This window comes from Pseudomonas sp. FP2300, from assembly GCF_030687595.1.
GTDB lineage: Bacteria > Pseudomonadota > Gammaproteobacteria > Pseudomonadales > Pseudomonadaceae > Aquipseudomonas > Aquipseudomonas bijieensis.
This window is the reverse complement of sequence record NZ_CP117440.1, coordinates 5,154,895-5,210,839: the sequence shown is the minus strand read 5'-3', so window position 1 is coordinate 5,210,839 and position 55,945 is coordinate 5,154,895. Positions and strand designations below refer to the sequence as shown.

General features: G+C 61.7%; 52 protein-coding genes, 4 tRNA genes and 1 riboswitch (2 of these 57 running past the window's edge). Of the genes, 39 read left to right on the top strand and 17 right to left on the bottom strand.

Annotated elements, in window-relative coordinates:
• Positions 1–2,088, bottom strand: partial view of a response regulator gene (locus PSH86_RS23045; protein ID WP_109753957.1) — the 5' portion only. The gene continues 663 nt to the left of window position 1, outside the view; the window shows 2,088 of its 2,751 coding nt (coding positions 1–2,088); the start codon lies at positions 2,086–2,088; its stop codon lies beyond the left edge, outside the window.
• A gap of 242 nt (positions 2,089–2,330) precedes the next feature.
• Between PSH86_RS23045 and cysM the strand changes: the two genes are divergently transcribed.
• The 5 genes from cysM (at position 2,331) to PSH86_RS23020 (ending at position 8,555) form a co-directional block, all read left to right on the top strand.
• Positions 2,331–3,233: a cysteine synthase CysM gene (gene cysM, locus PSH86_RS23040; RefSeq protein WP_109753959.1), complete on the top strand. Its 903-nt coding sequence runs from the start codon at positions 2,331–2,333 to the stop codon at positions 3,231–3,233.
• Entirely contained in the window at positions 3,233–4,603 is a 1,371-nt protein-coding gene (rlmD, locus tag PSH86_RS23035) for a 23S rRNA (uracil(1939)-C(5))-methyltransferase RlmD (protein ID WP_305485156.1), read from the top strand. Before cysM ends, rlmD begins: the two co-directional genes overlap by 1 nt.
• A 100-nt stretch (positions 4,604–4,703) precedes the next feature.
• On the top strand, positions 4,704–6,950 hold the full coding sequence (gene relA, locus PSH86_RS23030; protein WP_014339754.1) for a GTP diphosphokinase: 2,247 nt from the start codon (positions 4,704–4,706) through the stop codon (positions 6,948–6,950).
• 205 nt (positions 6,951–7,155) lie between these two features.
• Positions 7,156–7,989, top strand: a complete 834-nt coding sequence (mazG, locus tag PSH86_RS23025; RefSeq protein WP_305485154.1) for a nucleoside triphosphate pyrophosphohydrolase — start codon at positions 7,156–7,158, stop codon at positions 7,987–7,989.
• Positions 7,990–8,015: 26 nt separating this feature from the next.
• On the top strand, positions 8,016–8,555 hold the full coding sequence (locus PSH86_RS23020) for a DUF2058 domain-containing protein (protein ID WP_058542577.1): 540 nt from the start codon (positions 8,016–8,018) through the stop codon (positions 8,553–8,555).
• Positions 8,556–8,721: 166 nt separating this feature from the next.
• On the opposite strand, the gene PSH86_RS23015 is transcribed toward PSH86_RS23020, so the two are convergent.
• From PSH86_RS23015 to purM, 4 genes are all read right to left on the bottom strand, one after another.
• On the bottom strand, positions 8,722–8,916 hold the full coding sequence (locus PSH86_RS23015; protein ID WP_109753963.1) for a hypothetical protein: 195 nt from the start codon (positions 8,914–8,916) through the stop codon (positions 8,722–8,724).
• 340 nt (positions 8,917–9,256) lie between these two features.
• Complete coding sequence (locus tag PSH86_RS23010; RefSeq protein ID WP_014339751.1) at positions 9,257–9,970, bottom strand: DUF3108 domain-containing protein; 714 nt, start codon at positions 9,968–9,970, stop codon at positions 9,257–9,259.
• An 8-nt stretch (positions 9,971–9,978) separates the two neighbouring features.
• Entirely contained in the window at positions 9,979–10,629 is a 651-nt protein-coding gene (gene purN / locus PSH86_RS23005) for a phosphoribosylglycinamide formyltransferase (protein WP_003204660.1), read from the bottom strand.
• Complete coding sequence (gene purM / locus PSH86_RS23000) at positions 10,629–11,687, bottom strand: phosphoribosylformylglycinamidine cyclo-ligase (protein ID WP_116833250.1); 1,059 nt, start codon at positions 11,685–11,687, stop codon at positions 10,629–10,631. Before purM ends, purN begins: the two co-directional genes overlap by 1 nt.
• Before the next feature lie 365 nt (positions 11,688–12,052).
• Between purM and PSH86_RS22995 the strand changes: the two genes are divergently transcribed.
• The 5 genes from PSH86_RS22995 to PSH86_RS22975 all read left to right on the top strand — a co-directional run bounded on the left by PSH86_RS22995 (position 12,053) and on the right by PSH86_RS22975 (position 16,629).
• A complete protein-coding gene (locus PSH86_RS22995; protein ID WP_305485151.1) occupies positions 12,053–13,111 on the top strand; it encodes a DUF2066 domain-containing protein in 1,059 nt (352 codons plus the stop codon).
• Between the two features lie 32 nt (positions 13,112–13,143).
• Positions 13,144–14,217, top strand: a complete 1,074-nt coding sequence (locus tag PSH86_RS22990) for an AI-2E family transporter (protein WP_109753967.1) — start codon at positions 13,144–13,146, stop codon at positions 14,215–14,217.
• A gap of 169 nt (positions 14,218–14,386) precedes the next feature.
• On the top strand, positions 14,387–15,091 hold the full coding sequence (gene hda / locus PSH86_RS22985) for a DnaA regulatory inactivator Hda (RefSeq protein ID WP_003178999.1): 705 nt from the start codon (positions 14,387–14,389) through the stop codon (positions 15,089–15,091).
• A gap of 212 nt (positions 15,092–15,303) precedes the next feature.
• Positions 15,304–15,930: a C40 family peptidase gene (locus PSH86_RS22980; protein WP_109753968.1), complete on the top strand. Its 627-nt coding sequence runs from the start codon at positions 15,304–15,306 to the stop codon at positions 15,928–15,930.
• Positions 15,931–16,095: 165 nt separating this feature from the next.
• Positions 16,096–16,629 (top strand): C40 family peptidase, encoded by a 534-nt coding sequence (locus PSH86_RS22975; protein ID WP_305485148.1) that lies wholly within the window; start codon positions 16,096–16,098, stop codon positions 16,627–16,629.
• 137 nt (positions 16,630–16,766) lie between these two features.
• On the opposite strand, the gene PSH86_RS22970 is transcribed toward PSH86_RS22975, so the two are convergent.
• Positions 16,767–18,077 (bottom strand): sorbosone dehydrogenase family protein, encoded by a 1,311-nt coding sequence (locus PSH86_RS22970; protein ID WP_176689257.1) that lies wholly within the window; start codon positions 18,075–18,077, stop codon positions 16,767–16,769.
• Between the two features lie 205 nt (positions 18,078–18,282).
• The gene (locus PSH86_RS22965) at positions 18,283–18,867 is read right to left on the bottom strand and encodes a hypothetical protein (protein ID WP_116833246.1); all 585 of its coding nucleotides are present in this window, start codon (positions 18,865–18,867) and stop codon (positions 18,283–18,285) included.
• A gap of 159 nt (positions 18,868–19,026) precedes the next feature.
• Positions 19,027–19,238, top strand: a riboswitch (cobalamin riboswitch).
• A gap of 78 nt (positions 19,239–19,316) precedes the next feature.
• Here PSH86_RS22965 and cobO point away from each other — a divergent pair.
• The 13 genes from cobO to PSH86_RS22900 all read left to right on the top strand — a co-directional run bounded on the left by cobO (position 19,317) and on the right by PSH86_RS22900 (position 31,087).
• Positions 19,317–19,928 (top strand): cob(I)yrinic acid a,c-diamide adenosyltransferase, encoded by a 612-nt coding sequence (cobO, locus tag PSH86_RS22960; protein ID WP_109753972.1) that lies wholly within the window; start codon positions 19,317–19,319, stop codon positions 19,926–19,928.
• Positions 19,925–21,325: a cobyrinate a,c-diamide synthase gene (locus PSH86_RS22955; RefSeq protein WP_305485144.1), complete on the top strand. Its 1,401-nt coding sequence runs from the start codon at positions 19,925–19,927 to the stop codon at positions 21,323–21,325. Before cobO ends, PSH86_RS22955 begins: the two co-directional genes overlap by 4 nt.
• Positions 21,322–21,972, top strand: coding sequence for a 5,6-dimethylbenzimidazole synthase (bluB, locus tag PSH86_RS22950; RefSeq protein ID WP_305485142.1), 651 nt, complete (start codon positions 21,322–21,324; stop codon positions 21,970–21,972). The genes PSH86_RS22955 and bluB overlap by 4 nt, the downstream gene beginning before the upstream one ends.
• On the top strand, positions 21,969–22,877 hold the full coding sequence (gene cbiB / locus PSH86_RS22945; protein WP_232201040.1) for an adenosylcobinamide-phosphate synthase CbiB: 909 nt from the start codon (positions 21,969–21,971) through the stop codon (positions 22,875–22,877). The genes bluB and cbiB overlap by 4 nt, the downstream gene beginning before the upstream one ends.
• Positions 22,870–23,862 (top strand): threonine-phosphate decarboxylase CobD, encoded by a 993-nt coding sequence (gene cobD / locus PSH86_RS22940; protein ID WP_232201039.1) that lies wholly within the window; start codon positions 22,870–22,872, stop codon positions 23,860–23,862. The genes cbiB and cobD overlap by 8 nt, the downstream gene beginning before the upstream one ends.
• A complete protein-coding gene (locus tag PSH86_RS22935; protein WP_305485138.1) occupies positions 23,859–25,310 on the top strand; it encodes a cobyric acid synthase in 1,452 nt (483 codons plus the stop codon). The genes cobD and PSH86_RS22935 overlap by 4 nt, the downstream gene beginning before the upstream one ends.
• A gap of 242 nt (positions 25,311–25,552) precedes the next feature.
• Entirely contained in the window at positions 25,553–26,074 is a 522-nt protein-coding gene (gene cobU, locus PSH86_RS22930) for a bifunctional adenosylcobinamide kinase/adenosylcobinamide-phosphate guanylyltransferase (RefSeq protein ID WP_305485136.1), read from the top strand.
• Positions 26,071–27,126, top strand: a complete 1,056-nt coding sequence (gene cobT / locus PSH86_RS22925) for a nicotinate-nucleotide--dimethylbenzimidazole phosphoribosyltransferase (RefSeq protein WP_305485134.1) — start codon at positions 26,071–26,073, stop codon at positions 27,124–27,126. The genes cobU and cobT overlap by 4 nt, the downstream gene beginning before the upstream one ends.
• Positions 27,123–27,698 carry an alpha-ribazole phosphatase family protein gene (gene cobC / locus PSH86_RS22920; RefSeq protein WP_163857199.1) on the top strand — a complete coding sequence of 192 codons (576 nt, stop codon included), beginning with the start codon at positions 27,123–27,125 and terminating at the stop codon, positions 27,696–27,698. Before cobT ends, cobC begins: the two co-directional genes overlap by 4 nt.
• Before the next feature lie 2 nt (positions 27,699–27,700).
• The gene (locus tag PSH86_RS22915; RefSeq protein WP_305485131.1) at positions 27,701–28,432 is read left to right on the top strand and encodes an adenosylcobinamide-GDP ribazoletransferase; all 732 of its coding nucleotides are present in this window, start codon (positions 27,701–27,703) and stop codon (positions 28,430–28,432) included.
• Between the two features lie 72 nt (positions 28,433–28,504).
• Positions 28,505–28,909 (top strand): MarR family winged helix-turn-helix transcriptional regulator, encoded by a 405-nt coding sequence (locus PSH86_RS22910; protein ID WP_072348667.1) that lies wholly within the window; start codon positions 28,505–28,507, stop codon positions 28,907–28,909.
• Between the two features lie 52 nt (positions 28,910–28,961).
• Positions 28,962–30,170 (top strand): MFS transporter, encoded by a 1,209-nt coding sequence (locus PSH86_RS22905; RefSeq protein ID WP_163857205.1) that lies wholly within the window; start codon positions 28,962–28,964, stop codon positions 30,168–30,170.
• Positions 30,171–30,535: 365 nt separating this feature from the next.
• Positions 30,536–31,087, top strand: a complete 552-nt coding sequence (locus PSH86_RS22900) for a glutathione peroxidase (protein WP_305485127.1) — start codon at positions 30,536–30,538, stop codon at positions 31,085–31,087.
• Between the two features lie 88 nt (positions 31,088–31,175).
• Here the strand turns inward: PSH86_RS22900 and PSH86_RS22895 are convergent, their stop codons facing one another.
• The 3 genes from PSH86_RS22895 to PSH86_RS22885 form a co-directional block, all read right to left on the bottom strand.
• The gene (locus PSH86_RS22895) at positions 31,176–32,459 is read right to left on the bottom strand and encodes an OmpP1/FadL family transporter (protein ID WP_109753997.1); all 1,284 of its coding nucleotides are present in this window, start codon (positions 32,457–32,459) and stop codon (positions 31,176–31,178) included.
• Positions 32,460–32,603: 144 nt separating this feature from the next.
• Complete coding sequence (locus tag PSH86_RS22890) at positions 32,604–33,086, bottom strand: hypothetical protein (protein ID WP_109753998.1); 483 nt, start codon at positions 33,084–33,086, stop codon at positions 32,604–32,606.
• A gap of 276 nt (positions 33,087–33,362) precedes the next feature.
• Positions 33,363–33,587, bottom strand: a complete 225-nt coding sequence (locus tag PSH86_RS22885) for a hypothetical protein (protein ID WP_053124246.1) — start codon at positions 33,585–33,587, stop codon at positions 33,363–33,365.
• 953 nt (positions 33,588–34,540) lie between these two features.
• On the opposite strand from PSH86_RS22885, the gene PSH86_RS22880 reads away from it, so the two are divergent.
• The gene (locus tag PSH86_RS22880; protein ID WP_109753999.1) at positions 34,541–34,864 is read left to right on the top strand and encodes a sel1 repeat family protein; all 324 of its coding nucleotides are present in this window, start codon (positions 34,541–34,543) and stop codon (positions 34,862–34,864) included.
• Positions 34,865–35,052: 188 nt separating this feature from the next.
• Positions 35,053–36,438 carry a DNA recombination protein RmuC gene (gene rmuC, locus PSH86_RS22875; protein WP_163858969.1) on the top strand — a complete coding sequence of 462 codons (1,386 nt, stop codon included), beginning with the start codon at positions 35,053–35,055 and terminating at the stop codon, positions 36,436–36,438.
• 192 nt (positions 36,439–36,630) lie between these two features.
• Here the strand turns inward: rmuC and PSH86_RS22870 are convergent, their stop codons facing one another.
• Both PSH86_RS22870 and PSH86_RS22865 read right to left on the bottom strand, forming a co-directional pair.
• Entirely contained in the window at positions 36,631–40,101 is a 3,471-nt protein-coding gene (locus PSH86_RS22870) for a PAS domain-containing hybrid sensor histidine kinase/response regulator (protein ID WP_176689267.1), read from the bottom strand.
• Positions 40,102–40,487: 386 nt separating this feature from the next.
• Complete coding sequence (locus tag PSH86_RS22865; RefSeq protein ID WP_109754002.1) at positions 40,488–41,027, bottom strand: TetR/AcrR family transcriptional regulator; 540 nt, start codon at positions 41,025–41,027, stop codon at positions 40,488–40,490.
• Positions 41,028–41,130: 103 nt separating this feature from the next.
• On the opposite strand from PSH86_RS22865, the gene PSH86_RS22860 reads away from it, so the two are divergent.
• From PSH86_RS22860 to PSH86_RS22845, 4 genes are all read left to right on the top strand, one after another.
• Entirely contained in the window at positions 41,131–42,324 is a 1,194-nt protein-coding gene (locus PSH86_RS22860; RefSeq protein ID WP_305485119.1) for an MFS transporter, read from the top strand.
• A 69-nt stretch (positions 42,325–42,393) separates the two neighbouring features.
• Positions 42,394–42,705, top strand: coding sequence for a cupin domain-containing protein (locus tag PSH86_RS22855; protein ID WP_305485117.1), 312 nt, complete (start codon positions 42,394–42,396; stop codon positions 42,703–42,705).
• A 103-nt stretch (positions 42,706–42,808) separates the two neighbouring features.
• Positions 42,809–43,957: a TDT family transporter gene (locus PSH86_RS22850; RefSeq protein ID WP_305485115.1), complete on the top strand. Its 1,149-nt coding sequence runs from the start codon at positions 42,809–42,811 to the stop codon at positions 43,955–43,957.
• 81 nt (positions 43,958–44,038) lie between these two features.
• Entirely contained in the window at positions 44,039–45,913 is a 1,875-nt protein-coding gene (locus tag PSH86_RS22845) for an MFS transporter (protein WP_163857228.1), read from the top strand.
• Positions 45,914–45,985: 72 nt separating this feature from the next.
• On the opposite strand, the gene sugE is transcribed toward PSH86_RS22845, so the two are convergent.
• From sugE to rdgC, 3 genes are all read right to left on the bottom strand, one after another.
• Positions 45,986–46,300, bottom strand: a complete 315-nt coding sequence (gene sugE, locus PSH86_RS22840; RefSeq protein ID WP_249015438.1) for a quaternary ammonium compound efflux SMR transporter SugE — start codon at positions 46,298–46,300, stop codon at positions 45,986–45,988.
• A 128-nt stretch (positions 46,301–46,428) separates the two neighbouring features.
• A complete protein-coding gene (locus tag PSH86_RS22835) occupies positions 46,429–47,397 on the bottom strand; it encodes a bile acid:sodium symporter family protein (RefSeq protein WP_305485109.1) in 969 nt (322 codons plus the stop codon).
• Between the two features lie 146 nt (positions 47,398–47,543).
• The gene (rdgC, locus tag PSH86_RS22830) at positions 47,544–48,464 is read right to left on the bottom strand and encodes a recombination-associated protein RdgC (protein ID WP_014339706.1); all 921 of its coding nucleotides are present in this window, start codon (positions 48,462–48,464) and stop codon (positions 47,544–47,546) included.
• A gap of 160 nt (positions 48,465–48,624) precedes the next feature.
• Between rdgC and PSH86_RS22825 the strand changes: the two genes are divergently transcribed.
• From PSH86_RS22825 to PSH86_RS22810, 4 genes are all read left to right on the top strand, one after another.
• Positions 48,625–48,700 (top strand) — tRNA-Val (locus PSH86_RS22825).
• A gap of 19 nt (positions 48,701–48,719) precedes the next feature.
• Positions 48,720–48,796, top strand: a tRNA-Asp gene (locus tag PSH86_RS22820).
• A gap of 175 nt (positions 48,797–48,971) precedes the next feature.
• Positions 48,972–49,047 (top strand) — tRNA-Val (locus tag PSH86_RS22815).
• 17 nt (positions 49,048–49,064) lie between these two features.
• A tRNA-Asp gene (locus PSH86_RS22810) sits at positions 49,065–49,141 on the top strand.
• Between the two features lie 89 nt (positions 49,142–49,230).
• Here PSH86_RS22810 and PSH86_RS22805 read toward each other — a convergent pair.
• Together PSH86_RS22805 and PSH86_RS22800 are read right to left on the bottom strand one after the other, a co-directional pair.
• Positions 49,231–50,367, bottom strand: coding sequence for a catalase family protein (locus PSH86_RS22805; RefSeq protein WP_163857234.1), 1,137 nt, complete (start codon positions 50,365–50,367; stop codon positions 49,231–49,233).
• Between the two features lie 31 nt (positions 50,368–50,398).
• Positions 50,399–52,204, bottom strand: a complete 1,806-nt coding sequence (locus tag PSH86_RS22800; RefSeq protein WP_305485104.1) for a di-heme-cytochrome C peroxidase — start codon at positions 52,202–52,204, stop codon at positions 50,399–50,401.
• Between the two features lie 269 nt (positions 52,205–52,473).
• On the opposite strand from PSH86_RS22800, the gene PSH86_RS22795 reads away from it, so the two are divergent.
• From PSH86_RS22795 to PSH86_RS22770, 6 genes are all read left to right on the top strand, one after another.
• Positions 52,474–53,187 (top strand): FKBP-type peptidyl-prolyl cis-trans isomerase, encoded by a 714-nt coding sequence (locus PSH86_RS22795; protein WP_003204577.1) that lies wholly within the window; start codon positions 52,474–52,476, stop codon positions 53,185–53,187.
• 293 nt (positions 53,188–53,480) lie between these two features.
• Positions 53,481–53,930 (top strand): YkvA family protein, encoded by a 450-nt coding sequence (locus PSH86_RS22790; RefSeq protein WP_109754010.1) that lies wholly within the window; start codon positions 53,481–53,483, stop codon positions 53,928–53,930.
• A 114-nt stretch (positions 53,931–54,044) separates the two neighbouring features.
• Positions 54,045–54,386 carry a helix-turn-helix domain-containing protein gene (locus PSH86_RS22785; protein WP_003204574.1) on the top strand — a complete coding sequence of 114 codons (342 nt, stop codon included), beginning with the start codon at positions 54,045–54,047 and terminating at the stop codon, positions 54,384–54,386.
• Positions 54,383–54,754: a hypothetical protein gene (locus PSH86_RS22780; protein ID WP_003179080.1), complete on the top strand. Its 372-nt coding sequence runs from the start codon at positions 54,383–54,385 to the stop codon at positions 54,752–54,754. The genes PSH86_RS22785 and PSH86_RS22780 overlap by 4 nt, the downstream gene beginning before the upstream one ends.
• Positions 54,755–55,156, top strand: a complete 402-nt coding sequence (locus PSH86_RS22775; protein ID WP_109754011.1) for an SEL1-like repeat protein — start codon at positions 54,755–54,757, stop codon at positions 55,154–55,156. It begins immediately after the preceding gene.
• A 187-nt stretch (positions 55,157–55,343) separates the two neighbouring features.
• On the top strand, positions 55,344–55,945 hold the beginning of the coding sequence (locus tag PSH86_RS22770) for an RHS repeat-associated core domain-containing protein (RefSeq protein WP_305485100.1). The gene runs 4,153 nt beyond the window's last position; 602 of the gene's 4,755 nt are visible here — the first part of the coding sequence; the start codon lies at positions 55,344–55,346; its stop codon lies off the right edge, out of view.

Below are 55,945 nucleotides of genomic sequence, written 5' to 3'. Positions count from 1 at the left end.
CACCGCGAGCACTTTGGCGCCCATGTCTTCGAGCAGGGTCTGCACCAGCAGCAGGTTGGCCGGATTGTCATCCACGCACAGCACTTTGGGCGCGCGGCTGGCCACCGGTTCGTGGGGTTCGCTGCGGGTTGGTCGCGGGTTGACCAGATCGGAAAGCGAGCGGCGCAACTTGCGGGTGCAGGCCGGCTTGGCCTGCAACTGGCTGTGGGGGTTGGGCACCGAGAGGTGGTACAGGGTCTGTTCGGTAGTGGGGCACAGCACGAGCACTTTGCAGCCCAGGTGTTCAAGGTCCCAGATATGCTGGTTGAGGCGCTCCGGCGGCATGTCGTTACTGGTGATGCCCAGCACGGCCAGATCGATGGCCTGATCAGTCTGGTGGGCGACGGTGATGCCGTTGGTCAGGCTCTCCAGGGTATTGAATGGCGTCACTTGCAAACCACAGTCTTCGAGCTGGTGCTGCAAGGCCTGGCGGGCCAGTTCATGATTCTCCAGCACCGCCACGCGCCGGCCCAGCAACGGCGGGCCAGGCAGGTCCTCGGCATCGTCACGGGTCTTGGGCAGGCGCAGGCTGATCCAGAATTCCGAGCCTTCGCCCGGTGTGCTGTCGACGCCGATCTCACCGCCCATCTGTTCCACCAGGCGCTTGGAAATCACCAGGCCCAGCCCAGTGCCACCCGGTTGCCGCGACAGCGAGTTGTCGGCCTGGCTGAACGCCTGGAACAGCGCCCGCACGTCCTGGTTGGACAGGCCGATGCCGGTGTCCTGGATGCTGATGCGCAACTGCACGCTGTCTTCGTGTTCGTCCTCGAGCATGGCCCGGGCGACGATGGTGCCCTCGCGGGTGAACTTGATGGCGTTGCTCACCAGGTTGGTCAGGATCTGCTTGAGGCGCAGTGGATCACCCACCAGCGACAGCGGTGTGTCCCGGTACACCAGGCTCACCAGTTCCAGTTGTTTGGCGTGGGCCGCGGGGGCGAGGATGGTCAGGGTGTCCTGCAACAGGTCCCGCAGGTTGAACGGAATGTTGTCGAGCACCAGCTTGCCGGCCTCGATCTTCGAAAAGTCGAGGATCTCGTTGATGATCCCCAGCAGGCTGTCGGCGGATTTCTCGATGGTGCCCAGGTAGTCGAGCTGGCGCGGGGTCAGTTCGCTTTTCTGTAACAGGTGGGTAAAGCCGAGGATGCCGTTGAGCGGCGTGCGGATTTCATGGCTCATGTTCGCCAGGAATTCGGATTTGATCCGGCTCGCTTCCAGAGCCTCCTTGCGGGCCAGGTCCAGCTCGATGTTCTGGATTTCGATGGTTTCCAGGTTCTGGCGCACGTCTTCGGTGGCCTGGTCGATGCTGTGCTGCAATTCTTCCTGGGCGTTCTGCAAGGTCCCGGCCATGCGATTGATGCCAGAGGCCAGTTCATCGAGCTCCTGGCTGCCCAGCGGTGGCAGGCGGGTTTCCAGATGGCCGTCCTTGAGTTGCGCCACGGCGTGCTTGATCTGGCCCAGCGGGCGGTTGATCGTGCGGCCCATGCGCAGGGCCAGCAGCGCGGTCAGGCCCAGGCAAACGGCGATCAACAGCAGGCTGGCGAACATACTGCGATAACCGCTTAGCAACATGCCGCTGTGAGACAACTCCAGCTCGACCCAGCCCAGCAGGCGGTCGGCTTCTTCAGGAATCAGTTCGCCCGCCAGGTTGCGGTGCTTGCCGAAGACCGGCAGCAGATACCGCGTGGCATCGTTGCCGGTGCGTTGCTGCAACTGCGCACTGTTCCCTTCCGGCGCCCGGTTGAGCATCGTCGGGCCGGCGTGGGCCAGAGGCGTGCGGTCGGGAGCGAGCAGGGTCACGGCGCGTACGTCCGCTTGCTCCAGGGACTGGGTGGCGATGCGTTCCAGCAGATCGGTGTCCTGGCGGCTCATGGCCGGGGCGACCAGCGGCGCGAGCTGTTCGGCGATCATCTCGCCACGTTGCAGCAATTGGGCGTGCAGGTCCGATTGCTGCATCCAGGTGAAATAGCCGCCCAGGACCAGCGCCATCAGGCTGGTCGGCAACAGGGTCAGCAACAGCACGCGGCCTTTGATTCCCAGTTTCTTGAGCACACTTGTCTCCTGCATCCAGCGGTCTGATTGAGCTTTGCGCGCATCCGGCACGCAATACCTGCGCAGTGTAGCGATTTGCGGGCGGGCGATCTCCGTAAAATTCATGTCCGCCGTGCATCAGTCCTGTTGGGCTTTCATCTCGCTTATTCCCACAAGCCATAACGACCACACTTTGCGTGATATGGCCTCGCCGGGTTTGCCGGTATGATAGGCGCCCCCGCAGTCCGGATTGCGAATACGCCATGACTCTGCAGTACCCAACCATCGCCGATTGCGTCGGCAACACCCCGCTGGTCCGTTTGCAGCGCCTGCCTGGCGTGACCAGCAATACGCTTTTGCTCAAGCTCGAAGGGAATAACCCGGCGGGTTCGGTCAAGGACCGGCCGGCGCTATCGATGATTACCCGCGGCGAGTTGCGCGGGCAGATCCGGCCCGGCGATACGCTGATCGAGGCGACCTCCGGCAACACCGGCATCGCTCTGGCGATGGCGGCGGCGATCAAGGGCTACAAGATGATCCTGATCATGCCCGACAACTCCAGCGCCGAGCGCAAGGCGGCGATGACGGCCTACGGCGCCGAGTTGATCCTGGTGACTCAGGAGGAGGGCATGGAAGGTGCCCGGGACCTGGCCGAGCGCATGCAGGCCGAGGGGCGTGGCAAGGTGCTGGATCAGTTTGCCAACGGCGACAATCCCGAGGCCCACTACACCACCACCGGCCCTGAGATCTGGCGCCAGACCGACGGCACCATCACTCATTTCGTCAGCTCGATGGGCACCACCGGTACCATCATGGGCACCTCGCGCTACCTGAAAGAACAGAACCCGAACGTGCAGATCATTGGCCTGCAGCCGATGGAAGGCTCGGCGATCCCAGGCATTCGTCGCTGGCCCGAGGAGTATCTGCCGAAGATCTACCAGGCCGAGCGCGTGGACCGCATCATCGACATGGCCCAGAGCGAAGCGGAGGACGTGACCCGTCGCCTGGCGCGTGAAGAAGGCATCTTCTGCGGCGTGTCTTCCGGCGGTGCCGTGGCGGGCATGCTGCGCCTGTCCAAGGAAGTTGAGAATGCGGTGATCGTCGCGATCATCTGCGACCGTGGCGACCGTTATTTGTCGACCGGTATTTTCGACGCGCCCAACTGATGGCCAAGCAAGAAAGAGGCTTGCGCTTCCAGCCCAGCGGCGGAAGCCGGGCCCCGCAAGTGCCCACCGGTAAAAAACAGCGCCTGACCATCGAGCGCCTGGCCAATGATGGCCGGGGCATTGCCTTTGTCGACGGGCGTACCTGGTTTGTCATCGGCGCCCTGGCCGGTGAGGAGGTCGAGGCGCGGGTGCTCGGGGCCCATGGCAAGGTGGTCGAGGCGCGTACCGAGCGGGTGTTCCTGTCCAGTGAACTGCGTCGCGCGGCGCTGTGCATCCATGCCGGTCGTTGCGGCGGTTGCAGCGTCCAACATTTGCCCCATGCCGAACAACTCGCCCTGAAACAGCGCATGCTCGCCGAGCAGTTGTCTCGCGTGGCCGGGGTGGAACCGGATGAATGGGCCGCGCCATTGAGCGGGTCGGAATTCGGTTACCGACGTCGCGCCCGGGTGGCGGTGCGTTGGGACCAGAAAGCGAAAAAACTCGAAGTCGGTTTCCGTGCCGCCGGCAGTCAGGACATCGTTGCCATCGGCGATTGCCCGGTGCTGGTACAGCCCTTGCAGCCGATCATGAGCCGCTTGCCGGAGATGCTCAGACGCTTGAGCAAACCCCAGGCGCTGGGGCATGTGGAGTTGTTCGCCGGTTCGTCCCTCGCGGTACTGCTGCGCCATATGGCGCCGCTGTCGGAGGCCGACCTGACGATCCTCAAGGACTTCTGTGGGTTTCATGAGGCGCAGTTGTGGCTGCATGGTGAAGGCGAGCCGCAACCGGTCGATCCGGGGCGAGCCTTGGGTTATCGCCTGGAAACCTGGGGCCTGGAGCTGGCTTACCGGCCTGGGGATTTCATCCAGGTGAACGCTGCGGTCAACGAGGCAATGATCGCCCAGGCGCTACAATGGCTCGCGCCGCACGCCGAGGAGCGAGTGCTGGATCTGTTTTGCGGCCTGGGCAACTTTGCCTTGCCGTTGGCCAAAAGCGTGCGCCAGGTGGTGGCCGTCGAAGGCGTGCAGACCATGGTGGAGCGTGCGGCGGCCAATGCCGTCAGCAACAATTTGCATAACACTGCCTTTTTTCAGGCCGATTTATCCCAGCCTCTGGCAGATGCCGAATGGATCGGCGAAGGCTTTTCTGCGGTACTCTTGGACCCACCCCGTGACGGTGCTTTCGAGGTGGTGCGCAAGCTGTCGTCCCTGGGTGCCAAACGGTTGGTTTATGTATCGTGCAACCCGGCAACTTTGGCCCGGGATACGGTCGAACTGATCAAGCAGGGCTACCGGTTAAAACGTGCCGGGATTCTCGATATGTTTCCTCAAACGGCGCATGTCGAGGCCATGGCGTTATTTGAAGCGAGCCAGGATGGCTTGTCCGACTGACCCGTTCGTGCCAACCCGCCACAGCCCTGGGCGCAAACACGGGCATGAAGGTCAGCGAAGTTGACGCATTGAATCTGCGTCGTAGGGAAGGTAAGTAAAGATGGTACAGGTGAGAGCACACCAGCCGATCAACACCGACGGCAGTATCAATCTCGAGGCTTGGCTCGATCATGCGGTCAGCGTCGACATGGCACTGGATCGCGAAGCCTTGAAGGCCGCCTGCGAGTTCGCTCGTGAGGCGGAGCAGCAACACAACGCGGCGAAGAACCTGTGGTCTGAAGGCACCTCGAGTTTCCAGACGGGCCTGGAGATCGCCGAAATTCTCGCCGACCTCAAGCTCGACCAGGACTCCCTGGTAGCGGCGGTGCTGTACCGCGGCGTGCGCGAAGGTCAGATCCAGCTACCGGTGGTCAGCCAACGTTTCGGCACGGTGGTCGCCAAGCTGATCGACGGCGTGCTGCGCATGGCCGCTATCAGTGCCAGCCTCAGTCCGCGCCAGTCCATGGTGCTGGGCACCCAGGGCCAGGTGGAAAACCTGCGCAAGATGTTGGTGGCAATGGTCGACGACGTGCGCGTCGCGCTGATCAAGCTGGCCGAGCGCACCTGTGCGATCCGCGCCGTGAAGTCCGCCGATGACGAAAAGCGCAATCGCGTCGCCCGGGAGGTGTTCGACATCTATGCCCCCCTGGCCCACCGTCTCGGCATCGGTCACATCAAGTGGGAGCTGGAGGACCTGTCCTTCCGCTACCTGGAGCCCGACCAGTACAAGCAGATCGCCAAGCTGTTGCATGAGCGGCGCCTGGATCGCGAGCGCTTCATCACCGATGTGATGACCCAGTTGCGCGAAGAGTTGCAGGCCACCGGCGTGGAAGCCGACATCAGCGGCCGGGCCAAGCACATCTACTCGATCTGGCGAAAAATGCAGCGCAAAGGCCTGGAATTCAGCCAGATCTACGACGTTCGCGCCGTTCGCGTACTGGTCCCGGAAATGCGCGACTGCTACACCGCGCTGGGGATCGTCCACACCTTGTGGCGGCACATTCCCAAGGAGTTCGACGACTACATCGCCAACCCCAAGGAAAACGGCTATCGCTCGTTGCACACCGCCGTGATCGGCCCCGAGGGCAAGGTGCTGGAAGTGCAGATCCGCACCCACGCCATGCACGAGGAAGCCGAACTGGGCGTCTGCGCCCACTGGAAATACAAGGGCACCGACGTCAAGTCCGGGTCCAACCACTACGAAGAGAAAATCTCCTGGCTGCGTCAGGTGCTCGAATGGCACGAGGAGCTGGGCGATATCGGTGGTCTGGCCGAACAGCTGCGCGTCGACATCGAGCCGGACCGGGTCTATATCTTCACCCCCGACGGTCACGCCATCGACCTGCCCAAGGGCGCGACACCGCTGGACTTCGCCTACCGGGTCCACACCGAGATCGGCCACAACTGCCGTGGCGCCAAGATCAATGGGCGGATCGTGCCGCTCAACTACAGCCTGCAGACCGGTGAGCAGGTCGAGATCATCACCAGCAAGCACGGCACGCCGAGCCGCGACTGGCTGAACCCGAACCTGGGCTACATCACCACATCGCGGGCGCGGGCGAAGATTGTCCACTGGTTCAAGTTGCAGGCCCGCGACCAGAACGTCGCCGCCGGCAAGACCCTGCTCGAGCGTGAACTCGGTCGCCTGGGCCTGCCCCAGGTGGACTTCGACAAGTTGGCCGAAAAGGCCAACATGAAGACCGCCGAGGACATGTTCGCCGCCCTCGGTGCCGGCGATCTGCGCCTGGCGCAGTTGGTCAACCTGGCCCAGCAGCTGGTGGAACCGGAGCGTGGCAACGAGCAACTGGAGCTGATCCCGCGCAAGGCCACCGGCTACAAGCCAGGCAAGCGCGGCGACATCCAGATCCAGGGCGTGGGCAACCTGATGACCCAGATGGCGGGCTGCTGCCAGCCATTGCCGGGGGATGCGATCGTCGGCTACATCACCCAGGGCCGTGGCGTGAGCATTCACCGCCAGGACTGTGCCTCGGTGCTGCAACTGGCCGGTCGCGAGCCGGAACGGATCATCCAGGTCAGCTGGGGCCCGGTGCCGGTGCTCACCTACCCGGTGGACATCGTCATCCGTGCCTACGACCGCTCCGGCCTGCTGCGTGACGTTTCCCAGGTGTTGCTGAACGAGCGGATCAACGTGCTGGCGGTCAACACCCGTTCGAACAAGGAAGACAACACCGCGCTGATGTCCCTGACCATCGAGATTCCGGGGCTGGATGCGCTGGGGCGGTTGCTGGGGCGGATTTCCCAGTTGCCGAACATCATCGAGACCCGGCGGAATCGGACGCCGGGTTGAGCCCAGTCTAAAAATGTGGGAGCGAGTTTGTGGGAGCAAAGTCTGTGGGAGCAAAGCTTGCTCGCGATTGTGGTAGTGGCCCCCAGCCCATCTGGAGACTGACTCACCGTTATCGCGAGCAAGCTTTGCTCCCACAGATCTGCTCCCACAGGCGTGCTCTCATTGAATTATTTCCCACAGGGATTTTTTGTGATGGGATGGATTGATGTACAGCCTTGAAGACCTGCTCCACCTGATGAACCGCCTGCGAGACCCGCAGTACGGCTGCCCGTGGGACATCCAGCAAACCTACGCGACCATCGTCCCCCATACCCTGGAAGAAGCCTACGAAGTGGCCGATGCCATCGAGCGTGGCGATTTCGATCACTTGCAGGGCGAGTTGGGCGACCTGCTGTTCCAGGTGGTGTATTACAGCCAGTTGGCCCGGGAAGAAAACCGCTTCGAATTCGCCGGCGTGGTCGACAGCATCACCCGCAAGCTGATCCGCCGCCATCCCCATGTATTTCCTACCGGTGACCTGTATGCGCCCGTGGATATCCCGCGCCTGAGCGAAGAGCAGGTCAAGCAGCGCTGGGAAGAAATCAAGGCAGAGGAACGGGCCGAGAAAGCCTCGGCGCCCGAGCAATTGTCGCTGCTCGACGATGTGCCGGGTGCGCTGCCGGCATTGTCCCGCTCGGCGAAGCTGCAGAAGCGTGCCGGCCAGGTCGGTTTCGACTGGCCAGGCCCGTTGCCGGTGCTCGATAAAGTCCGCGAGGAACTGGACGAAGTGCTCGAAGCCATGGCCGACAACGATCCGGTGGCCATCAGCGACGAGATCGGCGATCTGCTGTTCAGCGTGGTGAACCTGGCGCGCCACCTCAAGGTCGACCCGGAAACCGCACTGCGCGACGCCAACGGGAAGTTCGAGCGGCGGTTCCGATTTATCGAACAGGCATTGCGCGACACCCACCGTCCCATGGAAGATTGCACCCTCGAAGAGTTGGACGCCTTGTGGGGCGAAGCCAAACGTCAGGAAAAGAATTTGCCCAGCTGTGGCTGAGGCCGTTGCCTAAGTGAGTAAGCACCATGAGCCTTTCCCTTCGCGACCAGTTGCTCAAAGCAGGACTGGTCAACCAAAAGCAGGCCAAGCAGGTCGGCAAAGAGAAACAGAAGCAGCAACGCCTGGCCCATAAAGGCCAGATCGAACTGGATGACTCCCAGCAGCGCGCGGCCCAGGAAGCCATGGCCGAGAAGGTCAAGCGCGACCAGGAACTCAATCGCCAGCAGCAGGAAAAGGCCGAGCAGAAGGCCCGGGCCGCGCAGATCAAGCAATTGATCGAAGTCTCGCGCCTGCCGAAGCTGACCACCGAGGACTATTACAATTTCGTCGACGACAAGAAGGTCAAGCGCATCTCGGTCAACACCTTGATGCGCAACAAGCTGAGCAGCGGCTCGCTGGCGATCGTCCACCATGCCGGCGGTTACGAAGTGATCCCACGTGAAGCGGCCCTGAAGATTCAGGAGCGCGACCCCCAGCGCATCGTTCAGCTCAATACGCAGACCGAAGAAGTGGATGCGGATGATCCGTACGCGGCGTATCAGATTCCGGATGATTTGATGTGGTAAGCCGGACAGCAAGCTAAACGCAAAAGGAACATCTGCAGAGATCTCTAGGAAAACTGTGGGAGCAAAGCTTGCTCGCGATAGCTGAGTATCAGGCAATATCTTTCTGTCTGACACAGTGCTATCGCGAGCAAGCTTTGCTCCCACAGGTTCATGGGGGTTCTGTCGTTCAGGATTCTGCCATTTCCCGCGAGCGCAACCTTTCCTCGCGCTCCAGCTCAGCCTTGTAGTTATGAGCATCGGTCTCGGAGTGGAACATCCCCACCAGCAAATCCTGTTGATGCACATCCCAGATCCGGATACCGGCGGCAATGCCTTCGTGGGACATATGGGCGTCATCGCGTTCAGTTACTTTCACAGTCATCTTGCAAGCTCCAATCTCTGTTATCTGCAGCAAGGCGTGTGCAGGACTTTGTTATAGATTTGGATAGCGTGCTAAGTAAATGCGTCGGCGCGTTAAGAAGTTTTCATGGAAATCGCAGCCATCCTGCAGGCCTGGCGGTGCGCGGCATTCGGTCGCAGGGGGGGCTTTCATGAAGAAGATTTCATGTTGCAGGCAGCCCCACTTTTTCCTTGGGAGCCAAACCTGTGGGAGCGAGCAGGCTCGCTCCCACAGGTCTATTTCCCACAGGTTTGTGTGGTGGTCATGAAATCCAGGCAAAAAGAAGCCCCGCATGTGCGGGGCTTCTTGGTGTTGGCTTCAATCAGCTGCCTTTCACAGCCTTGCCATTGACCGTACCGTCCAGGAGCATGATGTTGTACTCCTTGCCGTCGGTCTCGACCTGTTGCAGGCGCACCAGCAGGTAATCCCAGTCCTTGGCGAACCAGAGCACGGTGATGCGCTTGCTTTGTGTCGGGTCGCGCACGCGCTCGACCTTGATCGCATCGATCTGGCCGGCCTTGGTGTCGACTTTTTCCGAGCCCAGCACGCGGAAGTCATAGGTATCGACTTCGCCGTCATCGACGACCTGATAGCTCATGCTTTTCTTGCCGGCCGCCACGTCGTGCTGCAGGGCCAACTGGTAAGTGGATTTATCGACCATGCCACGGTTGAGCGGCAGCTTGACCGCATCGCCGCGATCGGTGCCGGTGACCATCTTGGTGTTCCAGTCGAAATCCAGGTCGGCCTTCTTGGCTTTGCCCAGGCCACCGCGTTCGAAATGGTAGGACTGTGGCAGCAGGGTGTCCTTGTCCAGGGTCAGGGTGCTTTCTTCGGTCAGGCTGGCGATCATCATCGACGCCTTGAAGCTCAGCTTCCAGGTGCCGTTGGCTTCCTTGGTCAGGCTACGCTCGGCGGTGCCGCTCATGGGCAACTGTTTCCAGTCGGCGGTATAGCTGGCGGAGAACGGTTGAAGTTCCGCTGCCTGTGCCAGGGGCAAGGCGAGCAGAGCGCAAGCGAAGAGCAGGGCGCGACGCATAAAATCTCCTAGTATCGAATCAAATGGCCGCTGGCGGCGAGTAACTGGCCGTCCAGTGAGGCACCGCGATCGTCGAGAGTCAGCCGTCCTTCGGCAAACCAACGCACGGCCATCGGGTAGATCTGGTGCTCGCGGGCGTGAACCCGTTGCGCCAGGCTTTGCGGCGTGTCGTGCAACTCTACCGGTATTACTGCCTGTACGACCAGTGGTCCGCCATCGAGTTCCTCGGTGACAAAGTGCACCGAGCAGCCGTGCTCAGTGTCTCCGGCCTCCAGCGCCCGCTGGTGAGTGTGTAACCCTTTGTATTTGGGCAGCAGCGAGGGATGGATATTGAACAGGCGGCCCTGGTAGTGACGCACGAAGCCGGCGCTGAGGATGCGCATGAAACCAGCGAGGACCACCAGTTGCGGATTGAAGGTGTCGATCTGTTCGATCAGCGCGGCGTCGAAGGCTTCGCGGCCCTCGAACGCCTTGTGATCGAGGACGCGGGTGTCGATCCCCGCATCCTTGGCGCGTTGCAGGCCGTAGGCGTCGGCGCGGTTGGAAATCACCGCGCGGATACGGACCGGGCTGTCGCCGGTCCGTGTGCTGTCGATCAGGGCCTGCAAGTTACTGCCGGTGCCGGACAGCAGCACCACCACGTCACAGGTTGCGGACATCAGTGCGCCTTAAGGTTTTTCAGCTCGACCTGGGCAGCGCCTTCGGCGGCGGTGGCGATCTGGCCGATGACCCAAGGCTGCTCGCCGGCTTCACGCAGTACGTTCAGGGCCGTCTCGACGTGCTCCTGGGCCACGCAGATGACCATGCCCACGCCGCAGTTCAGCACGCGGTGCATTTCGGTTTCATCGACGTTGCCTTTTTCTTGCAGCCAGTCGAACACCGCCGGGCGGGTCCAGCTTGCCACGTCGACCACAGCCTGGGCGCCTTTTGGCAGTACGCGCGGGATGTTGTCCAGCAGGCCGCCACCGGTGATGTGGGCCATGGCCTTGACGGCACCGGTGTCCTTGATCAGCTTGAGCAGTGGCTTGACGTAGATGCGGGTCGGGGCCATCAGCAGGTCGGCCAGGGGCTTGCCGTCGAGCTGGGTGTTCTCGATGTCGGCACCGGAGACTTCGATGATCTTGCGGATCAGCGAGTAGCCGTTGGAATGCGGGCCGGAGGACGGCAGGGCGAGCAAGGCATCGCCGGTGGCGACTTTCGAGCCGTCGATGATCTCGGCCTTCTCCACGACGCCGACGCAGAAGCCGGCCAGGTCGTAGTCTTCGCCTTCGTACATGCCAGGCATTTCAGCGGTTTCGCCGCCGACCAGGGAGCAGCCGGACAGTTCGCAGCCGGCGCCGATGCCGGTGACAACCTGGGCAGCGGTGTCGACATTCAGTTTGCCGGTGGCGTAGTAATCGAGGAAGAACAGCGGCTCGGCGCCGCAGACCACCAGGTCGTTCACGCACATGGCCACCAGGTCGATGCCGATGCTGTCGTGCTTGTTCAGGTTCAGCGCCAGGCGCAGCTTGGTGCCGACGCCGTCGGTGCCCGAGACCAGCACCGGTTGCTTGTAGCCGGCCGGGATCTCGCAGAGGGCGCCGAAACCGCCCAGGCCGCCCATGACTTCCGGACGCGCAGTGCGCTTGGCGACGCTCTTGATGCGTTCGACCAATGCTTCACCGGCGTCGATGTCTACACCGGCGTCCTTGTAGCTCAGGGAGGGTTGCTTGCTCATGATCCAGGCCTTTAGGGGGGATTTCTGGGTAACGACCGACCGCCGGGGCCATTGAATAACCGTTGTACGAATTATTCCGGATGCCCAGCCATTGCCGGTCTGCGAAGGCGCGCGATTTTATCAGGCTTGAGGGGCAGCGGCCATCCTCGCGCCGACGGGCAGGGACATATCCACGGAAAAAAACCGATATTTCTTATATTGGTACTGTGTAGCGCGTCTGTATAAGGTGTAGCGGTAACCGGTTATGGTGATGACAGTGCGAAACTTCCACCGGGCGTGTGAATGTTTTGCCGGGTGCTGTGGTCACAGCCATGCTCAATCTTCTTCACACGGCCTGTTCCAGCCGTTATGTCCGGGAATCTTCCATGCGTTTGTTCAAGTTCTTGTCCGTAGGCTGCCTGTCGCTGATCAGCCTGGCGAGCCATGCCGAAACCCTCAACGGCCTCTATCAGGTGTTCGAACCGGTCACCAACCAGGCGCCGGAGGAGCGCAACCAGGCGACCCTGCGCGCCTTGGATACGCTGGTGCTGCGCCTGACCGGCGATGCCAAGGCGGCCCAGAACCCAGGCCTGGCAGCGATTCGCCAGGATCCGCAGCAAATCATTCTTCAATATGGCTACGATGCTGGCCCGCCGGAAAGCCTCAAGGTCGACTTCGATCCAGCGAGCACTGATCGGGCCTTGCGCTCGGCAGGGTTGTCGCTGTGGAGCGCGAACCGGCCATCGATCCTGGGTTGGTGGCTGAATGACTCGGCCGAGGGTTCCAGCCTGGTGGGCGATGGCCAGGCCAGCGCCACGCCGCTGCGACGTGCCGCCCAGCATCGGGGCCTGGCGCTGCACTTGCCGTTGGCTGACCTGAGCGAGCAGATCGTCGCCACCGCGCCAAACCTGGAAGGCAGCGACCCGGCGCCGTTGCGCGATGCCTCGGAACGCTACGCGACAGACGCCTTGCTGGCGGTCCACGCCAAGGAAGAAGGTGGTCAGTGGCATGGCACCTGGCGCCTGTGGCTGGGGGACCAGCGCGAGCAGGGCACAGCCCAGGGTGCCGATCCTGCGGCCCTGGCCGATGCGGTCATGCTCGCGGTGAGTCAGCGTCTGGCGCCGCGTTTCGTCGCCAAGCCGGGCGTGGCCACCGAGCAATTGCTGGAAGTGCAGGGCATGAACCTGGAGCGTTACGCGGCGCTAGGGCGTTTGCTCGAGCCGTTCGGTGGGCAGTTGCAGCGGGTTGAAGGGGACCGGATCGTCTATCGGGTCAACGGCAGTGCCGAACAGCTGAAGGCGCAGTTGGCCCTGGCCAAACTGCAGGAAATTCCACCCGGCGAGGCCGTCGCGCCAGTGCCTGTGGCGCCGCCAGCCGCCGATGGTTCGGTCCCGGTTGCAGCGCCAGCGCCTGCGCCAGCAGCCAATTTGCGGTTCCGTTGGTAGGTTTTCTTTCTTTATATAGCTAGGAGTGGTTCATGGGCGATACGCGGCGTTGGTTCTGGTTGGGTGGGGTCGCCCTGCTGTTCGCGTTTATCTATCTGCTGCATCCGATCCTCACGCCGTTCCTGGTTGCGCTGTTGTTGGCCTATCTGTTTGACCCGGTGGTGGATCGCCTGGAAAAACTCGGCCTGTCGCGGACCTGGGGTGTGGTGACGGTCTTTGCGTTGTTCACTTTGATCGTGGTCGCGCTGTTGCTGGTGCTGATACCAATGCTCGCCAAGCAACTGCTGCGCCTGTACGAATTGGCGCCGCAGATGCTCGATTGGTTGCAGCACAGCGCGGTGCCGTGGGTACAGTCGAAACTGGGGTTGTCGGACGGTTTCTGGAAGTTCGACAAGGTCAAGGCCGCCATCAGCGAGCACATGGGCCAGACCACGGACATAGTCGGCGTGGTGTTGAGCCAGGCCACGGCTTCGAGCCTGGCGTTGATCGGCTGGCTGGCGAACCTGGTGCTGATTCCCGTGGTGGCTTTCTACCTGCTGCGGGATTGGGATCTGATGATGGCCAAGATCCGCAGCCTGCTGCCACGTCATCGTGAAGAACGCATCATGACCCTGACCGGCGAATGCCACGAAGTGCTGGGGGCGTTCGTGCGCGGACAACTGCTGGTGATGGTGGCCCTGGGTTTCATCTATGCGGCTGGGTTGATGTTGGTCGGGTTGGAACTGGGACTGTTGATCGGCTTGATCGCCGGGCTGGCGGCCATCGTGCCGTACATGGGCTTTGTGATCGGGATTGGCGCGGCATTGATCGCCGGGTTGTTCCAGTTCGGCGGCGACTTGTACCCGATGGTGGGTATCGTAGCAGTGTTCATGGTCGGACAGGCCCTGGAGGGCATGGTGCTGACGCCGCTGTTGGTGGGCGACCGCATTGGCCTGCATCCCGTGGCTGTGATCTTCGCAATCCTGGCAGGGGGCGAGTTGTTCGGCTTTACCGGGATCCTGCTGGCGTTGCCGGTGGCGGCGGTGATCATGGTGCTGGTGCGTCATATGCACGATCTGTACAAGGATTCGGACATCTACAGCGGCGCCGAAGACCCTGACCTGTAGGGCAAATGATGGGTGGGGTGTCAGGGAAACTGACGCTCCGCGCCCTTGCCGCTGCAAACCTTTGATTTTGCTCGTGGTCCGGCGCATTGTGCGGTCCGCGTCACGGGTATAAACTTTGCGCACTTTACACAGAGGCCACTAACGGTTCCTTGGGAACTGTTCAGTCAGCATGAAACCGATTCAGCTGCCCCTAGGTGTGCGTCTGCGTGATGACGCCACCTTTATCAACTACTACCCAGGCGCCAATGCCGCTGCACTCGGCTATGTCGAGCGGCTTTGCGAAGCCGACGCCGGCTGGACCGAGAGCCTGATTTACCTGTGGGGCAAGGATGGGGTAGGGCGCACGCACTTGTTGCAGGCGGCTTGCCTGCGCTTCGAGCAATTGGGCGAACCTGCGGTGTACCTGCCGTTGGCCGAGTTGCTCGATCGCGGCGTGGAAATCCTCGACAACCTGGAACAGTACGAACTGGTTTGCCTGGACGATCTCCAGGCCGTGGCCGGCAAGGCTGATTGGGAAGAGGCGCTGTTTCATCTGTTCAATCGGTTGCGCGACAGTGGTCGACGCTTGCTGATCGCCGCATCGACGTCACCGCGGGAGCTGCCAGTGAAGCTGGCGGACCTCAAGTCTCGTCTCACCCTGGCGCTGATTTTCCAGATGCGCCCGCTGTCCGACGAAGACAAGCTCCGTGCCTTGCAGTTGCGCGCTTCCCGACGTGGCCTGCACCTGACCGACGAAGTCGGGCATTTCATCCTCACCCGTGGCACCCGCAGCATGAGTGCATTGTTCGAGCTGCTCGAACGCCTCGACCAGGCCTCACTCCAGGCCCAGCGCAAGCTGACTATTCCTTTTTTGAAAGAAACCTTGGGTTGGTAGAACCTTTCCAACTAGTGGCTCTTAGCCTGCTTTGGACACGGCGAAACCCGCGGCCCTGCTGGGTTGCAGGTCTCGTGAGATTCAAAATGGGCTTAAGCGCTTAGATGTAAACGTAAAACCGAGAAGTCACATTTGCATCGATTGAATTTGCAAATGAGGTTGATAGAAGGCATAGTCTCGCCATCTTTACTACTTCAGCCACGGTCGTGCCCATGCTAAATCGCTTCGCACCCCTCGTGCCTCTCGCACTCGTTACCCTGTTGTTCGGTTGCGCTGCCCACTCTCCAGTGTCCCAGCAAGAGCAACAACCACAGGTCAAGAACTCCGTTACCGCCCAGTCTTCCTCCGTTGCGTTCCAGGAAGAAATGGCCTCCGACAAAGAGCTCGCAGCCTTCGCCGGCAGCAAGCCTTACCAGCTTCCGGTACTGGCCGACAGCATCCTGGAACGCGGCATGTCGTTGATCGGTACTCGCTACCGTTTTGGCGGGACCTCTGAAGCCGGCTTCGATTGCAGCGGTTTCATCGGTTACCTGTTCCGCGAAGAAGCCGGCATGAACCTGCCGCGCTCCACCCGTGAAATGATCAACGTGAACGCCCCACTGGTAGCACGCAACCAGTTGGAGCCCGGTGACCTGCTGTTCTTCAGCACCAACGGTCGTCGTGGTCGCGTCAGTCACGCCGGTATCTACCTGGGTGACAACCAGTTCATCCATTCCAGCAGCCGCCGCAGCGGTGGCGTGCGGATCGACAGCCTGGGCGACAGCTACTGGAGCAAGACCTTCATCGAAGCCAAGCGCGCCCTCGCCATGGCTCCGACTGTGATGACTGCTCGCAAGTAAGCACACAGTTTGTAAGGCAAACTTAAAGTCTTACTTGAAGTTTGCCACATAGTCGCTAGAATCCTTGATCATTGATTGATGGCAATCCGCCTGCGTACTACGCAGGCGGATTCGTTTTCATGCCCACGGCAGAAAAGCCGCATCCAGATCAGGATTGTTCTGCATATGTCGACGTCGGCCCGCCTCGCTCTCATGTTCCTCGCCGCGCTGCTCAGCGCCTGCGCCAGCCGCACACCGCCGCCGGCACCGGTGCGGGCTCCAGTGGTCTTTGCCCCCTCGCAACCCTTTTCCCCGGCCGCCGAAGATGTGCTCTTCCGAGCGCTGGGCCTGGTGGGGACGCCGTACCGTTGGGGGGGTAACACACCGGATTCGGGTTTTGATTGCAGTGGCCTGATTGGTTATGTCTACCGCGACGCCGCTGGCATTTCCTTGCCGCGCTCAACCCGCGAAATGATCGGCATGCGTGCTCCCGATGTCGGCAAGGAAGCCTTGCAGACTGGCGACCTGATTTTCTTTGCCACCAACGGCGGCTCCCAGGTCAGCCACGCCGGGATCTATGTGGGCGAGGGGCGTTTTGTTCATGCGCCGGCCACTGGCGGTACGGTCAAGCTCGATAGCCTGTCCAAGGCTTATTGGCAGAAAGCCTATCTGAGCGCCAAACGGGTGTTGCAGCCGGAGCACCTGGCGCGTAATCCCTGAGTTGTTGTTGCCCTGATCTGTGGGAGCAAAGCTTGCTCGCGAAACAGGCGCCTCGATCTCTGACAGACCGCATCGCTTCCATCGCGGGCAAGCCTTGCTCCCACAGTTCGGGCGGCGCTCACAAGGGTGTGTCGACCTTATTTACCTGACACCCGCCAAATCTTGTTCCCCACATCATCCGCCACCAACAACCCGCCCTGCTTATCGATCACCACGCCCACTGGCCGGCCCTGGGCTTTTTCGTCGGCATTCAGGAAACCGGTCAACACATCCACCGGTTGCCCTACTGGCTTGCCGCCGTTGAACGGTACGAAAATCACTTTGTAACCACTGTGGGGCTTACGGTTCCAGGAGCCATGCTGGCCGACGAAAGCCCCTTCGGTAAACGGCGCAGGTAAGGTGCTGCCTTCGGCGAAGCTCAGGCCCAATGAAGCGGTGTGGGGGCCGACGGCGTAGTCCGGGGCGATGGCCTTGGCCACCAGCGTCGGGTTCTGCGGTTCGACCCGGGTATCGACGTGCTGCCCGTAGTAGCTGTAGGGCCAGCCATAGAATGCGCCGTCCTTGACCGACGTGATGTAGTCCGGCACCAGGTCGCTGCCGATCTCATCCCGCTCGTTCACCGCCGTCCACAGCGCGCCGCTGCGGGGCTCCCAGGCCAGGCCGTTGGGGTTGCGCAGGCCCGAGGCGAAGATCCGGTGATTGCCGCTGGCACGGTCCACTTCCCAAATGGCCGCGCGACCCTCTTCGGCCTCCATGCCATTTTCCGCGACGTTGCTGTTCGAGCCCGTGGTGACGTACAACTTGCTGCCATCGCGGCTGGCAATCACGTTCTTGGTCCAGTGGTGGTTGAGCGTGCCCCCGGGCAGATCGACAACCTTGGTCGGTTGCGCCTTGATTTGCGTGTCGCCGTCCTTGTAGGGGAAGCGGATCAGTCGGTCGGTATCGGCCACGTACAGGTCATTGCCCACCAGGGTCATGCCGAACGGCGAGTTGAGGTTTTCCAGGAACACCGTGCGGGTTTCGGCGATGCCGTCGTGATTGGCGTCGCGCAACAGTGTGATGCGATTGGGGCTTGGCACTCCGGCGCCGGCGCGGCCCATGACCTTTTTCATCACCCAGCCACGGATGCCCTTGGCGTCGTCCGGCTTGGGCGGAGCGTTGGTTTCGGCCACCAGCACATCACCGTTGGGCAACACATACAGCCAGCGCGGATGGTCCAGCCCTTCAGCGAACGCGCCCACTTGCAGGCCCTGGGCTGGGGTTGGCTTGGCGCCTTCGGGCCAGCCGATGGCTTCGGCGATGTTGACGGTCGGGACGAGAGTCTTGTTCGGTTCGGGCAGTTTCGGCGCAGGACCGGTGCCATCGGACACTTGCAAGGTGGAAGACTCGCCGCAAGCGACAAGCCCGGCGGCAAGGGCGACGATCAGGAGATGGGGTGGCTTGAGCATGCTGGCTTCCCTATGAATGCATGTAGTTATTCATAGAGGAGCGTAGACGCGCGATGGTTCAACCGTGGGTAGGCCTGTCAGTCAGGCAGTAACTGGATTTTGTGCATGCTGAAAATCCAGTGTGGGAGCGGGGTGTATATGAGTTTTATGTCTGCTGAAGATTCACTGTGGGAGCTTGCTCCCACAGCTTCTTGTGCGGGATGAATCAGCCGTGGGCCTGTTTGAACAGCACCGCAATGCCAGGATGGTAGTGACCGGCTTCGTTGCGCAGCTTGCGATAGGCGTAAGGGAAGTACCAGGCCACGGCGCAGGTGTTCTCCTTCTGCAGGTCGTCGACCATGTCCTGCAATTCTTCGGGCGTAGCGCTTTGCTGGGCCTTCTGCGGCGCGACGAACAGGCAGCCCAGCTTCAGGTCGCTGGCGTAGCTGATGCGCTTGGCGTCGCTGGTGGCTTCCAGCAGCGGCTGGGTCAGGTTCAGGTTGGTGACCTTGGGCCAGCGTTGGGTGGCTTGGATAAAGGCGCGTTCATCGGCGCCGGCGATGAACAGATCGGCGCTGACGTTGCGTTCGCCTTCTTCATTCTGCTTGCGGGTCGGCGCGCTCTGCAGCGTGACCATCTCGGCCATCCAGGCGGCAGCCGACAACAGGCCAAGGTTGGCCCGTTCATCGAACCAGTACGGGGTGTCGTTATCGCCGCGCACGGCGTTGTAGCGGTCGATACAATCAAACCAGCGTTCCAGCACCGGGCGCAGGAATTCCAGCTTTGGATTGCTGATGAGCATGCCTTGCATGTTTTTGCCCTCTTGTTCTTGTGATATCGGGTCATGATGCCTATTTGATATCACTTGCCGTAGCGTGGCACAAGATTGGCGTCATTTTATTGATCGGGGCCAATGTTTGGTGCATGGCCCAAGGCGGCTTTAATTGACGCTCCACCCCCAACCCTCTAACCTTCGCCGCTTGTTTCAGGTGCTCTATGACCCCGGTCGATAGAGTGAAACAGGGAAGCCGGTGAGTGCACACGAACCCGGCGCTGCCCCCGCAACGGTAAATGAGTCAAGGCTGCGCTAAAGCCACTGTGTCGCACAGACATGGGAAGGCGCACAGCCGGGCATTGCGCCGCTCATGAGCCCGGAGACCGGCCTGATTCATCCAACGGCATCACGGTGGGCGATGCCAGGCTTGTTGCCGTCTTTTTTTGTGCCCGCCCGCCGTTATCCAATCCCAACGGAGAGCTTCCATGACCGACATCCCCGATCGCGACGAACGCCACCTGGCGCGCATGCTGCGCAAGAAAGCCGTGATCGACGAGCGCATCGCCAACTCGCCGAACGAATGCGGCCTGCTGCTGGTGCTGACCGGCAACGGCAAGGGCAAGAGCAGCTCGGCGTTCGGCATGCTCGCACGGTCCATGGGGCACGGTATGCAATGTGGGGTGGTGCAGTTCATCAAGGGGCGCAACAGCACCGGTGAAGAGCTGTTTTTCCGCCGCTTCCCGGAGCAGGTACGTTTTCATGTGATGGGCGAAGGGTTTACCTGGGAAACCCAGGACCGCCAGCGCGACATCGCCGCCGCTGAAGCTGCCTGGGCCGTATCGCGGCAATTGCTCAGCGATCCGTCCATTGGCCTGGTGGTGCTCGATGAACTCAATATCGCCCTCAAGCACGGTTACCTCGACCTCGATCAGGTGTTGAGCGATCTGCAGGCCCGTCCGCCGATGCAGCATGTGGTGGTGACCGGTCGCGGCGCCAAGCCGGAGATGATCGAGCTGGCCGACACCGTGACCGAAATGGGCATGATCAAGCACGCGTTCCAGGCGGGCATCAAGGCGCAGAAAGGCGTCGAACTGTGAGTGATGCTCGCCACTGCCCGGCAGTGCTGATCGCCGCTCCGGCCTCGGGACAAGGCAAGACCACCGTCACCGCGGCGCTGGCCCGGTTGCATCGCAACCAGGGACGCAAGGTGCGCGTCTTCAAGTGCGGCCCGGACTTCCTCGACCCGATGATCCTGGAGCGGGCCAGCGGTGCGCCGGTCTATCAATTGGACATGTGGATGGTCGGCGAGCAGGAGAGCCGTCGGCTGTTGTGGGAGGCCGCCGCTGAAGCAGACCTGATCCTGATCGAAGGGGTGATGGGGCTGTTCGACGGTACCCCGTCCAGCGCTGACCTGGCGCGGCATTTTGGTGTGCCGGTGCTGGCGGTGATCGACGGCACGGCCATGGCCCAGACTTTCGGCGCCCTGGCCCTGGGCCTGGCGCGTTATCAGCCGGACTTGCCATTCGCCGGAGTATTGGCCAACCGCGTCGGCACCCTGCGCCACGCACAATTGCTCGAAGGCAGCCTGACCGAAGGCCTGCGCTGGTACGGCGCGTTGTCCCGGGAAACCGGCATCGAATTGCCCAGCCGTCATCTCGGCCTGGTCCAGGCCCGTGAATTGAATGACCTCGACCTGCGCCTCGACGCGGCGGCCGAGGCCTTGGCCGGCAGTTGCGAAGTAGCGCTGCCGCCAGCGGTGGCATTCGCCGCGCCCGAGGTGATCGCTGTTGAGCCGTGGCTCGCTGGGGTACGCATCGCCGTGGCCCGTGACGAAGCGTTCGCCTTCACCTATGGCGCAAGCCTTGATCTGCTGCGGGCCATGGGCGCGCAATTGAGCTTCTTTTCGCCGATCCATGACAGCGAGCTACCCGAGGCGGACAGCCTGTATCTGCCCGGCGGTTATCCGGAACTGCACCACGTTGCGCTGGCCCGGAACACGGCGATGCTGGCGGCGATCCGTGCCCATCATGCCGCCGACAAACCGTTGCTCGCCGAATGCGGCGGCATGTTGTACCTGCTCGATTCATTGACCGATGTCGACGGCGTGTGCGCCGAACTGTTGGGTTTGCTGGCCGGCGATGCGCAGATGCAGAAGCGCCTGGCGGCCCTGGCGCTGCAATCGGTGGATTTGCCGGAAGGCAACCTGCGTGGGCACACCTATCATCACTCCCTGACCAGCACCGAGCTTGAACCGATTGCCCGTGGGCATAGCCCCAATGGCGGGAGAGGAGCGGAGGCGGTATTCCGGCAGGGGCGGATGACGGCTTCCTATGTGCATTTTTATTTTCCGTCGAATCCGCGGGCGATTGCCGGGTTGTTTGCGCCTGATCCTGAGACCGCTATCGCGAGCAGGCTCGCTCCCACAGGGGATTGTGTGATCTCAAGTGCTGCGCTAGCCAGTGTGGGAGCGAGCTTGCTCGCGAAGAGGCCATGACAGATACCGCTTTCTCCCAGACCGAACGCGAAGCGGTCTACCGCGCCATCGCCGAACGTCGTGACATGCGCCACTTCACCGGCGGCACGGTCGAACCGGCCCTGCTGCGCCGTCTGCTGGAAGCCGCGCACCAGGCCCCCAGCGTCGGCCTGATGCAACCATGGCGATTCATTCGCATCAGCGACCGCGCCTTGCGTGGGCAGATCCGCCAACTGGTGGAGCAGGAACGAGTCCGCACCGCCGAGGCCCTGGGCGAGCGCAGCGATGAGTTCATGAAGCTCAAGGTCGAAGGCATCGACGATTGCGCCGAAGTGCTGGTGGCGGCGTTGATGGATGATCGCGAGCGGCACATCTTCGGTCGCCGGACCTTGCCGGAAATGGACCTGGCCTCGCTGTCCTGCGCAATCCAGAATCTGTGGCTGGCCTCTCGCGCTGAAGGGTTGGGGATGGGCTGGGTATCGCTGTTCGAACCTCAGGCCCTGGCCGACCTGCTGGGCCTGCCCGTCGGGGCCAAGCCGCTGGCGGTACTCTGTCTGGGCCCGGTCGAGGGATTTTATCCGGCGCCAATGCTCGCCCTGGAAGGTTGGGCGCAGCCGCGTCCGCTCAATGAACTGCTGTATGAAAACCATTGGGGTGTGAGCCCATGAGTGTGGCGTTGCTCAGTGCCGCTGCGGTGGCGCTGGATGCGCTGTTGGGCGAGCCCCGGCGCTGGCATCCGTTGGTGGCGTTCGGTGGCTTTGCCGATCGCATCGAACAACGCTTCAATTCCGGCGGGCGCGGCTGGCGCAGCCACGGGGTGACGGCGTGGATCATCGCCGTGGTGCCGCTGACCCTGCTGGCCACGGCTCTGTCCTGGGCGCCTGTGGTGGGTTGGCTGGTGGAGATCCTGGCGTTGTACTGTGCCCTCGGCCTGCGCAGCCTTGGCGAACATGTCGAGCCGGTGGCGCGGGCGCTGCGCAGTGGTGATCTGGACGAGGCGCGCCTGCGAGTCGGCTATCTGGTCAGCCGCGAGACGGCAGAACTGGACGAGACCGCCGTGGCCCGCGCCGCCACCGAATCGGTGCTGGAAAACGGCAGCGACGCGGTGTTCGCCGCGCTGTTCTGGTTCGCCGTGGCTGGCGCGCCCGGCGTGGTGCTGTACCGCTTGAGCAATACCCTCGACGCCATGTGGGGCTATCGCAATGAACGCTTCGAACGCTTTGGATGGGCGGCGGCGAAGATCGACGACGTGCTCAACTACATCCCGGCGCGCCTGGTGGCGTTGACCTACGCGCTGCTCGGCAAGACCCGCCTGGCGCTCAAGTGCTGGCGCACCCAAGGCCCAACCTGGGACAGCCCCAACGCCGGGCCGGTGATGGCCGCGGGTGCCGGCGCGCTGGGCGTCGAGCTGGGCGGGGCGGCGGTTTATCACGGCGAACTGCACCAACGTCCGCCCTTGGGCGAAGGCCTGCCGGCGAGTGCCGACTCCATCGATCGCGGCTGGCAATTGGTCCAGCGCGGGGTATGGTTGTGGTTGCTGATTCTCTGCCTGGGAGCTGAGTTTTATGCTTGAACACGGTGGACGCCTGCGCAACGCGGCCCGGCAATACGGCATTGCCGAGGCGGATTGGCTCGACCTGTCCAGCGGCCTGGCGCCCTGGCCGTTCGAGGTCCCGGCGATTCCCCTGCGGGCCTGGGCACGCTTGCCGGAAACCGATGACGGTTTGGAACAGGCCGCCTGCGATTACTACGGTGCGTTGGATGTGCTGCCGGTGGCCGGTTCGCAGATGGCTATTCAGTTGTTGCCGCGTTTGCGTCGGGCCGGCAAGGTCGGTGTGCTTTCGCCGTGTTACGCCGAACATGCCGAAGCCTGGCGCCGCAGTGGCTACATCGTGCGCGAAGTGTTGGCGTCGGAGGTGGATTTCTTCATCGACAGCCTCGATGTGCTGGTGGTGGTCAATCCGAACAATCCCACGGGCCTGAGCCTTGCGCCCGAGCGCTTGCTGGACTGGCATGCCCGCCTGGCCCAGCGCGGTGGCTGGCTGGTGGTGGATGAAGCCTTCATGGACATCACACCGGCGCTGAGCCTGGCGGCGCACACCCATCTGGTCGGGTTGATCGTGCTGCGTTCGTTTGGCAAGTTCTTTGGCCTGGCCGGGGTGCGCCTGGGTTTTGTCTTGGCCGAGCGCCGCTTGCTCAAGTTGCTCGCCGAACAGGTCGGGCCATGGGCCGTCAGCGGGCCGACCCGGGTCTTGGGCCAGGCGTGCTTGCTGGACAGCGACGCCCACGCCCGTCAACGCCAACGCTGCGAAGCCACCAGCCAACGCCTGGCGCTGGTGCTCGAGCATCACGGTTTCAAGCCTCAGGGCGGCTGCGGATTGTTCCAGTGGCTGGTCACCGAGCACGCCGAGGGGCTTCACGATTTCATGGCCCATCGCGGCATTCTCCTGCGGTTGTTCACCAGTACCGGCAGCCTGCGCTTCGGACTGCCGGCTGACGACGGCGAATTCCTGCGCCTCGAACAGGCCTTCGAGGCCTACGCCAAGGACGTTCAATGACCACAGTGATGGTGCAGGGCACCACCTCCGATGCCGGCAAAAGCACCCTGGTCACGGCGCTGTGCCGCTGGGTCAGGCGCCAGGGTGTGAGTGTGGTGCCGTTCAAGCCGCAGAACATGGCCCTCAACAGCGCCGTGACCGCCGATGGTGGCGAAATCGGTCGCGCTCAAGCCGTGCAGGCCCAGGCTGCCGGGCTCGAACCGCACACCGACATGAATCCGGTATTGCTCAAGCCCAACAGCGATACCGGCGCGCAAGTGATCATCCATGGCCGTGCCGTCACCACCATGAACGCCGTGGCCTATCACGATTACAAAGCCATCGCGATGCAAGCTGTGCTCGCCTCCCACGCACGCTTGAGCGCCGCGTATCCGGTGGTGATGGTAGAGGGTGCCGGGTCGCCGGCGGAGATCAATCTGCGCGCCGGTGATATCGCCAACATGGGTTTTGCCGAGGCGGTGGACTGCCCGGTGCTGCTGATCGCCGATATCAACCGTGGCGGCGTGTTCGCCCATCTGGTCGGTACGCTGGAGTTGCTTTCCCCCAGCGAGCAGGCGCGGGTCAAGGGCTTCATCATCAACCGTTTTCGCGGCGACATCGCCTTGCTGCAACCGGGCCTGGACTGGTTGGAGGCGCGCACCGGCAAACCGGTGATCGGCGTGTTGCCGTACGTGATGGACCTGCACCTGGAAGCCGAGGACGGCCTCGACCAACGCCAGGCCGACAAGGCCGAGCAAGTGCTCAAGGTGGTGGTGCCGGTGTTGCCGCGCATCAGCAACCACACCGATTTCGATCCGCTGCGCCTGCACCCCCAGGTCGACCTGCAATTCATCGGCCCCGGCCAAACCATCCCGCCGGCCGACCTGATCATCCTGCCCGGTTCAAAAAGCGTGCGCAGCGACCTGGCCTATCTGCGCGCCAACGGTTGGGACACGGCGATCCAGCGTCATCTACGCTACGGCGGCAAGTTGCTGGGCATCTGCGGCGGCTTGCAGATGCTCGGCCAGCACGTCCACGACCCGCTGGGGCTGGAAGGGGCGGCGGGTTCCAGTGCCGGGTTGGGTTTGCTGGCTTTCGAAACGACCCTGGAACACGAGAAGCAATTGCGCAATGTGCGCGGGCGGTTGGCGTTGGAAGAGGCCGAAGTCAGTGGCTATGAGATTCATGCCGGCGTAACCAGCGGCCCGGCCCTGGAAAACCCGGCGGTGCATCTGGACGACGGCCGTTGCGACGGCGCCCAGAGCCTCGACGGGCAGATTTTCGGCACCTACCTGCACGGGCTGTTCGAGTCGCCCCAGGCCAGCAGCGCATTGTTGCGTTGGGCCGGGTTGCAGGATGTGCAAACGGTGGACTACCACGGCTTGCGCGAGCGGGACATCGAGCGGCTGGCGGACTTGGTGGAGCGGCATCTGGATACTGGATTGTTGCGTGAACTCTGTGGGATTTGAGGTGGCTGTACCGGCCCCTTCGCGAGCAAGCCCGCTCCCACAGGGGGATTTGTGTACACAGCAGGTTCAGTGTGGGCTCTGTGGGATCTAGGGTGGCTGGGCTGGCCTCATCGCGAGCAGGCTCGCTCCCACATTGGATCTCTGATGATCACAGAATTCATGTACACCCCAGATCTACTGTGGGAGCGAGCCTGCTCGCGAAGAGGACGGCAGCAACACCGCCATTTGAAAGGTAAAAAAACATGCTGCAACTGATCCTCGGCGGCGCCCGCTCCGGCAAGAGTCGCTTGGCGGAAAAACTCGCCACGGACACCCAACTGCCAGTGACCTACATCGCCACCAGCCAACCCCTGGACGGCGAGATGAGCGCACGGGTCGCCCAACACCGCGCCCGCCGTCCGGCCGAATGGGCGCTGCTGGAGGAGCCCTTGGCCCTGGCCCGAGTGCTGCGGGAAAACGCCGCTTCAGGGCAATGCCTGCTGGTGGACTGCCTGACCCTGTGGCTGACCAACCTGCTGATGCTCGACGATCCCGAGCAACTCAATACCGAGCGCGAAGCGCTGCTGGACTGCCTGGCCGCGCTGCCCGGTGAAATCATTTTTGTCAGCAACGAGACCGGCATGGGTGTCGTGCCGCTGGGCGAGTTGACTCGCCGTTACGTCGATGAAGCCGGTTGGCTGCATCAAGCCTTGGCCGAACGTTGTCAGCGCGTCGTGCTGACCGTCGCCGGCCTGCCCCTGACCCTCAAAGGTACTGCGTTATGAATCACCGCTGGTGGCTGGACCCATGCAAGCCCCTCGATACCCAGGCTTTGGAGCAGGCCACGGCCCGTCAGCAACAGCTGACCAAACCCGCCGGTTCATTGGGCCGACTGGAATCGGTGGCGGTGCAACTGGCGGGCCTGCAAGGGCAGGTCAAGCCGAGCCTGGATCGGCTGTGGATCGCGATTTTTGCCGGTGACCACGGCGTGGTGGCTGAAGGCGTATCGGCCTATCCCCAGGAAGTCACTGGGCAGATGCTGTTCAACTTCGTCAGCGGCGGCGCGGCCATCAGCGTTCTGGCGCGGCAACTGGGCGCGTCCCTGGAAGTGGTGGACCTGGGCACCGTGACGCCTTCGCTCGACCTGCCCGGTGTGCGCCATCTGAATGTCGGCCCTGGCACGGCGAATTTCCTCCAGGGCCCAGCCATGACCGCGTCCCAGGGCGAACAAGCCTTGCACGCCGGCCGCGACAGCGTGGCCCGTGCCGTCGCCATCGGGGCGCAACTGTTCATTGGCGGCGAGATGGGTATCGGCAACACCACCGCCGCCAGCGCCCTGGCCTGCGCCTTGCTCGATTGCCCGGTGGCGCAACTGGTCGGGCCGGGCACGGGATTGGACGCGGCGGGCGTCAGCCGCAAGGCCCTGGTAATCGAACGGGCCCTGGCGTTGCACGCTGCCCAGGGCAACGACCCGCTGCAGATCCTGTTCAACCTCGGCGGTTTTGAAATCGCCGCGTTGGTCGGTGCGTACCTGGCCTGTGCCCAGCAGGGCGTCGTCGTGCTGGTGGATGGTTTCATCTGCAGCGTCGCGGCCCTGGTGGCGGTACGCCTCAATCCGGCGTGCCGGTCGTGGTTGCTGTTCGCCCATCGCGGCGCCGAACCGGGCCATCGCCACGTGCTGGAAACCCTCGGCGCCGAACCGCTGCTGGATCTCGGCCTGCGCCTGGGTGAGGGCAGTGGCGCGGCGCTGGCGGTGCCGCTGCTGCGCCTGGCGTGTGACCTGCACGGGCAGATGGCGACGTTTGCCGAAGCGGCCGTGGCGGATCGCCCGGCATGACCTTGCGCCTGGACCTGCTGCGTCACGGCGAAACCGAACTGGGCGGCGGCTTGCGCGGCAGCCTCGACGACGCCTTGACGGCCAGGGGCTGGGAGCAGATGCACACGGCTGTCGCCCAGGGCGGGCCCTGGGATCGCCTGGTCAGCTCACCCTTGCAGCGCTGCGCCCGTTTCGCCGAGCAACTCGGCGCCCGGCTCAACGTGCCGGTGCACCTGGACAAAGACCTGCAAGAGTTGCATTTCGGCGCCTGGGAAGGTCGCAGCGCGGCGGCGTTGATGGACACCGACGCCGAGGCATTGGGCCGGTTCTGGGCCGATCCCTATGCCTTCACGCCCCCCGAAGGCGAGCCGGTGCTGGCGTTTTCCAGCCGCGTCCTGGCGGCGGTCGAACGCCTGCACGCGGCCTATGCCGGTCAGCGGGTCTTGCTGGTCAGCCATGGCGGCGTGATGCGCCTGCTGCTGGCCCAGGCCCGCGGCCTGCCTCGGGAGCAGTTGCTCAATGTCGAAGTCGGTCATGGCGCGCTGTTTTCCCTGGCAGTGTCGGCAGGTTTAGTGCTTAAAGAGGCGCTTTGAACATGTTGCCCTTCTGGATTGCCCTGCAATTTCTCAGCAGCCTGCCGGTTCGCCTGCCTGGCATGCCCGAACCCGAGCAACTGGGTCGTTCGCTGCTGTTCTATCCGCTGGTAGGGCTGGTGTTCGGCGGGCTGTTATGGGTTTTGGATTCGTTGCTGATGGGTGCGCCGTTGCTGCTTCATGCCGCGTTGTTGCTGGCGGCGTGGGTGTTGCTTAGCGGTGGGCTGCATCTGGATGGCCTGGCCGACAGCGCCGATGCGTGGCTCGGCGGTTTCGGCGATCGCGAACGGACGTTGCTGATCATGAAGGATCCGCGCAGCGGGCCGATTGCCGTCGTGACGTTGGTGTTGGTGTTGCTGCTCAAATGGGCAGCGCTGGTGGCGTTGATCGAACAGGAGCAGGCCTTGGCGTTGCTCATCGTGCCGATGCTGGGGCGTGGCGCATTGCTGGGGTTGTTCCTGACGACGCCGTATGTACGTGCCGGTGGGTTAGGCCAGGCGCTCGCCGATCACTTGCCGCGCCGCTCGGGCTGGCAGGTGTTGTCGGCCTGTGCGCTGGCTTGCCTGCTGCTGTTGGGCTGGGCCGGGTTGTGGGCGTTGGGGGTGGCCACGCTGGTCTTCGTCGGGTTGCGACGGATGATGCTGCGCAGGCTGCAAGGCTGCACCGGAGATACGGCAGGCGCCTTGCTGGAACTGCTGGAAACCGCCGTTCTGGTCGCGTTTGCGTTGCGTTGAAGCCGGAGCTTGTCGGCGGGGCAGCGTTCATTTAAATTTGCATTCACTTAATCGCGGGTATATACACGCATCATGCTTCCTTCCCAATGTCTGTGCATCAATCTGCGTCGTGCCGCACGTGGCGTCAGCAGGTATTACGACGGCGCCCTCGACGGCTTCGGGATCAACGTTGCCCAGTATTCTTTGCTGAACAACCTGGCGCGCCTGGATCAACCGAGCATTTCCTCCCTGGCCGAGGCCATGGGCCTGGATCGCAGCACCCTGGGGCGCAACCTGCGGGTGCTCGAAGGCGAGGGACTGGTGGCACTGGCCGAGGGCGACGACCTGCGCAACCGCATCGTCGTGCTCACTGACGCGGGGCACGCCCGGTTGGCGGCGGCGTTGCCGGCGTGGGAAGCGGCGCAACAGAAACTGATCGATAAGCTGGGCGCCGAAAAACGCGCGACCTTGCTGGCCTTGCTGGATGAACTGGCGTGAAGCCGGTTCGTTCGATGATAAGTGGGTATATACCCGCGACTGGAGAATAAAAATGACATCGATGTGGCGTACCTGTGGTTGGGTCCTGGTGGGCAGCGCACTGATCCTGGCGTTGTCCCTGGGCGTGCGGCACGGCTTCGGCCTGTTCCTGGCGCCCATGAGTGCCGAGTTCGGCTGGGGCCGTGAGGTATTCGCCTTCGCCATTGCCTTGCAGAACCTGATCTGGGGCCTGGCGCAGCCTTTCACCGGCGCGCTGGCCGACCGCTTCGGTGCGGCGAAAGTGGTGCTGATCGGCGGTGTGCTCTACGCGCTTGGCCTGGTGTTCATGGGCATGGCCGACTCGCCGTGGTCGTTGTCGCTGAGCGCGGGTCTGTTGATCGGTATCGGCTTGTCGGGCACGTCCTTCTCGGTAATTCTGGGGGTGGTCGGACGAGCCGTGCCGCCGGAAAAACGCAGCATGGGCATGGGCATCGCCAGTGCCGCCGGTTCCTTCGGCCAGTTCGCCATGCTGCCCGGTACGCTGGGGCTGATCGGCTGGCTCGGTTGGTCGGCGGCGCTGCTGGCGCTGGGGCTGCTGGTGGCGTTGATCGTGCCGCTGGTGAGCATGCTCAAGGACGCGCCGTTGCCGGTGGTCGGCCACGAACAGACCCTGGCCGAAGCCTTGCGCGAGGCGTGCAGCCATTCCGGGTTCTGGCTGCTGGCGATTGGTTTTTTTGTCTGCGGTTTCCAGGTGGTGTTCATTGGCGTGCATTTGCCAGCGTACCTGGTGGACCAACACCTGCCCGCCAGCGTCGGTACCACCGTGCTGGCCCTGGTCGGGTTGTTCAACATCTTCGGTACCTACACTGCCGGCTGGTTGGGCGGGCGCATGTCCAAGCCGCGGCTGCTGACCGGGTTGTACCTGGTGCGGGCGGTGGTGATCGGTCTGTTCCTGTGGTTGCCGGTGACCACCACCACGGCCTATGCGTTCGGGATGGCGATGGGCTTGCTGTGGTTGTCGACGGTGCCGTTGACCAATGGCACGGTAGCGACCTTGTTCGGCGTACGAAATCTGTCGATGCTGGGTGGGATCGTGTTCCTGTTCCACCAGTTGGGCTCGTTCCTCGGTGGGTGGTTGGGTGGGGTGGTGTACGACCGCACTGGCAGCTATGACTTGATCTGGCAGGTATCGATCCTGCTCAGCCTGTTGGCGGCGGCGTTGAACTGGCCGGTGCGTGAGCGGCCGGTGGCGCGCCTGCAAGTCCAGGTCGGTGCGGCATGAGTCGCGTCGGTCCATGGCTGATCGCTGCCGGCGCCGGCCTGTTGCTGGCACTCGCCTGGTGGGGCTGGCACCAGGGCGGGTTGGCCGTGATGCAACTGGGCATGGGCACGTGTTGAACAATGGACGGCGGCGGGCGTGACAGAGTAACGTCGTGGCCTGACGGCAACGCTGATCACCTAAGGCAGTCAAAATCCGTGGCGAGGGAGCTTGCTCCCGCTGGGCTGCGCAGCAGCCCCCTTGTTGTGAGCGCTTCGCGCTGGAGCGCCTGCCCGGTCAAGCGGGAGCAAGCTCTCTCGCCACGGGTTCAGTGTTTTTCTTAAGTGAACTGCAATGGATGGTCTGACATGCTTTTAAGGAAATCCGACATGTTGATGCGCTGGTTTGCTGCTTCCGCCCTGTTGCTCGCTGTGACCGGGCAAGTCTGGGCCGCCGGTTGCCCGCCGTTGCTGGAGGGCTCGCTGCCCAAGCTGCGGGCCAAGGAAACCGTCGATCTGTGCCAGCGCTTCGCCGGCAAGCCGTTGGTGGTGGTCAACACCGCCAGCTTTTGTGGATTTGCCCCGCAGTTCAAAGGCCTCGAAGCGTTGAACCAGCGCTACAAGGGCGAAGGCTTGCAAGTGCTCGGCGTACCGTCCAACGATTTCAAACAGGAGTCCAAGGATGGCGCTGAAACGGCCAAGGTCTGCTACGTCAATTACGGCGTGACCTTCACCATGACCGAGCCGCAGCCGGTGCGTGGTGCGGATGCGATACCGCTGTTCAAGCACTTGGCTGAACAATCCGGCGCGCCGAAATGGAATTTCTACAAGTATGTGGTGGATCGCCAGGGTAAGGTCGTTGGTAGTTTTTCCAGCCGGATCAAGCCTGACGATCCCGATTTCATCAAGGCGGTAGAAGCAGCCATCGCCTCCAGACCCTGATCGCCTGCCACGAAAAAGCCCCGCCTCTTTGCAGAGAGCGGGGCTTTTTTGCTTCAGGTGGCGAGGGGTTCAGGTTCGCCGTGAAACATCAGAAGCGGTAAGTCGCACCGACACCGAAACCGTTGGCGCTGTTTTCGTATTTGGCGTTGTAGGACTGGCCGAGGGCATTGCTGCCACTGACGTTGACTTTTTCTTCCTTGAGGTAGGAATAAGCCACGTCGATGGTCAGGTCGTCGGTCGGGCTCCAGCCGGCACCCAGGCTGAAGATGGTCCGGTCGCCGGTCGGGATGCGTGGCGAACGGTCCTGGTTGTTGGTCGGCGCCTGGTCGAAGGACAGGCCGGTACGCAGCACCCACTGCTTGTTCAACTGGTAGGAGGTACCGATGGCGTAGGCCCAGGTGTCGTGCCAGTTTTGCTCTTCAGTAATGGAACTGAAGAAGCCGGGCGCGAAGGCACCACCCGTAGCGGGTGTCACACCGTCGTTGTTCACGGTGATTTCTTTCAGGCGGCTCCAGCGAGTCCAGGTGCTGCCTGCATAGACGGTCCAGGCATCATTGATCTGCTGGGTGACCGAGAAGTCCACCGACTCAGGTGTGGTGATGTCCAGCGAAGCATCGTAGCGCGCGCCATTCAGCAGGCTGGCAGGAGTGCCGGCCCCTGGACTGATTTCGGTATGGCCTTCGAGTTTGTATTTGACCTTGGAGTGATAGGTCAGGCCAACACGAGTGGTATCGGTCGCCTGGACCAGTACACCGATGTTGTAGCCATAGCCAATGTCGTCGCCCTTGATCTTCACGTCGCCATCGTTAGGCGACAGTGGTGTGCTCAGGGTCGATTCCAGTGAGCCGGAGATACGGTTGATGGTCGGGCCGAAACCGATCGATACCTTGTCGTTGAAGGCATAGCTGACGGTTGGCTGGAAAGTGACGACCTTCACTTCGCTCTTGCTGCCGAAGTTGCCGCCCTGGAAGCCGTTTTCATAATCGGTGATCAAGCCAAACGGTGCGTAGACACCCAGGCCGAATGCCCATTGATCATCGATGGGCTTGACGTAATAACCCATCGGAACGCCAGTGAGCGGGACCATGTCGCCCTTGTTGGTGCCGGACTGGGTGCCGCTGGCATCGTCGATATCGGTGGAGGCATCAATGGCGGCGAAGCCACCGGTGACTTGCTGGCGCTTGAGGCGCGACATGCCGGCAGGGTTGCCAAATACGGTGCTTGCATCATCGGCAACAGAAGAACGACCAGCGAAACCAGTGCCCATGCCACTGATGCTTTGTTCGTTCAAGGCAAAGCCACTGGCGAAAAGTTGAGTGGATGCCAAGGTAACGGCAAGGCCAAGGGTGGTTTTGAGCATCATTTTTTTCATTGTTAGAACTCCTGGTGATCACCGGGGCGAAAATTACCAACATTTTCGTTCAAGCGCTATAGCCTGGATGGCTTGATTTAGAGCGGTTTTGTAGGACAATCCGACCAGATTCGCGACCGTTGTAGGAACTTTCCAAATTTCCCGTCAGCAAGCGACTTGGTTCAGAGGCGAAACACAGCTTTGCCAGGCGCAGGTGAAATCTCGCAGGCGCCCTTGGGGGTGAAAGGTCTGGCGCCAGATGCGGGCCATGCCCAGCAGGTCATCGGTTTCGGGAAGCGGGGTGTTCTGTTCCTCCACCAACAGCCAGGCAATGGCGGTGGCGTAGCGCAGGTTGACGGTCAGTTCCAGGTGCGGGCCGCTGAGAAAGGCGTGCTGGCTGGCCAGGCCACGTACCAGGCTGGCACGTTCCGGGTCCAGCGCCAGGTAATGGTCCCAGAGTGCCTGGTGTCGGGGTTCGGTAATGCGATACAGGCCATGCCCGCGTCGATCATGCAGGGCTGAGCCCAGGGCAGACTGGCTGGCGGCAATGCCCAGTAACAAGGATTCCGCCGTTGCGCTGTGGCGCTCAAGGTAGAGGAGCGTCGGGCGGATCACATATCGACACAGTTCGCTGGCTGCGATACCCATAAAACCCTCGAAGCGTGAAAGGGGCGGAGCCTGAAGAGTGTGGCCTTGGCAGCGGTGGATCGGTCCAGGCCCCGCCGGAAGCGGATCATGCCGCTTGACTTGAAGTGTAGTGTCATATTTGCGCTGTAAAGGACTGTTTTTAAAACATCTTCAACGAACGGTTATAACTGTTATATCCCTTGGTGCTTACGCCGTTTCGCTCGATCGAGAAATTCCGGGCAATAAAAAGCCCCGCTTTCTGGGCGGGGCCTTTGGGGTTTCAGCCTTTCTGGCGTCTCAGGCAACCAGTGCCTGGCGAGTACGCTCGATCACGGCCTGCAGCGGTTCAGCGCTGGAGTACTGATCGGGGTAGAGGCGTTCGCTGTGACGGGCGATGCCGTGTTCGTTGACCAGGGTGAAGCTGAAGCAGCCTTTGCGAGCGGCCATGATCAGGCAGTTCATCGGGGCAAAAGCGTTGGTTAGGGTGCGGATAGCATCCTGTGCATGGATTTGATTGGACATGTTATGGGTGTTCCTACAAATGACACGGTTAAGAACCGTGCAACGTTAAAACGTTCCAGTAACGTCGACCACCATTGGTCGAACGAAGAACCCGACTGGAACAAAGCAGCCAGTTTGAGCGCTATATAGAGTGCGCGCTTGGGCTGGCAGGTAGGTACTTAGGAGGGCAGGCAACACAGCGAGGGCAAAGGTTCTGGGCCCGGGGTGAAGATCCTGATCAATTTTGCAGGTTGGTTCGGTCAGAGTAATGAGCCTGGCAACACCCTTTGCGTTCGATCAAAGGCTGTGTTGGCGCAAGATTTACCTGGAAACCATCGAGGGGGTCGGTCTCTTTTTTCGATGAGGCGTCCTTTGAAGGATGGCTGACCGTGGAGATGTGTTCGACCCGGAATTGACTTTCAGCTTGGTACTAACGCTGCGGATACTAACGGATTGAACCCATGAAGGGAAGGGCGTTGGTTAAAAAATATTCAAATAGCGCGATAAACCAGGGGGAGTGAGCGATCTATAGCACAGGATTCAAGTGCGCGCAGATGCGCCCGTGCCAGCGACGCCGCGCGCGAGGCCTCAGGTTATCCCCAGGTTTTACCGCCAGATGCGCCAAAAAATTGCAGCGTTATAACCAGTTCGGCTGTTACTTGTGCACACTCGCTACACCACTTGTCACTGTACTGTCATGTCGAAACAATCCGGGGTGGGTGCCTGTACCCAAAATTTAAGTCAATGAAAAACATCGCTTTTTTTTACTGGTGAAAAAATCGTCAGTTTGAGCGCAGGCCCCGTTCCACAGGGCTTTGCGCGGGTTCAGGGTGGGTTGTCCACTGAGTTATCCACAGCTTCTGTGGATTGTCCCAAGCGCTTGCTCTAGCACGGGCGTGCTGGTTTTTTTCGGCTTTACCCGTACGAAAAAAGGAGTAGAGTGGCGCGCCTTCCGATCTGTCCCACAGTGTTTTATGAAGTTTCGCTCAGTATCAAATCCTGTTACCTCCGTACCCCCTCGTGTTACCCCACCCAAGCGAATTTCGATGCGGCTGGCTGAGTGGCTACTCGACAGCCCGCGACTGGGGGACAGCCCCAGCGTGAAGCACTTGGCCGGCCGTCTACTCAAGCAACCGGCCCGTGAAGGCGTGGTGGCTGCGCAAAGTCGCCTCGGGCAGTTGATGTGCCGTGAGTGCGGCAACGCCCGGGATCGACGCATCGGCCACGACCTGCTGCGCCAGGCCGCGCGGGCCGGTGATGATCGTGCTCGGCGGGCCCTCGGTGAAATCCAAGACTGAAAACGCAGACTGCGCTGGGCAACCCCCAGCCGCTTGGTTAACCTTCGGGCTTTATTTGATCGGCAGGAATTGTCATGGCTATGGATTTGACCAGCCTGTTGCTTGGCCTGGCAGGCGCTGCGCTGCCGTTGCTGGCACTGGCCTGGCACCTGCAACGTCAGGCCAGTGTCGCGCAGACCGAGCTGGCCCTGCTGGAAGAGCGCCTGGCTACTGCCCACATGGCCCACGATGGCCTCAACGCCCAGCTCGATGCCTGTCGCGACGAGATCAGTGACCTGAGCCAGGCCAACGCCGCCAAGCAAGCCGAGCTTGCCGCGGCCTGTCGTGAAGTCGAGTTGTTGCAGATCGAACGCGACAATGCCCGGGATGCGGCCCACGCCTGGAACCTCGAACGCGCCAACAAGGAAGCGGAACTGCGGCGGCTCGATGCCCAGGCGGCGTCGTTGCATGCCGAACTGCGCGAGCAGCAGGAAAGCCACCAGCAACGCCTGGATGACCTGCAAGGTTCGCGAGACGAGTTGCGGGCACAGTTCGCCGAGCTTGCCGGGAAGATCTTCGACGAACGTGAGCAGCGTTTCGCCGAAACCAGCCAGCAGCGCCTGGGCCAGTTGCTCGATCCGCTGAAGGAACGCATCCAGTCCTTCGAAAAACGCGTCGAAGAAAGTTATCAGGCCGAGGCCCGGGAACGTTTCTCCCTGGGCAAGGAACTGGAGCGCTTGCAACAACTGAACCTGCGCTTGAGCGACGAGGCGACCAACCTCACCCGGGCGCTCAAGGGCCAGAAGACCCAAGGCAACTGGGGCGAGCTGATCCTGGAGCGGGTACTCGAACATGCCGGCCTGGAGAAGGGCCGCGAGTATCAGACCCAGGTCAGCCTCAAGGGCCCGGACGGCGAGCGTTTCCAGCCGGACGTGTTGATTTATCTGCCGGGCGACAAGCAAGTGGTGGTCGATTCCAAGGTCAGCCTCACGGCCTATCAGCAGTACGTGGCCGCCGAGGACGACGCCATCGGTCAACACGCCCTCAAGCAACATGTGGCGTCATTGCGCGCCCATGTCAAAGGCCTGGCCGGCAAAGACTATAAACGCCTGGATGGCCTGCACAGCCTGGATTTCGTGCTGTTGTTCGTGCCCATCGAAGCGGCGTTTTCCGCCGCCCTGCAAGCCGAGCCGAACCTGTTCCAGGAAGCCTTCGACCGCAATATCGTGATTGTCAGCCCGACCACTTTGCTGGCGACCTTGCGGGTGATCGACAGCTTGTGGAAACAGGAGCGCCAGAGCCAGAACGCCCGGGAAATCGCCGAGCGGGCCGGGTGGCTGTATGACAAATTCGTCTTGTTTATTCAGGACCTGGACGAGATCGGCAGCCGTTTGCAGCAGTTGGACAAAGCCTACAGCGCGGCACGCAACAAACTGACAGAAGGGCGCGGCAACCTGATCAGCCGTAGTGAACAGCTCAAACTGCTCGGCGCCCGGGCCAGCAAGAGCTTGCCGGCGGAGTTGCTCGAGCGAGCGATGACGGGGGCGGACGGGTTGCCCGAGTTGTCCGAAGAAGCCGAACCTTCTCAAGACTGAAGCAAGCCCTAAGGCTGAAGCAAAACCCAAGGCTGAAGCAAAACCCAAGGCTGAAGCAAACCCCTGTGGCGAGGGAGCTTGCTCCCGCTTGAGTGCGCAGCACTCACGAAAAAGGGGGCCGCTGCGCAGCCCAGCGGGAGCAAGCTCCCTCGCCACAGAGGCCACTATGTTCCCAGGATCACGGTGTGGTGCCTACAACGGCAAATGCCGACTCAGCAACGCCCGCAACGCCGCTGGCTTCACCGGCTTGGCCAGGTAATCCAGGCCCGCCGCATGCACCCGGGCCACCGTTTCCGGCCGGCCATCGGCACTGATCACCACCCCCGGCACCGGCTCCCCCATGCGCGTGCGCAACCAGGCCATCAGCTCGGTGCCGGTCTCGCCATCGTCCAGATGAAAATCCACCAGTGCCAGTTGTGGCCGGCCACCCTGGGCCAGCCAACGCTCGCATTCTTCCCGGTTGCGCGCCGTCCACACCTGGCAACCCCAGCGTGTCAGCAGGCTGTTCATGCCGATCAGGATGCTGTCTTCGTTATCGACGCACAGTACCTGCGCGCCGCTTGGCAAATGGCCGTTGGGTTCGGCGACCACGCTGGGTACGGCGGCCTGCGTATGGGCCAGGGGAACGCTGACGCTGAACACGCTGCCGCGCCCTGGCCAGGAGCGTACGCGCAAGGTATGGCCCAGCACGCGGCATAGCCCGTCGGCGATTGCCAGACCCAGGCCCAGGCCTTTTTCGGCACGGGTCTGGTGGCTGTCCAGGCGCTTGAACTCTTCGAAAATCACCTGCAGCTTGTCCTCGGCGATGCCCGGCCCGCGATCCCAGACTTCCAGGCACAATTCGCCGTTGCGCCGACGTACCCCCAGCAGCACCGGCCCCTTGGCGTAGCGGAAGGCGTTGGTGAGGAAGTTCTGCAAGACCCGGCGCAGCAGCTTGATGTCGCTGTCCACCCGCAGGTGCGAACCGCGCACGCGGAATTTCAGGCCCTGTTCCTGGGCCAGGGCGGTGAATTCGGCGCCGAGGATATCGAACAGTTCGTTGAGGACGAAGGGCTTGCGGTCCGGGTTGATCTTGCCGTTTTCCAGGCGGGAAATGTCCAGCAGGTCGCTGATCAGGTCTTCGGCGGAGCGCAGTGAGCTGTCCAGGTGCTGCACCAGTTGTCGCGCTTCGTCCGGCAAGTCGTTGCACTGGTGGGACAGCGCGGCGGAGAACAGCCGCGCGGCGTTGAGCGGTTGCATCAGGTCGTGGCTGACCGCTGCCAGGAACCGCGTCTTGGATTGATAGGCCGCTTCGGCGGTGCTCTTGGCTTCGGTCAGGGCCAGGTTCAGTTGGGACAATTCCCGGGTGCGTTCGGCCACCCGTTGCTCCAGCCCCTCGTTAGCTTCGGTCAGCGCTTGCGCGGCCTCACGGAAAGCGGTGATGTCGGTGAAGCTCATGACGAAACCGCCGCCAGGCATCGGGTTCCCGATCAGCTCGATGACTCGGCCATTGGGGAACAGCCGCTCAGAGGTGTGGGCGCGGCCCTGGCGCATCCAGTGCAGGCGTCGGGCGACGTGGACTTCCGCTTCGCCAGGGCCGCAGAGGCCGCGCTCGGCGTTGTAGCGAATGATGTCGGCAATGGGCCGGCCAACACTGATCAAGCCGTCCGGATACTTGAACAGCTCCAGGTAGCGACGGTTCCACGCCACCAGTCTGAGGGACTGATCGACCACGCTGATGCCCTGGGTGATGTTCTCGATGGCACCTTGCAGCAAGGCGCGGTTGAACTGCAGCACTTCCGACGCTTCGTCGGCGATCCGGACGACGTCTTCGAGCTGCATCTCCCGACCTTCAATGGCGGCTTTTACCACAGCTCTTGTCGAAGAAGCCCCAAGTACACCGGCCAGCAGGCGTTCGGTGTGGGCGATCCATTCGCTGTCGGCGTTCTGGGTCGGGTTGAAGCCTTTGCCCTGGCGGTAGGCAAAACGGATGAAACTCTGCCGCGCCCGTTCTTCGCCGACGAAGCGCGCGGCCAGTTGCAACAGGTCTTCGATGTGTACCGCCAGCATTGAACGGGGGTTGGGACGGGCGCTGATTTCCTGGCCGATGAAGCGTCCGGCCTGCCAATGTTCCGAAACGCGTGTGCGCGACAGCACGGAGATCCAGGCAAACACGGTGAAGTTGCCGGCCAGGGACAGGACCACCCCTTGGGTCAGTGGCGTAATCGGCAAGTTCAATGGGTTGCCGTGCAACCAGGCCAGGCCCGGGAAGCTGCTCAGCGACCAGCCCAGGCTGTGGGCGGCGATCGGCAGCACCAAGGTGTAGAACCACAGGAAAATCCCTGTGGCGAGGCCGGCGAACACGCCGCGGCGGTTGGCCTGTTTCCAGTACAACGCGCCGAGCATGGCAGGGGCCAGTTGGGTCACGGCGGCGAAGGCGATCTGGCCGATGGTCGCCAGGCTCGCCGTCGAACCCAGCAGGCGGTAGCTGACATAGGCCAGTAACAGGATCACCACGATGCTCACCCGTCGCACCGAGAGCATCCATTGGCGGAACACTTCGAAAGGCCGTTCGGCGTTGTTGTGGCGCAGCAGCCAGGGCAACAGCATGTCGTTGGAAACCATGGTGGACAGGGCCACGCTGGCGACGATCACCATGCCGGTCGCCGCCGAGGCGCCACCAATGAACGCCAGCACTGCCAGGGCCGGATGGGCCTGGGCCAGCGGCAGGCTGATGACGAACGAGTCCGGTAGCACGGAACTGGGCAGCATCATTTGCCCGGCGAGGGCGATGGGCACCACGAACAGCGCGGCCAGGGCCAGGTAGGCAGGGAATACCCATTTGGCCAGGCGCAGGTCCTGGGGCTCGATGTTCTCTACCACGGTCACATGGAACTGCCGTGGCAAGCAGATGATTGCCATCATCGCCACCCCGGTCTGCACCACCATGGACGGCCAGTTGATGGTTTCTTTCCAGTATTGCTCCAGGCGTGGGGCGAGCATCGCCTGGTTGAACAGGTCGTCGAAGCCGTCGTAAAGACCGAACGTCACGAACGCACCGACCGCCAGGAAGGCGAACAGCTTGACCAGGGATTCGAAGGCAATCGCCAGCACCATGCCGCGATGGTGCTCGGTGGCGTCCAGGTTGCGCGTACCGAACACGATGGTGAACAGCGCCAGAATCAGCGAGACGATCAGCGCGGTGTCCTGGGCACGGGTGCCCATGGCATCGGCCCCGGCCCCGATCAGCAGGTTTACCCCGAGCACGATGCCCTTGAGCTGCAAGGCAATGTACGGCAACACACCGACCAGACAGATCAGCGCGACCACTACTGCCAGGGACTGGGACTTGCCATAGCGGGCGGCGATGAAGTCGGCAATGGAGGTGATGTTCTCCTGCTTGCTGATCATCACCATCTTCTGCAGGACCCACGGCGCCAGCACCAATAGCAGGATCGGCCCGAGGTAGATCGGCAGGAAGGACCAGAGCTGTTCGGCGGCCTGGCCGACTGCACCGAAGAACGTCCAGCTGGTGCAGTACACCGCCAGCGACAGGCTGTAGACCCAGGCGCGCATGCGTGGCGGCAGCGGCGTGCTGCGCCGGTCACCGTAGAAGGCGATGGCGAACATGATGGCCATATAGGCCAGGGCGACAACGGCGATCAGCCCGCTGGACAACGACATGGAAACTCCCGGACAAAGACACCGGGACCTGGGCCCGGCAGGACAGTCTCGCACGCCGGCCCGGGTTCGTCAGTGTCGACCAAGGTCGAGGCGTGGCGGGGAGTCGCGGGTTGCGATCAGCATTGGGTTATAGGGTGTTCTGGCGGGCCTCATCGCGAGCAGGCTCGCTCCCACATTTGATTGGGGGTGAACCATGGATTTGTATTCACCTCAGGTTCCTTGTGGGAGCGAGCCTGCTCGCGAAAGCGCTGGGTCAGCTTGCATCAATGTTGAATGTGCCACCGCCTTCGCGAGCAAGCCCGCTCCCACACGGGGTCTCAGGCGAACATAAATTTTGTGTTCACCGCAGATCCAGTGTGGGAGCGAGCCTGCTCGCGATGGCGGCTTTACTGACCCAACGCGATATCCACCAACCGATACAACTCCTCGACCGCCAACGGCGCGGTGGCGAAGAGGATGCGAAACACCGTCGGCGCCACTACCACATTGATCAACCGCTCGACGCCAGGGTTCGGCGCATCTGGGTAGCGATCCAGGATGATCTGCAACTGGGTACTGAGGATGCCCACGCAATGCCCCGGGGTGGCGCAGGCCTGGATGTCGCGCATCATGTTGCGACCGGGCTCGGAACTCATTTCGTCCAGGTACTGCTCGGCCCAGGCGCGTAGGTCGCCGCGCAGGCTGCCGGTGTTGACCGGTTCGCTGTCGGGGCGCATGCGGGCGATGGCGACGTCGGCGAGCAGCGCCGGCAAATCGCCCCAGCGCCGATAGATGGTGGACGGCGTCACCCCGGCGCGCGCGGCGATTTGCGGCACGGTCAGGGTGGCGCGGTCCTGCTCTTGCAGCAGGGCGCGGACCGCCGAGTGAATCGATTCCTGGACCCGGGCGCTTCGACCGCCGGGGCGTAAACCTTCTTTAATAGCCATGTGTCAGACCTTAACACAAAGAATTTGCTTTAAGCGCACGCCAGTAGCACACTCCGCAAAAGCAAAAAATTAGCTTTTGCGAATGTTCTTGTGGAGCGTGCCCATGTCCCGTCCAGCTTCGACCCGCGCCAGCCTGATCTTCCTGGCGATCACCTTGCTCGGTTTTCTCGCCGCGTCCAGCGCGCCGACGCCGTTGTATCACCTCTATCAGGAACAGTTGCAATTTTCCCCGGCGATCCTGACGCTGATTTTCGGTGTCTACGCATTCAGTTTGTTGGCGGCCTTGCTGACCGTGGGCTCGCTGTCGGATTACCTGGGGCGCAAGCCGGTGATCTTCGTGGCGCTGTTGCTCAATATGCTGGCGATGTTGCTGTTCATCAATGCGGACAGTGTCGCCTGGCTGATCGGCGCCCGCTTGATCCAGGGCTTCGCCACGGGCATGGCCACCAGCGTGCTGGGCGCTGCGTTGCTGGACTTCGACCGCCGACAAGGCCCGCTGATTACCAGCGTCGCGCCCTTGTTGGGCATGGCGTGCGGGGCGTTGGGCTGCGGCCTGTTGGCGGAGTTCGCGCCGCTGCCGCTGCAACTGACTTACTGGATTCTGCTGGGGCTGTTCCTGATTCAGGCCCTTTATATCTGGCGTCTGGCGGAGAGCGTCAGCCCGCAACCCGGTGCCTGGCAGTCGCTGCGTCCGACCTTGCATGTGCCGGTCCAGGCGCGGCGGGCCTTGTGGCTGATACTGCCGCTGAACCTGGCGGCCTGGGCGGTGGGCGGTTTCTATTTGTCCTTGGCGCCTTCCCTGGTGCGGGCCGCGACCGGGTCGACATCCAACCTGATCGGCGGTGCACTGGTGGCGGTGTTGACGCTCACCGGCGCGTTGTCCATCTACACGCTGCGCAACCAGGAAGCCGACAAGATGCTGCGCCTGTCCGCCAGCCTGTTGGTGATAGGCCTGGCGCTGGTACTGATCGCGGTACACGGCGGCAGCTTGCCGTTGTTCTTCATTGGCACGCTGGTGACCGGCAGTGGTTTCGGCGCCGGGTTCCTGGGGGCGTTGCGTAGCATCATGCCGCTGGCCTTGCCCCACGAGCGGGCCGGTTTGATGTCGGCGTTTTATGTCCTCAGCTACCTGGCGTTCAGCCTGCCATCGTTGCTGGCCGGGAATCTGACGCGGGTGTTCGGGTTGATCCCGACGACCGATGGTTATGGCGCGGTGCTGATCGTGCTGTCGGCCGCTGCGTTGCTGGGGTTATCGCGTCAGTCGGTAAAGCCGGCAGGCGAGGGTGTTCGGCCTTGAAGCCGTGAGTGCAGGCGCCGCTGGCAGTGGGTTAGTCTTGGCGTCTCAGCATTTTTCCGGGCGATCCCTTTGAAAATTATCCGCAGCAAATCCTTCACCGGCGAGCGCGCCTGGGCAGCGCTGGATATCGCCAACATGAACAGCATCACCACGCGCCTGCACTGGACCGATCAGCCGTACAAATGGCACATCAATGACGGTCAGGAAGTCTTCGTGGTGCTCGATGGGCAAGTGCAGATGTGCTATCGGGAGGGTGGTATAGAAAAAGATACCGTGCTGGACGCCGGGGATATTTTCTACGCGTCAGTGGGCACCGAGCACGTCGCCAAGCCGCTGGGAGAGGCGCGAATCCTGGTGATCGAGACCGAGGGCAGTGTTTGAGTGTTATCTGTAAAACAGATAACACATACAGAAATTACCCGTTATATAGATATTCGATTCGGCTCTAGCATGGCTCCACCTCATCCGAGGACAGGAGTTCGCCATGACATGTTGCACCGCCAAGCGCCGGTTTCGTCCCTTGAGCCATTTGCCCAGGCCGCTGGAGGCCATTCGCCAATTCACACCCAACTGGTTCGCCGTGGTCATGGGTACCGGTGTGCTCGCGTTGGCCTTGGCGCAGTGGCCCGGAAATGTATCGGGCCTGCGCCTGTTGGGTGAAGGTTTGTGGTTGTTCAATATCCTGTTGTTCGTGGTGTTCACCGGTTTGTATGCGGCCCGTTGGGTGTTGTTCTTCGACGAGGCGCGACGGGTTTTCGGCCACTCAACGGTTTCGATGTTTTTCGGCACCATTCCCATGGGGCTGGCGACGATCATCAATGGCTTTCTGGTATTTGGGCTGCCGCGTTGGGGCGACGGTGTGCTGCCGTTGGCCGAGGCGTTATGGTGGCTCGACGTGGCCATGTCCGTGGCCTGCGGTGTGCTGATTCCGTTCCTGATGTTTACCCGCCAGGAACACCGCATCGACCAGATGACCGCCGTGTGGCTGTTGCCAGTGGTGGCCGCCGAAGTCGCCGCCGCCAGCGGTGGGCTGTTGGCCCCGCACCTGGCCGATACTCATGGGCAACTGGTCATGTTGGTGACCAGCTACGTGCTCTGGGCCTTTTCCCTACCGGTAGCATTCAGCATTCTGACGATCTTGCTGTTGCGCATGGCCCTGCACAAACTGCCCCACGAAAACATGGCCGCCTCGAGTTGGCTGGCCCTAGGCCCGATTGGCACCGGCGCCCTGGGCATGTTGCTGTTAGGCAGCGACGCTCCGCTGATTTTTGCCGCCAATGGCTTTCCCGGCGTGGGCGAAATTGCCGCCGGGCTAGGCTTGGTGGCTGGCATTACGCTGTGGGGCCTGGGGTTGTGGTGGATGTTGATGGCGCTGTTGATTACTGCGCGTTATCTACGGACCGGCATTCCCTTCAACCTTGGCTGGTGGGGCTTTACCTTTCCCTTGGGTGTGTATGCGCTGACCACGCTGAAGCTGGCGGACTTGCTCGGCCTGGAATTTTTCCGCGTGTTCGGTTGCGTGCTGGTGGTGATGCTGGTGGTGATGTGGCTAATCGTTGGGCGGCGTACGGTCTTGGGCGCCTGGCACGGCGAGTTGTTTGTATCGCCGTGCATTGCGGGGCTGGCGAAATAATCGCTAAAGACAGGTAATGTGTGGCCTGGATCGAAAAACGTTCATTCCAATAAGCGTCCACGCCACTCAGGAACATGGAAGATGAGTCACCCTTCGCAGTTCACCTTGCTTCGCACGCGGCGTTTCCTGCCGTTCTTCATCACGCAGTCCTTGGGCGCGTTCAACGACAACATTTTCAAGCAGTCGTTGATTCTCGCCATCCTCTACAAGTTGACCATCGACGGCGACCGTTCGATCTGGGTCAACCTCTGCGCATTGCTGTTCATCCTGCCGTTCTTTCTGTTCTCGGCGCTGGCGGGGCAGTTCGGGGAAAAATTCGCCAAGGACGCATTGATTCGTCTGATCAAGCTCGGCGAAATCGTCATCATGGCGGTGGGCGCGGTGGGTTTTCTGTTCGACCATTTGTCGTTGATGCTGGTGGCGCTGTTTGCCATGGGCACGCATTCGGCGCTGTTCGGCCCGGTGAAATATTCGATCCTGCCGCAGGCCTTGCGCGAGGATGAACTGGTCGGCGGCAACGGCCTGGTGGAGATGGGCACGTTCCTGGCGATCCTCGCGGGCACCATCGGCGCGGGGATCATGATGTCCTCGGCACATTACGCTCCCGTGGTGTCCGCCGCGATCGTCGGCATCGCCGTGCTCGGTTATCTGGCCAGTCGCGGTATTCCGCGCGCGGCGGCGGCTTCGCCGCAAATGCGCCTGAACTGGAACATCTTCAGCCAATCCTGGGCCACCCTGAAACTGGGCTTGGGACAGACCCCTGCGGTATCCCGTTCGATTGTCGGCAACTCCTGGTTCTGGTTCGTCGGCGCGATCTACCTGACGCAGATTCCGGCCTACGCCAAAGAGTGGATGCACGGTGATGAAACCGTGGTGACCTTGATCCTGACCGTGTTTTCGGTGGGGATCGCCTTGGGTTCGATGCTCTGCGAGAAGCTTTCCGGGCGCAAAGTCGAGATCGGCCTGGTGCCGTTCGGCTCATTCGGGCTGACGGTGTTCGGCCTGTTGTTGTGGTGGCACTCCGGCGGGATTCCCGACAGCGTCGAGGGCCACGGCTGGCTTGAAGTGCTCGGCTTCGGTCACGCCTGGCTGGTGTTGATCGACATCCTTGGACTGGGTGTCTTCGGTGGTTTCTACATCGTGCCGCTGTATGCGCTGATCCAGTCGCGCACCGTCGAGAACGAGCGGGCGCGGGTGATTGCCGCCAACAACATTCTCAACGCGTTGTTCATGGTGATCTCGGCCATCGTCTCCATCGTGTTGCTGAGCCTGGCGAAGTTGTCGATCCCCCAGTTGTTCCTGGTGGTGTCGTTGCTCAACATCGGCGTCAACGCCTACATCTTCAAGATCGTCCCCGAGTTCAGCATGCGCTTCATGATCTGGCTGCTGAGCCATTCCATGTACCGTGTGGAACATCGCAACCTGGAGGCGATTCCCGATGAAGGCGCTGCGTTGCTGGTCTGCAACCACGTGTCCTTCGTCGATGCCTTGCTGATTGGTGGTGCAGTGCGTCGGCCGATTCGTTTCGTGATGTACTACAAGATCTACAACCTGCCGGTGTTGAATTTCATCTTCCGCACAGCCGGGACGATTCCGATTGCCGGGCGTCAGGAAGACATTCATATCTACGAAAAAGCCTTCAAGCGAATCGCCCAATACCTGAAGGACGGTGAGTTGGTCTGTATTTTCCCTGAAGGAAAATTGACCGGTGACGGTGAGATCAATGAGTTCAAGAGCGGACTGACACGCATCCTCCAGGAAACCCCGGTGCCGGTGATCCCCCTGGCGCTGCAGGGCTTGTGGGGCAGTTTCTTCAGTCGCGACCCGGCCAAGGGGCTGTTTCGCCGGTTCTGGTCGCGGGTGACGTTGGTGGCGGGTTCGGCAGTAGCCGTTGAAGAGGCGGAACCGGCGAAACTGCAGGCGATGGTGGGGCAATTGCGCGGGACTGTCCGCTAGGACGAAAGGCTGGAGGAGAAGGCCTGTGGGAGCAAGCTTTGCTCCCACAGGTTTTTGCTCCAGAAGGAGAACTCAGGCGCTGACCTTGAGGCCGATCAACCCGGCAATGATCAACGCCACGCTGGCCAGGCGAACCAGCGCCATCGACTCACCAAACAAAATGATCCCGGCGATCACCGTACCCACGGCACCGACCCCGGTCCAGATCGCATAGGCCGTACCCAATGGCAATTCCTTCATCGCCAGGCCCAGTAGGCCGAGGCTGATCGCCATGGCGGTGATTGTCAGTGCAGTGGGAAGAGGGCGGCTGAAACCGTCGGTGTACTTCAGGCCGACCGCCCAGCCGACTTCGAACAGGCCGGCAAAAAACAGAATGATCCAGGACATCACATACCTCCATCGATGGATGGGGTCGTCCCCGGATTAGGCACTCGATCGGGAGCCTGATCGAGTGGCGGGGTCGTCCCCGCGCTGGATGGATAGTGCCAATTACTGACCACTCGATCAAGTCTGCTTCAGTCGGCTGTCTGCCGGGCGGCGAGGGTTTCGCGGTCCTGTTTTTCACTCATGCGTCGGAAATACGTCGAGAGCAGCGCCCCGGAAATATTGTGCCAGACGCTGAACAGCGCGCTGGGTACCGCCGCCAGCGGCGAAAAGTGTGCACTGGCCAACGCCGCGCCGAGGCCGGAGTTCTGCATGCCCACTTCCAGGGCCAGGGATTTACGTTGGGCCAGCGGCAGCTTGAACAAGTGCCCGGTGAAATAACCGAGCAAAAAGCCGAAGCTGTTGTGCAGCATTACCACGGCCATGATCAGCAGGCCCGATTCGGCAATTTTCGCCTGGCTGGCGGCCACTACGGCGGTGACGATGATGACGATGCTCACCACCGACACCAGCGGCAACACCTCCACCGCATGCCGTACCTTGTCCCCTAGCAGCCGTTGCGCCACCACGCCCAATACGATCGGCAGCAGCACCACTTGCAGGATCGACCAGAACAGCTCCATGAACGACACCGGCAACCAGGCCGAGGCCAGCAACCAGATCAGCGCCGGGGTCAGCAGTGGAGCGAGCAGGGTGGTGACGGCGGCGATGGCCACCGACAGAGCCAAGTCACCCCGAGCCAGCCAGGTCATGACATTCGACGAGGTGCCGCTTGGGCAGCAGCCCACGAGAATGACGCCGACGGCGATTTCCGGCGGCAGGTGGAACACCTGGCAGAGCAACCACGCCACACCGGGCATGATCACGAAATGCGCGACGACGCCCAGGGCCACGCGCCAGGGATGACGTGCGACTTCGGCGAAGTCATCGAGCTTGAGGGTCAGGCCCATGCCGAACATCACCAGCCCGAGCAGCGGCACGATGGCGCTTTTCAGACCAATGAACCAGGCCGGCTGCACAAACGCCACGACGGCGAAAATCAGTACCCAGTAAGCGAAGGTATTGCCGACGAAGCGACTCAATGCAGCCAATGCGCGCATGACCTGATCCTTATTATTTAAGTAGCACCACAAAACCAATGTGGGAGCGGGCTTGCTCGCGAAGGCGGTGTGCCAGCCGGCATATTTGTTAGCTGACACACCGCCTTCGCGAGCAAGCCCGCTCCCACACTAGAGCTCAACAGCCTTTAGATCCCCTGCGGAATCTCTTCCCCACCCAACGCCTCAACCAGCGCCGGCAGGAACTCGCCGAACGTCAGCATCATCAGGGTGAAACTGGCGTCCAGTTGGCCAAGGGCCTCGTCGCCACCGTCCTGCTCCGCCTGGTCTTGCAGCAGGTCTTCGAACTTCAGGCGCTTGACCACCATTTTGTCGTCGAGCACGAAGGACAGCTTGTCCTGCCAGGCCAGCGACAGTTGTGTCACCACTTTGCCGGTGTTCAAGTGCAGCTGGATTTCGTCGCTGGTCAGGTCCTGGCGCTTGCAGCGCACGATGCCACCGTCTTCGTGGGTGTCGCGCAGTTCGCATTCATCCAGCACGAAGAAATCATCTGCGGCTTTCTGGGTCTTGACCCAGTCGGTCATGGTCGCGGTGGGGGCCATCTTGACCGTCAGCGGGCGGACCGGCAGCGAGCCGATGACTTCGCGCAGGGTCGAGAGCAGGTCTTCGGCGCGTTTCGGGCTGGCCGAGTTCACCAGGATCAGGCCCTGTTTCGGCGCGATGGCGGCGAAGGTGGACGAGCGACGGATGAACGCACGCGGCAGGAACGCCTGGATGATTTCATCCTTGAGCTGGTCCCGTTCCTTTTTATAGACCTTGCGCATTTGCTCGGCTTCGATCTCTTCGACCTTTTCCTTCAAGGCATCGCGTACGACGCTGCCTGGCAAGATGCGTTCTTCCTTGCGCGCGGCGATCAGCAGGAAATCCTGGCTGACGTGCACCAGCGGCGCGTCTTCGCCTTTGCCAAACGGCGCGACGAAACCGTAAGTGGTCAACTCCTGGCTTGCACATGGACGCGCCAGTTTGCTGGCCAGTGCAGTTTCCAACGCCTCGGCATCAAAAGGCAGATCTTGGGTCAGGCGATAGATAAGCAGGTTTTTGAACCACATGGGGTGAGTCTCTCCTTTATACAAAGGGGGGCATTATTCTCTTCGCGGCGCCATAGGCCAACCCTTCGCTAAGCCTTTGGAAGGCCTGAAAAAATTAATTTAAAAAGTGCTTGCCAGCTTAAAGAGTGCTCCGTAGAATGCGCGCCACACCGAAAGCGAAGGGTGATTAGCTCAGCTGGGAGAGCGTCTGCCTTACAAGCAGAATGTCGGCGGTTCGATCCCGTCATCACCCACCATTCGTTCAACGTGTTACGCGCAGCGGTAGTTCAGTCGGTTAGAATACCGGCCTGTCACGCCGGGGGTCGCGGGTTCGAGTCCCGTCCGCTGCGCCATATTCGGTTATCTGGAACACTGAACGCCAGGTCACCACAGAAAGCCCGCTAACGCGGGCTTTTTGCTGTTTGCAGTTCCTGCGGTGTGCGTTGCTCATGTTTTTTGCTGAATTTGCTAATTAAATCAGCATGTTACAAAAAAATGTGAGAGAATGCGCCCCGCATCGAAAGTGAAGGGTGATTAGCTCAGCTGGGAGAGCGTCTGCCTTACAAGCAGAATGTCGGCGGTTCGATCCCGTCATCACCCACCAAACTTTCAATGTTACGCGCAGCGGTAGTTCAGTCGGTTAGAATACCGGCCTGTCACGCCGGGGGTCGCGGGTTCGAGTCCCGTCCGCTGCGCCATATTCGGTCACCTGGAACGCTGAACGCCAGGTACCCACAAAAAGCCCGCTCATTGAGCGGGCTTTTTGCTGTCTGGCATTTGCCTGCCTCTATTGCTCAGCGTTACGGCTGTGACGGTAATCGCTGACTGCCTCATACACCGCTTTACGCAAGCGGTTGATACCGCCAATGGGGCGATGGGCCTCGATGCCGAACCAGGGGTTGAACGACTGGTTGTCGCAGGCCAGGTTCAGCTTGGGTGTGTCGAAATCCTGGGCCGGCACCTTGATGTGGGCCACGGTCTCGAACGGTGCGTCACTTTCCTGCCATTCAATACTGGTGTCTTCGATCGGCATGTACTTGCTCGGATCCTGGCGCTGGATCTGCAAGACAAAACATGCCGGCACCCGGTCTGTGGATAACTGCTGGTTCAGCGCGCTACGCAAGAAATTCGGCAGGTCCTGGTTTTGTGCGGGCAGCGTATAGGCCGGGCAGCTATCCGGGTCCGGTGCTACGCGAAACTTGGCATTGGCCTCACCAAACTTGTAGGGCGACACCGAGAAGTAAGTGGTCTGGGTCGGGCTGGCCGGAGGCGGCGAGAGTGTCGCCAGGGCGATGAACAGATGGCGGATCTGCCAGGTGCGCGGGTCCAGGCTCGGAAAGAAAGCCATCGCCTTCTTCCCGTCAGCCTGGGCGGCCACATTCTGGCGATATTCAGCGACGTCACTGACGAAGAAGTTCGGATGATTGAACATCACGAAGTCCTGCTCGCCGTGTGATTGCCGATCCGCCAGCAGCTGTTTGCCGGGCACATCCAGCAGCTTGATCGCCATCCCACGGGCATCGCGCAGGCTGTCGAACTGCGGATAGGCGTTGCCGTTGGACAGGCGAATCGTCGCTTGCCAGGTCTTCCCCGGTTCGGCAAAGACTCCCTGGCGCAAGGGGGCCGGCAGGTCGTTCGGCACCTGGACTTCGGCCATGACACAGCCGTGGGCCTTGGCATGGGCGTCACGCAGGTAGCGCGTGCCTTCACGGTGCTGGTCGACGATGCGAATAGCGGTCTGAATGATGTCCTGGGTCATGGCGGTTTCGCCGGGTGCAATCTGCTCCTTGTCCGAGACCGGCCCGCGGTGTTGCCAGGCGAACCAGGCCGAGGACAAGGCCCAGCAGAGCAACCCGATGCCCAGCAGCCACAGGAGCGTCTTGCCCAAAAAGGCGCCGAGGCGCAGCCAGAGGGTGATCAACATGCCAACATCCTTTTACCTGTGGGGTTCATCATTACAGTTGCGACTCCAACGGCCCGCCCAGCACCTTCAAATACTCCAGCAAGGCCCAGCGTTCCTGCGGTTGCAGCAAGCGGCCAATGACGCCATTGCCTCGCTCGCCCGCGCGGAATTCATGGCCGCTGTTGTGATTGCCGGTAATCCGGGTATCGAAGAGGAAACCGTTGGTAAAGGCTTCGGTGCGATAGCCCAGGTGGCGTGGGTCGTATTCGAAGTTGCCTTTATAGAAAGTGATTGCGCGTTCGTCCTGAGGCGACAGCAATTGATAGATCGTCGGCACCGAGCCGTTGTGCAGGAACGGTGGCGTGGCCCAGACACCCGCCAACGGCCGGGCCTTGTAGGCGCGCAATTCGCGTACACCGATGGGCAGGCCGAAACCGTCCAGGGCCGGGCGCTCGGCGGGGGTGACGCCGGCATCGCGGTAGGCGCGGTTTTCCACGAATGCCGTGACGTAGGCCAGGCCTTTGGCGACCGAGAGTTGGCTCAGGTCCAGTGGCTCCGTCGGGGTCGGGTGCAGTTGCACTTCCAGCTTCGCCAGCTCGGCCGGATCCCATTGCAGGCTGGTCAGGTCGAAGCGGTGGTCAGCGATGTTGTTGGCGGTGCCCGGGTCGGTGCCGATCACCTGTATCGGCAGCATATGCAGTTGTTGCACCGGCCTGTCGGGGCCCTGGACCACTTTGGGCACATGGCAGCCGGCGCAGTTTTCGCTGAACAGGGCCCGGCCCTTGGCCGCCAACGGTTTATCGATCGCACCCAGCAGCGCTTCCGGCCACACCGGGGGCTTGAGCAGTTGCAGGGTTTCCTCGATCTTGTTCAAGTCGCGCACACGCACGCTGGAGGGGTAGCGCGCATCGCCTTGCAGTGGTTTGCCTTGGGCGTCGAAGAAACTCAGCGTGGCGCCAACCCCCAGCGCTTCACCGACGTTGCGGGCCATCGGTTGCTGGGCTGATCCGTTCCACTGCACCCAGTCGAACGTCCATATGTCCCATAGTTGCGGGTAATCCACCGGTGCGTTGGCGACCCGGTAGTTCTCTGCCGAAATGGCATCGCCGAAGCTGGCATTGGCGATGCGGCCGAAGGCGTCGGTACGGCCCGGGCCCTCTTCGGTGGGGTAGAGGCCGCGATGGGTATCGTTCCAGGCCACCCGCAGGAACGTGTCCAGGGAGACCTTGAACGCCTTGCGCAATTCCTCGTGGCGGGCATCGTAGTCCTTGCCCAGCACCTGGCGGGCGAAGCGCTCGAATTTCCATGGGTTGTAGTAGGTAGATGCCAGACTGGCGACCAATGCCTGTCCGAAACTGCCACCGCGTAATGTAGGAACACTGGAAGGCAGCACATGCTGAGCCGAGCCGCCATCGATCCGTATCGCCTGGCCTTTGAAGCGCAATTCGCCGCTATGACACGCCGCGCAGGTGATATCCAGGAACTGCTCGCTGCTGCCCGGATTCTGGTGCCGTGCAAACCCTACCGGCAAATTGCCGGGATTGTCAGGCGAGGCTTTCTGCGCCGGATCGACCAGGAAGCCAAAGCGCGCCAGGTACTCGGGCGAAGCGAAGCGTTGTTGCGAGAATGGCAATTCGAGGGCGGTGAACCAGTCGTAGCGCAGGCCTTTGACCTGGGTGCCCTGGGGGGTGAAGTAATACGTCTGGCGCTCGGCGGCGCTCCATTGATCCAGGTAATGCACCTGTTCGACGGGCGTATAGAACGGCAAGCGAGGATTGGCGACGTAATAAAGCACCACGGCCACGACGACGATCAGCAGCGCGAGAAGCAGCAAGAGAATGCGAGAGAGAAGGCGCACGGTAACGTCCTTGTTTTTTTGATATGTCCTTATGCCTCAGTGCCGCGCGGCGGGCAAGTGGCCATTACCCCTGGCCTGTAGGGGAGCGGCAATTTGTCCCTGTACGTCGCAGATGACAGATGCTTCATTCGTACAGGGTTAAAAAGCGTTTGCAGGCCTGAACTTATCGTTACTTTGCGGCTCACATGCCGGTAGCCATTGGTCGTGGCCGCCTGATAAGCTCGCGGCTTTATTCGATTGCCCTTTAGGCGCATGAACAAGGAAATAGCATGAAACAGCATCGGTTGGCGGCGGCGGTGGCCCTGGTTGGCCTGGTACTCGCGGGTTGCGACTCGCAGACCAGCGTAGAGCTGAAGACCCCGGCGCAGAAAGCTTCCTACGGTATTGGCCTGAACATGGGCAAGAGCCTGGCTCAGGAAGGTATGGACGACCTGGACTCCAAAGCGGTCGCCCAGGGCATCGAAGATGCCGTCGGCAAGAAAGAACAGAAGCTCAAGGACGAAGAACTGGTCGAAGCCTTTGCCGCACTGCAAAAGCGTGCCGAAGAGCGCATGGCCAAGATGAGCGAAGAGTCGGCTGCTGCCGGCAAGAAGTTCCTTGAAGAAAACGGCAAGAAAGCCGGTGTCACCACCACCGCTTCCGGCCTGCAGTACGAAGTGGTCAAGAAAGCCGACGGTCCACAGCCTAAGCCGACTGACGTCGTGACTGTTCACTACACCGGCAAGCTGACCAACGGCACCGTATTCGACAGCTCCGTTGAACGTGGCAGCCCGATTGACCTGCCGGTCAGCGGCGTGATCCCGGGTTGGGTCGAAGGCCTGCAACTGATGCACGTCGGCGAGAAGTACAAGCTGTACATCCCGAGCGACCTGGCCTACGGCGCCCAGAGCCCGAGCCCGGCTATTCCGGCCAATTCGGTCCTGGTGTTCGACCTGGAACTGCTGGCGATCAAGGATCCGGCAAAAGAAGACGCAGCCAAGTAATCGCGTCTGCTATAACGACAACGCCTCGCTTATGCGGGGCGTTGTCGCATCTGGGCTGCGGCAAATGGCAAAAAAACCGAACGCACGATGCAGGCTGCAGTCATAGGCAATACAGGCGCTGGGCTAGACGCAGTCAGCCGGTCAAGTCAATGAAATATTGGGTTTTTTTATGTGAGTAAAAAACGCCCGATCTAAGCCGGGGCCTTATGAAACGGGGGCTTCAGCGCGGAAATGCAGCTCTGTTCACAAGGTTATCCACAATTTGTGTGGATAACATTTCAGTGGGAGAAAAAATGAAGGCCCCGTGGAATTTTGCGCGATTTCTGCCCTTGGCAGGCCGCCTGCTGGCCCGCGGTCGATTGCCGACATTGCTGTTTGCCGTCGCCAGCAAAGGTGCCCGGGAGGGCGGGCGGTTGGGCAAACTCAAGGAGGACCTGCGTCTGCTGCAGGCCCTGTGCCTGGCCTACTGGCGGGGCGAATACCGCGCTGTCAGTGCCAAGTCGATGTTGTCGGTGGTGGCAGGGCTCATGTACTTCCTCAGTCCTCTGGACGCGATTCCGGATATCTTGCCGATGTTTGGCATGTTCGACGATATCGCGGTGCTGGCATGGGTCATGAAAACCCTCGACGTTGAACTCGAGGCTTTCCGCGCCTGGCGCTATCGACAATCCCCCGAGAAGCTGGCCCAGGTCGAAAGGCTTCCCGATACCCCGGAACAACTCCAAAGCCAGAAAAAGACCTGATTCGCTAGCAATTGCCCCTGAGAATTCATCGCACCGCGACCTTAGCCGGTATTAGGATTACACTTCCAAGGAAAAAGGCTGACTCGCTAAGTGTTGTTGTCCTACGGGGTAGACATGGATATTCAAATAATCACACGTGACGGAGAGCCCGAGTACGCGGTTTTGCCGTGGGATCAGTACCAGTCTTTGTTGAAGGCAGCAGGCATCGATCAAGCACCGCCGCGCGAGGCGACAGTCCGTCACGCGGCGGCACCCGGCCAGGTTCTCCCTGGCCTGGATCAATTACGCAGTTTGCGCGAAGGGAAGGGCATCGCCATTGAGGCGTTGGCCCGCACGGTAGGTATCAGCCCGTCTTATCTGGCCTTGATCGAGAGCGGCGAGCGTCAGCCCGATGCCGCGATTCGGCGCAGTCTGGCCTGGGAGTTGACGGTGCCGGGTTGGAGGGAAGAATCGTGAGCGTACGCATCAGTCGGCAGCATTGGGATGGGTTGTTGGGTGAATTGGACCAGGCGCGTCGCCAGCGCCATTTGTTGACTTACCGAGCGTTGCTGGAGCGCTTGCAACTGCCCAGCCCGGCCATGCAGACCTTGACTGCGGCCCTTGAACACCTGGCTGCGCTGGACGCCCGGGCGGAACAGCCGTTGCGCAGTTCATTGGTGATCAGCCAGGGCGCCAGTCGTTTGCCGCGAACCGGGTTCTTTGAGTGCGTTGAGCGCCTGGGTCGCTTTTCCGGGCCTTCCGATGGCGTGGCCGCAGCCTCCTGGCACGCTTCGGAAGTGGTTCGGGTTTTTGAATACGAGTACCCCGAGTCGGCGGAGGCCTGAATGCTCTGGCGACTCAAGGCGCGGGGCGGTTACTGGCTGGCGCGTCGGTTGTTTCATTGGTCCTGGTTCGTCCGCCAGCCGCGTGGCTGGGCCTGGCTCGAGGGCCAGTTTTCCCGCATGGCGAACCTGGGCGACGTCGGTGCGCAAAGCTTCTATGGGCACATCCTCACGTTTCGCGGCCAAGGGCTGGGTGCCCGTGAAGAAGGGATTCGCCTGCTGCGGCTGGCGGCATTGGCTGGGGATGGCAAGGCGGCCTACCAGGTTGGCGTGATCAGCCTGGCCGGTACAGCCAGCAAGACGCCAGACCCGGTTGAAGCGGCACGTTGGTGGACCTTGGCGGCGAAAGCCGGGCATCCATTGGCCGAGATCAAGCTCAAATCACTTGAAGATCAGGATCTCTAGAGTTATCCACAGGCTATTCGTGTGCAAATCAGACTAATTTAGCGAATCGCCCTACGCGCTCTATCTCCTTCCCCTGACTTAACTCTCCACTCATCCCCGGCAAAATCTCGCGCTCCTTGAGCGCTGCGAGACGTTTGCCCATGTTCGACCGTTTTTTCCTGCCGGCCCTTGAGCGAGCCCCGTCCTGATGGATCAGGTGAGCCGTATCGAGCAGGAACTCGACAGCTTCAACGACACTCTGTCGGTCTATCGCGAACAACTCGCACGCTGGTACAGCCGAGCGGCGGACCGGGCCAGTCATGCCGCCGACTTGCCCTCGCTGATGGGCATGGAGCGGGTGATCCGCTTCGGCGACAGCACCACCGCTGTCAGCACCGGTGACGATGATTTCCTCTCCACGGTTGTTCAGTGTCCCCACGGCGGGACGATGACGATCGAAAGCAAGTTCGAGTCGGTGTACGACATCCCGCTGGGCGACATCGTGGTGGATGTGGTGGACGTGGACAGCGGCAAGGTCACGCCAGTCACCCTCGATGCCCAGGGGCTGGGGACCTTCCAGGGCGAGGCGGGTAAGTCCTATCGGGTACACGTTCAGGGCGAGGTATCTCCCCAGCACATCGAGCAACTGTTTTCTTCCTACGATGGCGTGACCCGCGATCTGACGGACTGGCTGCGCGGCGAATGGCAAGGCTTCAAGCCGCGATGGGCACAGCAGTCCTTGGCAACGTCGGCGGCTGCGGTGGGGAACGGGTTGCTCGCCGGTAGTTGGGCGGCGATTGAAAGTGTGTG

What these genes read in the sequence shown, in the direction of transcription:
- PSH86_RS22910 (WP_072348667.1), top strand. Translation starts at nt 28,505, where the DNA reads ATGCTTCCTTCCCAATGTCTGTGCATCAATCTGCGTCGTGCCGCACGT.
- PSH86_RS22885 (WP_053124246.1), bottom strand. Translation starts at nt 33,587, where the DNA reads ATGTCCAATCAAATCCATGCACAGGATGCTATCCGCACCCTAACCAAC.
- PSH86_RS22915 (WP_305485131.1), top strand. Translation starts at nt 27,701, where the DNA reads ATGTTGCCCTTCTGGATTGCCCTGCAATTTCTCAGCAGCCTGCCGGTT.
- cobC (WP_163857199.1), top strand. Translation starts at nt 27,123, where the DNA reads ATGACCTTGCGCCTGGACCTGCTGCGTCACGGCGAAACCGAACTGGGC.
- PSH86_RS22905 (WP_163857205.1), top strand. Translation starts at nt 28,962, where the DNA reads ATGACATCGATGTGGCGTACCTGTGGTTGGGTCCTGGTGGGCAGCGCA.
- PSH86_RS23020 (WP_058542577.1), top strand. Translation starts at nt 8,016, where the DNA reads ATGAGCCTTTCCCTTCGCGACCAGTTGCTCAAAGCAGGACTGGTCAAC.
- cbiB (WP_232201040.1), top strand. Translation starts at nt 21,969, where the DNA reads ATGAGTGTGGCGTTGCTCAGTGCCGCTGCGGTGGCGCTGGATGCGCTG.
- PSH86_RS22880 (WP_109753999.1), top strand. Translation starts at nt 34,541, where the DNA reads ATGAAGTTTCGCTCAGTATCAAATCCTGTTACCTCCGTACCCCCTCGT.
- bluB (WP_305485142.1), top strand. Translation starts at nt 21,322, where the DNA reads ATGACAGATACCGCTTTCTCCCAGACCGAACGCGAAGCGGTCTACCGC.
- PSH86_RS22795 (WP_003204577.1), top strand. Translation starts at nt 52,474, where the DNA reads ATGAAACAGCATCGGTTGGCGGCGGCGGTGGCCCTGGTTGGCCTGGTA.
- purM (WP_116833250.1), bottom strand. Translation starts at nt 11,687, where the DNA reads ATGAGCAAGCAACCCTCCCTGAGCTACAAGGACGCCGGTGTAGACATC.
- PSH86_RS22935 (WP_305485138.1), top strand. Translation starts at nt 23,859, where the DNA reads ATGACCACAGTGATGGTGCAGGGCACCACCTCCGATGCCGGCAAAAGC.
- PSH86_RS23010 (WP_014339751.1), bottom strand. Translation starts at nt 9,970, where the DNA reads ATGCGTCGCGCCCTGCTCTTCGCTTGCGCTCTGCTCGCCTTGCCCCTG.
- mazG (WP_305485154.1), top strand. Translation starts at nt 7,156, where the DNA reads ATGTACAGCCTTGAAGACCTGCTCCACCTGATGAACCGCCTGCGAGAC.
- PSH86_RS22805 (WP_163857234.1), bottom strand. Translation starts at nt 50,367, where the DNA reads ATGTTGATCACCCTCTGGCTGCGCCTCGGCGCCTTTTTGGGCAAGACG.
- relA (WP_014339754.1), top strand. Translation starts at nt 4,704, where the DNA reads ATGGTACAGGTGAGAGCACACCAGCCGATCAACACCGACGGCAGTATC.
- PSH86_RS22835 (WP_305485109.1), bottom strand. Translation starts at nt 47,397, where the DNA reads ATGCGCGCATTGGCTGCATTGAGTCGCTTCGTCGGCAATACCTTCGCT.
- PSH86_RS22990 (WP_109753967.1), top strand. Translation starts at nt 13,144, where the DNA reads ATGGGCGATACGCGGCGTTGGTTCTGGTTGGGTGGGGTCGCCCTGCTG.
- sugE (WP_249015438.1), bottom strand. Translation starts at nt 46,300, where the DNA reads ATGTCCTGGATCATTCTGTTTTTTGCCGGCCTGTTCGAAGTCGGCTGG.
- cobT (WP_305485134.1), top strand. Translation starts at nt 26,071, where the DNA reads ATGAATCACCGCTGGTGGCTGGACCCATGCAAGCCCCTCGATACCCAG.
- PSH86_RS22850 (WP_305485115.1), top strand. Translation starts at nt 42,809, where the DNA reads ATGACATGTTGCACCGCCAAGCGCCGGTTTCGTCCCTTGAGCCATTTG.
- purN (WP_003204660.1), bottom strand. Translation starts at nt 10,629, where the DNA reads ATGTCCGCAACCTGTGACGTGGTGGTGCTGCTGTCCGGCACCGGCAGT.
- PSH86_RS23015 (WP_109753963.1), bottom strand. Translation starts at nt 8,916, where the DNA reads ATGACTGTGAAAGTAACTGAACGCGATGACGCCCATATGTCCCACGAA.
- PSH86_RS22865 (WP_109754002.1), bottom strand. Translation starts at nt 41,027, where the DNA reads ATGGCTATTAAAGAAGGTTTACGCCCCGGCGGTCGAAGCGCCCGGGTC.
- PSH86_RS22900 (WP_305485127.1), top strand. Translation starts at nt 30,536, where the DNA reads ATGTTGATGCGCTGGTTTGCTGCTTCCGCCCTGTTGCTCGCTGTGACC.
- PSH86_RS22870 (WP_176689267.1), bottom strand. Translation starts at nt 40,101, where the DNA reads ATGTCGTTGTCCAGCGGGCTGATCGCCGTTGTCGCCCTGGCCTATATG.
- PSH86_RS22995 (WP_305485151.1), top strand. Translation starts at nt 12,053, where the DNA reads ATGCGTTTGTTCAAGTTCTTGTCCGTAGGCTGCCTGTCGCTGATCAGC.
- PSH86_RS22790 (WP_109754010.1), top strand. Translation starts at nt 53,481, where the DNA reads ATGAAGGCCCCGTGGAATTTTGCGCGATTTCTGCCCTTGGCAGGCCGC.
- PSH86_RS22965 (WP_116833246.1), bottom strand. Translation starts at nt 18,867, where the DNA reads ATGCAAGGCATGCTCATCAGCAATCCAAAGCTGGAATTCCTGCGCCCG.
- PSH86_RS22970 (WP_176689257.1), bottom strand. Translation starts at nt 18,077, where the DNA reads ATGCTCAAGCCACCCCATCTCCTGATCGTCGCCCTTGCCGCCGGGCTT.
- PSH86_RS22975 (WP_305485148.1), top strand. Translation starts at nt 16,096, where the DNA reads ATGTCGACGTCGGCCCGCCTCGCTCTCATGTTCCTCGCCGCGCTGCTC.
- PSH86_RS22890 (WP_109753998.1), bottom strand. Translation starts at nt 33,086, where the DNA reads ATGGGTATCGCAGCCAGCGAACTGTGTCGATATGTGATCCGCCCGACG.
- rdgC (WP_014339706.1), bottom strand. Translation starts at nt 48,464, where the DNA reads ATGTGGTTCAAAAACCTGCTTATCTATCGCCTGACCCAAGATCTGCCT.
- rlmD (WP_305485156.1), top strand. Translation starts at nt 3,233, where the DNA reads ATGGCCAAGCAAGAAAGAGGCTTGCGCTTCCAGCCCAGCGGCGGAAGC.
- PSH86_RS22785 (WP_003204574.1), top strand. Translation starts at nt 54,045, where the DNA reads ATGGATATTCAAATAATCACACGTGACGGAGAGCCCGAGTACGCGGTT.
- PSH86_RS22980 (WP_109753968.1), top strand. Translation starts at nt 15,304, where the DNA reads ATGCTAAATCGCTTCGCACCCCTCGTGCCTCTCGCACTCGTTACCCTG.
- cobO (WP_109753972.1), top strand. Translation starts at nt 19,317, where the DNA reads ATGACCGACATCCCCGATCGCGACGAACGCCACCTGGCGCGCATGCTG.
- cobD (WP_232201039.1), top strand. Translation starts at nt 22,870, where the DNA reads ATGCTTGAACACGGTGGACGCCTGCGCAACGCGGCCCGGCAATACGGC.
- PSH86_RS22895 (WP_109753997.1), bottom strand. Translation starts at nt 32,459, where the DNA reads ATGAAAAAAATGATGCTCAAAACCACCCTTGGCCTTGCCGTTACCTTG.
- PSH86_RS22860 (WP_305485119.1), top strand. Translation starts at nt 41,131, where the DNA reads ATGTCCCGTCCAGCTTCGACCCGCGCCAGCCTGATCTTCCTGGCGATC.
- cobU (WP_305485136.1), top strand. Translation starts at nt 25,553, where the DNA reads ATGCTGCAACTGATCCTCGGCGGCGCCCGCTCCGGCAAGAGTCGCTTG.
- hda (WP_003178999.1), top strand. Translation starts at nt 14,387, where the DNA reads ATGAAACCGATTCAGCTGCCCCTAGGTGTGCGTCTGCGTGATGACGCC.
- cysM (WP_109753959.1), top strand. Translation starts at nt 2,331, where the DNA reads ATGACTCTGCAGTACCCAACCATCGCCGATTGCGTCGGCAACACCCCG.
- PSH86_RS22845 (WP_163857228.1), top strand. Translation starts at nt 44,039, where the DNA reads ATGAGTCACCCTTCGCAGTTCACCTTGCTTCGCACGCGGCGTTTCCTG.
- PSH86_RS22775 (WP_109754011.1), top strand. Translation starts at nt 54,755, where the DNA reads ATGCTCTGGCGACTCAAGGCGCGGGGCGGTTACTGGCTGGCGCGTCGG.